Source organism: Rhodococcus sp. YL-1, from assembly GCF_001942025.1.
Classification (GTDB): domain Bacteria; phylum Actinomycetota; class Actinomycetes; order Mycobacteriales; family Mycobacteriaceae; genus Rhodococcus_F; species Rhodococcus_F qingshengii.
On the sequence record NZ_CP017303.1, the window covers coordinates 115,343 to 172,168 of the forward strand.

The 56,826-nt window shown below is 63.7% G+C and carries 51 protein-coding genes and 7 pseudogenes (1 of these 58 running past the window's edge); 25 read left to right on the forward strand and 33 right to left on the reverse strand.

Features of this window, described 5'->3' with window-relative positions:
* Window positions 1–231 carry the 5' portion of a hypothetical protein gene (locus tag BH682_RS32680; protein ID WP_003941837.1) on the reverse strand. 174 nt of this gene lie to the left of the window's left edge, so 231 of the gene's 405 nt are visible here — the first part of the coding sequence; the start codon lies at window positions 229–231; its stop codon lies off the left edge, out of view.
* 197 nt (window positions 232–428) lie between these two features.
* On the opposite strand from BH682_RS32680, the gene BH682_RS32685 reads away from it, so the two are divergent.
* The 6 genes and pseudogenes from BH682_RS32685 to BH682_RS32710 form a co-directional block, all read left to right on the forward strand.
* Window positions 429–1,403, forward strand: a complete 975-nt coding sequence (locus BH682_RS32685) for a LysR family transcriptional regulator (RefSeq protein WP_042926698.1) — start codon at window positions 429–431, stop codon at window positions 1,401–1,403.
* 469 nt (window positions 1,404–1,872) lie between these two features.
* Window positions 1,873–2,931, forward strand: coding sequence for an IS110 family transposase (locus BH682_RS32690; RefSeq protein WP_075836157.1), 1,059 nt, complete (start codon window positions 1,873–1,875; stop codon window positions 2,929–2,931).
* Window positions 2,932–3,188: 257 nt separating this feature from the next.
* A pseudogene (gene istA, locus BH682_RS32695) lies at window positions 3,189–4,730 on the forward strand (IS21 family transposase).
* Window positions 4,730–5,527, forward strand: a complete 798-nt coding sequence (gene istB / locus BH682_RS32700) for an IS21-like element IS1415 family helper ATPase IstB (protein WP_075836159.1) — start codon at window positions 4,730–4,732, stop codon at window positions 5,525–5,527. Before istA ends, istB begins: the two are co-directional and overlap by 1 nt.
* 60 nt (window positions 5,528–5,587) lie before the next feature.
* On the forward strand, window positions 5,588–6,871 hold the full coding sequence (locus BH682_RS32705) for an IS256 family transposase (protein WP_075836161.1): 1,284 nt from the start codon (window positions 5,588–5,590) through the stop codon (window positions 6,869–6,871).
* Window positions 6,872–7,022: 151 nt separating this feature from the next.
* Window positions 7,023–7,339 (forward strand): annotated as a pseudogene (locus BH682_RS32710) (transposase); the annotation flags it as partial.
* A 100-nt stretch (window positions 7,340–7,439) separates the two neighbouring features.
* Here BH682_RS32710 and narI read toward each other — a convergent pair.
* From narI to BH682_RS32745, 6 genes are all read right to left on the reverse strand, one after another.
* Window positions 7,440–8,186, reverse strand: coding sequence for a respiratory nitrate reductase subunit gamma (gene narI, locus BH682_RS32715; protein WP_042926616.1), 747 nt, complete (start codon window positions 8,184–8,186; stop codon window positions 7,440–7,442).
* A 4-nt stretch (window positions 8,187–8,190) separates the two neighbouring features.
* On the reverse strand, window positions 8,191–8,838 hold the full coding sequence (narJ, locus tag BH682_RS32720) for a nitrate reductase molybdenum cofactor assembly chaperone (protein WP_042926613.1): 648 nt from the start codon (window positions 8,836–8,838) through the stop codon (window positions 8,191–8,193).
* Window positions 8,835–10,496, reverse strand: a complete 1,662-nt coding sequence (narH, locus tag BH682_RS32725; RefSeq protein ID WP_075836163.1) for a nitrate reductase subunit beta — start codon at window positions 10,494–10,496, stop codon at window positions 8,835–8,837. Before narH ends, narJ begins: the two co-directional genes overlap by 4 nt.
* Window positions 10,496–14,224: a nitrate reductase subunit alpha gene (locus BH682_RS32730; RefSeq protein ID WP_075836165.1), complete on the reverse strand. Its 3,729-nt coding sequence runs from the start codon at window positions 14,222–14,224 to the stop codon at window positions 10,496–10,498. The genes narH and BH682_RS32730 overlap by 1 nt, the downstream gene beginning before the upstream one ends.
* 564 nt (window positions 14,225–14,788) lie before the next feature.
* The gene (locus BH682_RS32740; RefSeq protein WP_075836167.1) at window positions 14,789–17,116 is read right to left on the reverse strand and encodes an FdhF/YdeP family oxidoreductase; all 2,328 of its coding nucleotides are present in this window, start codon (window positions 17,114–17,116) and stop codon (window positions 14,789–14,791) included.
* Window positions 17,117–17,641: 525 nt separating this feature from the next.
* Complete coding sequence (locus BH682_RS32745; RefSeq protein WP_223304432.1) at window positions 17,642–18,604, reverse strand: tellurite resistance/C4-dicarboxylate transporter family protein; 963 nt, start codon at window positions 18,602–18,604, stop codon at window positions 17,642–17,644.
* 356 nt (window positions 18,605–18,960) lie between these two features.
* Between BH682_RS32745 and BH682_RS32750 the strand changes: the two genes are divergently transcribed.
* On the forward strand, window positions 18,961–19,374 hold the full coding sequence (locus BH682_RS32750) for a VOC family protein (protein ID WP_064445068.1): 414 nt from the start codon (window positions 18,961–18,963) through the stop codon (window positions 19,372–19,374).
* Here the strand turns inward: BH682_RS32750 and BH682_RS32755 are convergent.
* The 3 genes and pseudogenes from BH682_RS32755 to BH682_RS32765 form a co-directional block, all read right to left on the reverse strand.
* Window positions 19,336–19,602: a hypothetical protein gene (locus BH682_RS32755; RefSeq protein ID WP_371594684.1), complete on the reverse strand. Its 267-nt coding sequence runs from the start codon at window positions 19,600–19,602 to the stop codon at window positions 19,336–19,338. The genes BH682_RS32750 and BH682_RS32755 overlap by 39 nt on opposite strands.
* Before the next feature lie 11 nt (window positions 19,603–19,613).
* Window positions 19,614–20,609 (reverse strand): annotated as a pseudogene (locus BH682_RS32760) (globin domain-containing protein); the annotation flags it as partial.
* Between the two features lie 268 nt (window positions 20,610–20,877).
* Window positions 20,878–21,189, reverse strand: a complete 312-nt coding sequence (locus tag BH682_RS32765; protein ID WP_075836169.1) for a putative quinol monooxygenase — start codon at window positions 21,187–21,189, stop codon at window positions 20,878–20,880.
* Between the two features lie 108 nt (window positions 21,190–21,297).
* On the opposite strand from BH682_RS32765, the gene BH682_RS32770 reads away from it, so the two are divergent.
* Window positions 21,298–22,239: a GlxA family transcriptional regulator gene (locus BH682_RS32770; RefSeq protein ID WP_075836171.1), complete on the forward strand. Its 942-nt coding sequence runs from the start codon at window positions 21,298–21,300 to the stop codon at window positions 22,237–22,239.
* Window positions 22,240–22,629: 390 nt separating this feature from the next.
* On the opposite strand, the pseudogene BH682_RS32780 reads toward BH682_RS32770, so the two are convergent.
* Both BH682_RS32780 and fdxA read right to left on the reverse strand, forming a co-directional pair.
* Window positions 22,630–23,346, reverse strand: a pseudogene (locus tag BH682_RS32780) (cbb3-type cytochrome c oxidase subunit I); the annotation flags it as partial.
* A 9-nt stretch (window positions 23,347–23,355) separates the two neighbouring features.
* Entirely contained in the window at window positions 23,356–23,730 is a 375-nt protein-coding gene (gene fdxA, locus BH682_RS32785) for a ferredoxin (protein WP_064442809.1), read from the reverse strand.
* 60 nt (window positions 23,731–23,790) lie between these two features.
* Here fdxA and BH682_RS32790 point away from each other — a divergent pair, with 60 nt between their 5' ends.
* Entirely contained in the window at window positions 23,791–24,486 is a 696-nt protein-coding gene (locus BH682_RS32790; protein ID WP_075836175.1) for a helix-turn-helix transcriptional regulator, read from the forward strand.
* Window positions 24,487–24,671: 185 nt separating this feature from the next.
* Here BH682_RS32790 and BH682_RS36120 read toward each other — a convergent pair whose 3' ends face one another.
* Entirely contained in the window at window positions 24,672–24,965 is a 294-nt protein-coding gene (locus BH682_RS36120; RefSeq protein WP_157127685.1) for a hypothetical protein, read from the reverse strand.
* Between the two features lie 506 nt (window positions 24,966–25,471).
* Here BH682_RS36120 and BH682_RS32800 point away from each other — a divergent pair.
* From BH682_RS32800 to BH682_RS32810, 3 genes and pseudogenes are all read left to right on the forward strand, one after another.
* Entirely contained in the window at window positions 25,472–25,804 is a 333-nt protein-coding gene (locus tag BH682_RS32800; protein ID WP_064442811.1) for a cupin domain-containing protein, read from the forward strand.
* 340 nt (window positions 25,805–26,144) lie between these two features.
* A pseudogene (locus BH682_RS32805) lies at window positions 26,145–26,342 on the forward strand (vitamin B12 dependent-methionine synthase activation domain-containing protein); the annotation flags it as partial.
* A complete protein-coding gene (locus tag BH682_RS32810; RefSeq protein ID WP_064442813.1) occupies window positions 26,335–26,652 on the forward strand; it encodes an MGMT family protein in 318 nt (105 codons plus the stop codon). The pseudogene BH682_RS32805 and the gene BH682_RS32810, both read left to right, overlap by 8 nt.
* A gap of 376 nt (window positions 26,653–27,028) precedes the next feature.
* Here BH682_RS32810 and BH682_RS32815 read toward each other — a convergent pair whose 3' ends face one another.
* The 3 genes from BH682_RS32815 to BH682_RS32825 all read right to left on the reverse strand — a co-directional run bounded on the left by BH682_RS32815 (window position 27,029) and on the right by BH682_RS32825 (window position 29,335).
* The gene (locus tag BH682_RS32815; protein WP_064443438.1) at window positions 27,029–27,616 is read right to left on the reverse strand and encodes a uracil-DNA glycosylase family protein; all 588 of its coding nucleotides are present in this window, start codon (window positions 27,614–27,616) and stop codon (window positions 27,029–27,031) included.
* 144 nt (window positions 27,617–27,760) lie between these two features.
* A complete protein-coding gene (locus tag BH682_RS32820) occupies window positions 27,761–28,420 on the reverse strand; it encodes a carbonic anhydrase (RefSeq protein ID WP_064442814.1) in 660 nt (219 codons plus the stop codon).
* Window positions 28,421–28,795: 375 nt separating this feature from the next.
* Window positions 28,796–29,335 (reverse strand): DUF488 domain-containing protein, encoded by a 540-nt coding sequence (locus tag BH682_RS32825; RefSeq protein ID WP_075836177.1) that lies wholly within the window; start codon window positions 29,333–29,335, stop codon window positions 28,796–28,798.
* Between the two features lie 125 nt (window positions 29,336–29,460).
* Between BH682_RS32825 and BH682_RS37150 the strand changes: the two genes are divergently transcribed.
* Window positions 29,461–29,589: a hypothetical protein gene (locus BH682_RS37150; protein ID WP_263284178.1), complete on the forward strand. Its 129-nt coding sequence runs from the start codon at window positions 29,461–29,463 to the stop codon at window positions 29,587–29,589.
* Between the two features lie 558 nt (window positions 29,590–30,147).
* On the opposite strand, the gene BH682_RS36530 is transcribed toward BH682_RS37150, so the two are convergent.
* Window positions 30,148–30,324, reverse strand: a complete 177-nt coding sequence (locus BH682_RS36530) for a hypothetical protein (RefSeq protein ID WP_003943357.1) — start codon at window positions 30,322–30,324, stop codon at window positions 30,148–30,150.
* A gap of 457 nt (window positions 30,325–30,781) precedes the next feature.
* On the opposite strand from BH682_RS36530, the gene BH682_RS32830 reads away from it, so the two are divergent.
* Both BH682_RS32830 and BH682_RS32835 read left to right on the forward strand, forming a co-directional pair.
* Complete coding sequence (locus BH682_RS32830; protein WP_075836179.1) at window positions 30,782–31,558, forward strand: hypothetical protein; 777 nt, start codon at window positions 30,782–30,784, stop codon at window positions 31,556–31,558.
* 27 nt (window positions 31,559–31,585) lie between these two features.
* Window positions 31,586–31,834 (forward strand): hypothetical protein, encoded by a 249-nt coding sequence (locus BH682_RS32835; protein ID WP_075836181.1) that lies wholly within the window; start codon window positions 31,586–31,588, stop codon window positions 31,832–31,834.
* A 193-nt stretch (window positions 31,835–32,027) separates the two neighbouring features.
* Here BH682_RS32835 and BH682_RS32840 read toward each other — a convergent pair whose 3' ends face one another.
* The 3 genes from BH682_RS32840 to BH682_RS36130 all read right to left on the reverse strand — a co-directional run bounded on the left by BH682_RS32840 (window position 32,028) and on the right by BH682_RS36130 (window position 33,365).
* Complete coding sequence (locus BH682_RS32840) at window positions 32,028–32,216, reverse strand: hypothetical protein (protein ID WP_042926415.1); 189 nt, start codon at window positions 32,214–32,216, stop codon at window positions 32,028–32,030.
* Between the two features lie 29 nt (window positions 32,217–32,245).
* Complete coding sequence (locus tag BH682_RS32845) at window positions 32,246–33,025, reverse strand: SigB/SigF/SigG family RNA polymerase sigma factor (protein WP_075836183.1); 780 nt, start codon at window positions 33,023–33,025, stop codon at window positions 32,246–32,248.
* A gap of 91 nt (window positions 33,026–33,116) precedes the next feature.
* Window positions 33,117–33,365, reverse strand: a complete 249-nt coding sequence (locus tag BH682_RS36130; RefSeq protein ID WP_143542593.1) for a hypothetical protein — start codon at window positions 33,363–33,365, stop codon at window positions 33,117–33,119.
* 329 nt (window positions 33,366–33,694) lie between these two features.
* Between BH682_RS36130 and BH682_RS32850 the strand changes: the two genes are divergently transcribed.
* Complete coding sequence (locus BH682_RS32850; protein ID WP_411561147.1) at window positions 33,695–34,057, forward strand: MerR family transcriptional regulator; 363 nt, start codon at window positions 33,695–33,697, stop codon at window positions 34,055–34,057.
* Here the strand turns inward: BH682_RS32850 and BH682_RS32855 are convergent.
* Window positions 33,991–34,410, reverse strand: coding sequence for a hypothetical protein (locus tag BH682_RS32855; RefSeq protein ID WP_075836185.1), 420 nt, complete (start codon window positions 34,408–34,410; stop codon window positions 33,991–33,993). The two genes, BH682_RS32850 and BH682_RS32855, sit on opposite strands and share 67 nt — an antisense overlap.
* Before the next feature lie 229 nt (window positions 34,411–34,639).
* Between BH682_RS32855 and BH682_RS32860 the strand changes: the two genes are divergently transcribed.
* The 5 genes and pseudogenes from BH682_RS32860 to BH682_RS32880 all read left to right on the forward strand — a co-directional run bounded on the left by BH682_RS32860 (window position 34,640) and on the right by BH682_RS32880 (window position 41,383).
* A complete protein-coding gene (locus BH682_RS32860; RefSeq protein ID WP_232354278.1) occupies window positions 34,640–34,861 on the forward strand; it encodes a hypothetical protein in 222 nt (73 codons plus the stop codon).
* Between the two features lie 278 nt (window positions 34,862–35,139).
* The gene (locus BH682_RS32865) at window positions 35,140–35,820 is read left to right on the forward strand and encodes a TnsA-like heteromeric transposase endonuclease subunit (protein ID WP_223304648.1); all 681 of its coding nucleotides are present in this window, start codon (window positions 35,140–35,142) and stop codon (window positions 35,818–35,820) included.
* Window positions 35,817–37,955, forward strand: a complete 2,139-nt coding sequence (locus BH682_RS32870) for a helix-turn-helix domain-containing protein (RefSeq protein WP_075836189.1) — start codon at window positions 35,817–35,819, stop codon at window positions 37,953–37,955. Before BH682_RS32865 ends, BH682_RS32870 begins: the two co-directional genes overlap by 4 nt.
* Window positions 37,952–39,053, forward strand: a pseudogene (locus BH682_RS32875) (ATP-binding protein). Before BH682_RS32870 ends, BH682_RS32875 begins: the two are co-directional and overlap by 4 nt.
* Window positions 39,050–41,383, forward strand: coding sequence for a TniQ family protein (locus tag BH682_RS32880; protein WP_075836191.1), 2,334 nt, complete (start codon window positions 39,050–39,052; stop codon window positions 41,381–41,383). The pseudogene BH682_RS32875 and the gene BH682_RS32880 overlap by 4 nt, the downstream one beginning before the upstream one ends.
* Window positions 41,384–41,439: 56 nt before the next feature.
* On the opposite strand, the gene BH682_RS32885 is transcribed toward BH682_RS32880, so the two are convergent.
* Window positions 41,440–42,396, reverse strand: coding sequence for a recombinase family protein (locus tag BH682_RS32885; protein ID WP_016885136.1), 957 nt, complete (start codon window positions 42,394–42,396; stop codon window positions 41,440–41,442).
* Window positions 42,397–42,587: 191 nt separating this feature from the next.
* Between BH682_RS32885 and BH682_RS32890 the strand changes: the two genes are divergently transcribed.
* From BH682_RS32890 to BH682_RS32900, 3 genes are all read left to right on the forward strand, one after another.
* Window positions 42,588–42,848 (forward strand): ribbon-helix-helix domain-containing protein, encoded by a 261-nt coding sequence (locus BH682_RS32890; protein ID WP_016885137.1) that lies wholly within the window; start codon window positions 42,588–42,590, stop codon window positions 42,846–42,848.
* The gene (locus BH682_RS32895; RefSeq protein ID WP_016885138.1) at window positions 42,845–43,081 is read left to right on the forward strand and encodes a hypothetical protein; all 237 of its coding nucleotides are present in this window, start codon (window positions 42,845–42,847) and stop codon (window positions 43,079–43,081) included. The genes BH682_RS32890 and BH682_RS32895 overlap by 4 nt, the downstream gene beginning before the upstream one ends.
* A gap of 647 nt (window positions 43,082–43,728) precedes the next feature.
* On the forward strand, window positions 43,729–43,971 hold the full coding sequence (locus BH682_RS32900) for a hypothetical protein (RefSeq protein ID WP_075836193.1): 243 nt from the start codon (window positions 43,729–43,731) through the stop codon (window positions 43,969–43,971).
* 15 nt (window positions 43,972–43,986) lie between these two features.
* Here BH682_RS32900 and BH682_RS37385 read toward each other — a convergent pair whose 3' ends face one another.
* On the reverse strand, window positions 43,987–44,466 hold the full coding sequence (locus BH682_RS37385; protein ID WP_016885140.1) for a hypothetical protein: 480 nt from the start codon (window positions 44,464–44,466) through the stop codon (window positions 43,987–43,989).
* 804 nt (window positions 44,467–45,270) lie between these two features.
* Between BH682_RS37385 and BH682_RS32915 the strand changes: the two are divergent.
* Window positions 45,271–46,366 (forward strand): annotated as a pseudogene (locus BH682_RS32915) (hypothetical protein).
* A 219-nt stretch (window positions 46,367–46,585) separates the two neighbouring features.
* Here BH682_RS32915 and BH682_RS32920 read toward each other — a convergent pair.
* From BH682_RS32920 to BH682_RS32965, 10 genes are read right to left on the reverse strand one after another with little or no spacing between them, the layout of a single operon-like run.
* A complete protein-coding gene (locus BH682_RS32920) occupies window positions 46,586–47,026 on the reverse strand; it encodes a DUF1931 family protein (protein ID WP_198174649.1) in 441 nt (146 codons plus the stop codon).
* 13 nt (window positions 47,027–47,039) lie between these two features.
* On the reverse strand, window positions 47,040–48,761 hold the full coding sequence (locus tag BH682_RS32925; RefSeq protein WP_075836199.1) for an FAD-dependent oxidoreductase: 1,722 nt from the start codon (window positions 48,759–48,761) through the stop codon (window positions 47,040–47,042).
* Window positions 48,739–49,005, reverse strand: a complete 267-nt coding sequence (locus BH682_RS32930; RefSeq protein ID WP_075836201.1) for a UBP-type zinc finger domain-containing protein — start codon at window positions 49,003–49,005, stop codon at window positions 48,739–48,741. The genes BH682_RS32925 and BH682_RS32930 overlap by 23 nt, the downstream gene beginning before the upstream one ends.
* Window positions 49,002–49,454 (reverse strand): thioredoxin, encoded by a 453-nt coding sequence (gene trxA / locus BH682_RS32935; RefSeq protein ID WP_075836203.1) that lies wholly within the window; start codon window positions 49,452–49,454, stop codon window positions 49,002–49,004. Before trxA ends, BH682_RS32930 begins: the two co-directional genes overlap by 4 nt.
* 16 nt (window positions 49,455–49,470) lie before the next feature.
* Window positions 49,471–52,104 carry an ATP-dependent chaperone ClpB gene (gene clpB / locus BH682_RS32940; protein ID WP_075836205.1) on the reverse strand — a complete coding sequence of 878 codons (2,634 nt, stop codon included), beginning with the start codon at window positions 52,102–52,104 and terminating at the stop codon, window positions 49,471–49,473.
* Window positions 52,086–52,415, reverse strand: a complete 330-nt coding sequence (locus BH682_RS32945) for a chaperone modulator CbpM (protein WP_030537135.1) — start codon at window positions 52,413–52,415, stop codon at window positions 52,086–52,088. The genes clpB and BH682_RS32945 overlap by 19 nt, the downstream gene beginning before the upstream one ends.
* The gene (locus BH682_RS32950; RefSeq protein ID WP_075836207.1) at window positions 52,412–53,350 is read right to left on the reverse strand and encodes a DnaJ C-terminal domain-containing protein; all 939 of its coding nucleotides are present in this window, start codon (window positions 53,348–53,350) and stop codon (window positions 52,412–52,414) included. Before BH682_RS32950 ends, BH682_RS32945 begins: the two co-directional genes overlap by 4 nt.
* A gap of 6 nt (window positions 53,351–53,356) precedes the next feature.
* Window positions 53,357–53,881: a nucleotide exchange factor GrpE gene (locus BH682_RS32955; protein ID WP_007735553.1), complete on the reverse strand. Its 525-nt coding sequence runs from the start codon at window positions 53,879–53,881 to the stop codon at window positions 53,357–53,359.
* An 8-nt stretch (window positions 53,882–53,889) separates the two neighbouring features.
* Window positions 53,890–55,764 carry a molecular chaperone DnaK gene (gene dnaK, locus BH682_RS32960; protein ID WP_042926712.1) on the reverse strand — a complete coding sequence of 625 codons (1,875 nt, stop codon included), beginning with the start codon at window positions 55,762–55,764 and terminating at the stop codon, window positions 53,890–53,892.
* A 3-nt stretch (window positions 55,765–55,767) separates the two neighbouring features.
* On the reverse strand, window positions 55,768–56,271 hold the full coding sequence (locus BH682_RS32965) for a general stress protein (protein WP_075836209.1): 504 nt from the start codon (window positions 56,269–56,271) through the stop codon (window positions 55,768–55,770).
* Window positions 56,272–56,826 lie beyond the last annotated feature (555 nt).

Below are 56,826 nucleotides of genomic sequence, written 5' to 3' on the forward strand. Positions count from 1 at the left end.
GGCACTGGCCCGGATGGCGAACTGGTACGGGCGGTCGAGGGGGCCGGGATCGACCGTGATGGCGTGTACTTTGCCGGTCGTCATCTCGACGACGAAGGTATGTGTGCCCATGTCCAAGAGGTACGAACAAGTGAAGTACTTGCCGTGCGCCTGGATTTCGGGATCCTGATCCGAGGCCTGCTCGAACGCATCGGCCCACTGCTGGGGGGTCTGAGTGATGGTGGCAGTCATTGTTTTCCTTCGTCGACTTGTGTGCCGGATTATTTCTGGAACGGGGATGATCGCAGGGTGATTGCTAGTGCTTCACCGTCGCGAACATGACACCCATCACACCGACAATCGACGGGCACGTCCAATACCAATGACCCTTCCGATCGATAGGAAACACCTATTGGTGTGCATCTACCTGGCCGAATAGCATCGGCGATGTGCGCTTACCCCTGGAGTTGAGGCCGCTGTCGTACTTCGTGGCGGTGGCGGAGGAACTGCACTTCGGCCGTGCGGCTGCACGGCTCCATATCGCCCAACCATCTCTGAGTGTTCAGATTCGAAAGCTTGAGCACTCTCTGGGGACAGCGCTGTTCATTCGTGACAGCCGTCATGTGGCCCTGACGCCGGCAGGGGTGAGGCTCTTGGAAGGAAGCCGTCAGCTACTCTCGGATGCCGAGCGCATTGCGTCGCTCACCCGGCAAGTCGGCCGCAGTGCGCGCAGCAATCTCGTGATCGGATTCCAGGCGAATGCTGCCGCTGAGCTGACCCCGGACATCCTGTCGGCATTTCGCTCGATGCACCCGGATGTCGAGGTGGAAATGCAATCGTTCGACTTCTCCGACCCCTACGTCGGACTAGGCGACGGCACGGTGGACGTAGCGTTCATCAGGCCGCCCGTCGTCGTTGCGGACTGGCTCGCGCTCGACACCCTTTTCATCGAACCACGAGTGCTGGTCGTTAGCTCGGACTCCCCTCTTGCGCAACATGATTCGATCAGTGTCGAGGATCTCACAGGTCAGCCATTCGTTGCTCGTCGCAGTACCGACGAGTGGCGTGACTTCTGGCTCGCACTGAGCTCTCGCGATGGGCATGACGTTCGGCTCGGAGCCGAGGTTTCAACGGTCGACGAGTGTTTCGAAGCGATCTTGTCGAAGAAGGGCGTCGCGTTCTCGCAAGCATCGACGCAGCGGTTCTATTCTCGGCCAGGACTAGCGTTCGTTCCTGTCACCGGCATACCACCAACGCCGTTATCTATCGGTTGGCGATCAGACGTCGATTCTCTATTGACTCGCGACTTCGTAGAGGCTGCTCGCAGCGTTGCTACAGCCCGCCCTGTGCCGAATTCATGGATGCCCGCGGTCGAAGGTGTGACCTCCTTGCTCGACCGTTTTCCGGCCAAGCTCACTTCGTAACGTCTCGCCGCGCACTTGAGGATCAGGCTAGCCGGTCCTGGCAGTGAGCGCAGTCTGAGAGCGCAGTCTGATCGCCGTGCGCACCTGGCAGCGACTTCCGCTACTACTAAATATTGGCGACGGCAGGATGAATCATCCGTTTTGTCGATGGTCAAAACGCACACCCAGGCCCACAGTGAATCGCATAAGTGTTTGTAGTGGCCGGCCCGGGGCTGGCTGACAGGATAGGTGTCGTCGCTACAACGCCGTGTGACTCATGAATCGCTTTGCTCCTTTCGGATGCACTGGCCGGGGTTTGTCCACTCTATTGTGGCGGCGACGCCGGTCCGGTCTTGCTTCGGTGGCTTAATCAGAAGCCTGCCCGACCTCGTTGCCGCGAGGTCGTGGCCCGTTACAGGCCTGCCTCGAAGTGCTCTTTCCGGGCCGACGCCGACAACGACGTCGCCCATCGGAAAGGACATCCGTCGCTATGCCTATCGTCGCAGATAACTACGAGATCGTCATCGGGGTAGATACCCACGCCGCGGCCCATGCGCTGTGTGTCGTGGCCGCCGCAACCGGTGCGGTACAGGACAAAGCAAGTTTTCCGGCAAGCCCGGCGGGTCTTGATCGGGCCCGCACGTGGATTGCACACAGGGCAGGTCAACAAGCCGCCCTCGTCGTCATCGAAGGCATCGGCTCCTACGGCGCCGGACTCTCCGACCGCGTTCTTGCGGCGGGATTCCCGGTAGCCGAACCCTCCGTGATGGGTTCGGCGGATCGGAGAGGAGTCGGTAAGACCGACGATCTCGACGCCGCTCGTATCGCCCGGTCAGTTCTGTCCGTCGACATCGATCGACTGCGCCGACCACGTGCGGACGGATCGCGAGTGGCGATGCGCGTTCTCGTGGTCGCGCGCGAGCAGATGACGTGCGAACGGACGCGCGCGGTCAATGCGTTGACAGCTTTGGTTCGCACCGTCGAACTTGGTGTGGATGCACGAAAATCGTTGGCATACAGTCAGATAAAGGAGATCGCAACCTGGCGGGCTCGGTCCGAGGACGCCACCACTGCGACGTACCGAGCAGAGGCCGTGCGACTAGCCAAGAGGATTCGTGCGCTCGATGCGGAGCTGGTTGACAATCGAAAGTCTCTCGACGCGTTGGTAAAGACCAATGCACCGGAACTGACTGCCGCGGTTGGAGTGGGCGCAGTGGTTGCAGCGACTGTCCTGATCGCGTGGTCACATGCAGGTCGGGTACGTTCCGAGGCCGCATTCGCCTCACTCGCCGGGACCTGCCCGGTCCCGGCTTCATCAGGTAACACGGTGCGCTACAGGCTCAATCGCGGCGGTGACCGCCGCCTGAACAGAGCACTGACCACCATCGTCATCGTGAGGATGCGGGTTGATCCCCAAACTCGCGCCTATGTCGAACGTCGACGAGGCGAAGGCCGCACAACCAAGGAGATCATGCGATCCCTCAAGCGTTATGTCACCCGGCAGCTGTTCCGGACACTCGCCGCTGCACACCCAATCTTGGTGTCTTGACAGATATAAAAGCATCCCGGCGAGTCCGGAGACTTTGATGTGCCCTCGGTTTGGCCGAGTCGGTGAACTTTGTTTTCTGGCTACGATCTTGTCCAAGGAGGCAGGACCATGCCGAAGAGATATCTGTCGACGGCCATCGTAAGCTCCCCACTGGCGGCCATTTATGGCGCATTTTGTGGCCATGGTTTCTCCCCGCGTACGGCCAGATAGTTCCCCACCTGCTGTGAGTCAGATTCGGTCCCGGCAACGCTGGGTGGATGAAATCGAGCAGGGAGATCATGGAAATTTTGGAGGCGTACGACCTCACGGGTAGTTATCGGGCGGCGGCGGAGCTGGCTGGGTGTGATCACCACACGGTGGCCCGGTATGTGCAGATGCGCGCTGCGGGGCAGCCGCCGGACCGCCGGCGGCATCGAGCGCGGGCGATCGACGACTTTCTGCCGAAGATCGAGGAGTTGGTGGTCCGCTCGCAGGGCAAGGTCCCGCGCGGATGTCATCCACGAACGGATCGTTCGCGCTGGGGTTCACGGCGGTGAGCGGACCACGCGCGGACGGTCGCGGAGGCGAAGGCCCAGTGTCGGGCTGGTCGGCGGCGAGTGTATCGGCCGTGGGTAACCGAACCTGGGCTTGGTTACAGTACGACTTCGGTGACGGGCCAACGATTCCGGGCCGGAAGACACGTTGTTCTGCGCATGGTTGGCGTGGTCGCGATTTCGGGTGGTGATCCCGATCTGGGACAAGACATTGCCGACGGTGGCGGCGTGTTTGGATGCGACATTCCGCCGCTTGGGCGGGGTTCCGGTCTATGTTGTCCTCACCGACAAAGAGAAGACCGCGACGATCGATCACGTGGAGGGGTCGCGGTCCGCAATCCGGAGATCGTGGAGGTGGCACGGCATTACGGCACGACGCTGCGGACGTGTTTACCTGCTGATCCGGAGTCGAAGGGAGGAAGTGAGGCGACGGTGCGGATCGCCAAAGCCGACCTGTTGCCGAAGGAGGTGAACCTGCGCGAGCAGTATCACTCTTTCGGTGAGCTCGAGTCGGCTTGCCGGCAGTTCTGCACCGACGTCAACACCCGCGTCCACAGCTCTACTCGGCGGCGGCCGGTCGAGCGGCTGGCCGAAGAGTTGCAGCGGCTGCATCCGCTGCCGAAATCTCCGTTCACCGCGGTGTTCGGCACCACCCGGCGGGTGAACTGGGAGTCGACGATCTCGGTGGAAGGGGTGCGGTATTCGGTGCCGCACACGTTGATCGACACGCGGGTCTGGGCCCGCTTCCATGGTGAGGAGCTGATCGTGACCGCCGTCGACAATGATTGCGGTGCAGTCGAAGTCGCGCGGCACCGCCGCGGCCAACCCGGTTCACCGGTCCTCGACAACGACCACTACCCACCCCGCCCAGACCGCGACGCCGCCGACCGGGTGCCCAAGCCTCGTACCGCCGCCGAGCTCGCCTTCCTACAGTTGGGCCAGGGTGCCAACAGCTGGCTGGTCGAGGCTGCCGCCGCGGGAGCGCGCCGCATCAGGGCGAAGATGGCCGAGGCCGTGGACCTTTCGAAGCTGCACTCCCCGGACGCAGTCGACAGAGCGTTGGGGACGGCGGCGATGACCGGCCGGTTCGCCGATCGGGACCTGATCTCGATCCTCGACTACCAAGTCACCCACGAACACGCTGATCCGGTCCGTCGCAGCGAGAACCACACTCTGCAACCGGGCACCGCCGCCTGGTCCACCTTCGGCCAGACACCAGCACCGGCCAGCCCAGCCACTACTGACGATGAAAGCGATGACGCCTGATGAGCACCCCTTTGCGCACTGTTACCAGCGCTAACGGCGACCCGTTGACCGAGGCGATCGACCTGACTAAACGCCTGAAACTGTCCCATATCCGCAGGTCCTTGAGCGATATCATCCCGACCGCGAAAGCCCAACGCTGGGACCCCGCCGAAGTCGTGCGGGTTCTCCTCGCTGAGGAAGCCGCCGGCCGGGACCGGGCGAACCTGCACACTCGCCGCAAACGCGCGGGTTTCCCTACCGGCAAGACCTTCGGCGACTGGGACGAAACGAAATCGTCGATTCCCCGCGCCACCCAGGACGCGCTCCGCACCCTGGAGTGGGTCGGGCGGCGTGAATGTTTCTGCGTCTGTGGGCCTTCGGGAACTGGCAAGTCTCACTTCACCGAGGCACTCGGGCAGGCCGCAGTCGAAGCTGGGCTGGCGGTGTCTTGGTTCACCATCGAAGACCTCGGTGCCCTGGTCCGCCGGCACCGTGCCGACGACTCCATCGCCCGAGCCCTGACGAGGATCATCCGCTCCGACCTGATCATCGTCGACGACATCGGTCTGCTCCCGGTCTCTGAAGACGCCGCCGAAGGATTCTATCGCCTCGTCGACGCTGCCTACGAACGCCGAGCGATTGCCGTCTCGAGCAACCTGCACCCCTCCGGCTTCGACGAGATCATGCCCAAAACATTGGCCACCGCCACCGCCACCGTTGACCGGCTCCTGCACCATGCGCACGTCGTCGTCACCGACGGCGACTCCTTCCGCCTCACCGAAGCCACCACCGGCAAGGGGGTGAAGCCCTTCAGCTAACCCAAATCAGAAAGGGGACTGTAAGAACAACGGTGTAACTCTGAAAGGAGATACGCCACTATGACTGATGTGATTGATCGTGAGACAGAGACGAACTCGGCTCAGCCGGGTATCAGCGATGCGCGGCTCAAAGAGCTGGTCGAGCAGGCGCGAGCCGAAGGGCTGCAGTTGACCGGAGATGGTGGATTGCTGTCGAAGCTGACCAAGCTAGTCGTGGAGTCCGCGCTCGAAGGCGAGATGGACGACCACCTCGGATACGGCAAGAGCGACCCGGCAGGCAGGGGCAGCGGCAACTCCCGCAACGGCAGACGAGCCAAGAACGTGTTGACCGAGGCCGGCCCGGTCGAACTCGAGGTGCCCCGTGACCGGGATTCCTCCTTCGAGCCGAAGATCGTGGCCAAGCGGCAGCGTCGGCTCTCAGGCGTGGAGGACATGGTGATCTCATTGTCGGCCAAGGGTTTGACGACCGGTGAGATCGCTGCACACCTGGCCGAGGTGTACGGAGCTGATGTGTCCAAGCAGACGATCTCGACGATCACCGAGCGGGTGATGGAAGGCATGGCCGAGTGGCAGAACCGGCCGTTGGATCCTGTGTACCCGGTGTTGTTCATCGACTGCATCCACGTCAAGATCCGCGAGGGCAACGTCGCTAACCGGCCGATCTACGTCGCGATGGGGGTGACTGTCGACGGCACCCGCGACATCCTCGGATTGTGGGCCGGTGAGCACGGCGACGGGGAAGGGGCGAAGTACTGGCTTCGGGTGTTGTCCGAGCTGAAAAACCGTGGTGTGCAGGATGTTCTGATCGTCGTGTGCGACGGTCTCAAGCATCTACCCGACTCGATCGAGCAAGTGTGGCCACAGACCATCGTGCAGACTTGTGTGGTCCATCTTCTCCGTAACACCTACGCCTATGCCTCCCGCAAGGACTGGTCCGAGATCGCCAAGGACCTCAAACCCGTCTACACGGCTCCGTCGGAGCAGGCCGCGCTCGACCGATTCGCAGAGTTCAGTGACAAATGGGAGAAACGCTATCCCGCGATCATCAGGCTCTGGACTAACGCCTGGGCTGAGTTCGTGCCGTTCCTACAATTCGACAACGCCATCCGGCAGGTCATTTACACGACCAACGCCATCGAGAGTGTCAACGCTCGAATCCGCAGGGCTGTCAAGGCCCGTGGACACTTTCCGACCGAGGCCGCGGCCTTGAAATGCGTGTATCTGGCCATCATGAGCCTCGATCCCAAAGGCACCGCCCGCAGGCGCTGGTCCAACCGATGGAAGGCAGCACTGAATGCCTTCGAGATAACGTTCGACGGACGGCTGTCTGCCGGACGAAAGTAGTTAGAAACCAATCAATTACACCGTTTTCTGGACAGACCCTCAGAAAGCGGGTGGGGAAAAACAACTGGCCGCCACCGGGGAGAACCCGTGGCCACCAGCGGGGAGAACTACTGGCCGTCAACGGGGAGAACTTCGTGGCCATTGACATGAGAGGTATCCGGCGAGCATCCGATTGTGGACCAACGCCTGGCAGGAGTTCATCGCGTTCCTCGATTACGACATCGAGATACGTCGAGTGCTGTGCTCCACCAACGCGATTGAGCCCTTGATTGCCCGGGCCCGCGGTCGGTGAAAGCTCGGGGGCATTGCCCTACCGAGGCGGCTGCGCTGAAGTACCTCTATCTGGTGACGCGGTCACTGGACCCGACAGGAAAGGGCCAGGGACGATGGATAACGAGGTGGAAGCCTGCTCTGAACGCATTTGCGATCACGCTCGCTGATCGTGGGTCGGGATCGGAAACTTACTGATGGAAAACCCCGAAACACCGTTAGCGAGATAGACCCACCGTCGCGAGGACGAGGTTCAGGGACTGCTGACGCCGATTAACGGGCGACTGCACTGCCGTTGTCATCGGTCTCGGTCCTTCACCCCTGCCGGGGCCCATCCTCTCCGGTACTGCTGGTTGCCTGGTGCCGACCGTCGATCGCGGCTCCGATAGACGATGTAGGGGCGAAACAGATAGTGCACCGGTGCGGTGAACATGTGCACCAGCCGCGTGAAGGGCACCGCTGCGAACACGAGCATCCCGACGAGGACATGAATATGAAAGCGCAAGGGCGCGTTGTTCATCGCGTCGACATCAGGCTGGAAGTAGAAGATGGACCGGAACCAGGGTGAGACGGTTTCCCGGTAGTTCACGCCTTTCTGATCGGGTAGGGCGCCGAGCAGGGTGCAGTAGAAGCCCAGGAGCAGAGCCGCGGTGAGCACGATGTACATCACCTTGTCGTTCCGGGTGGTGGCCATGTACACCGGGCCGGTGGTGCGGCGGCGGTAGATCAGGATTGCAAGGCCCGTCAGCGTGCAGATTCCGGCGATGAGTCCGAAGAACGCGGAGTTGAGGTGGTACAGGTTTTCGGAGATTCCGAAGAACTCTGTCCACGACTCGGGGATGACCAGACCGATCGCGTGGCCCATGATGACCACCAGGATGCCGAAGTGGAAGAGCGGCGATCCGATACGCAGCAACCGTGATTCGTACAGTTCCGAGGACCGGGTGGTCCAGCCGAACTTGTCGTATCGGTAGCGCCAGATGGTGCCCCCAATGAGCAATGCGATCACCAAATACGGAAGGACACCCCAGAGGATCCAATCCATGTCGTCACCTCGTCCCGGCGATGGGCAGCAGTCGCGGATCAAACGGTTCCAGGCCAACGGTTTCGGTAGGGATCGAGCTCTGCATGTCGAGCGCCGAGCGTCGATCCGAGGGCGAGGCACCCGGCAGGCCGGTGCAAATCGCGGTCAACACATTGGCGTATGGGGTGCCGAGGTCGATCAGCCCGAACCGGATGAGTTCGAGGGCTGGACGGTATTTCGTCAGCAACTCCAGTCCGGCGGCCGGGTTCGCGCGGGCACAGTATTCGAGGACCACGGGCAGGAAGTCGGGTAGCTCGCCGCGCAGGTCGACGAGGTAGCCGCTGTCGCGGTAGAGCTGTTTGAACTCGCCGAGGACCGCACCGCGCCGCCGGGTGTCACCCTCGGTCCAATACGACAGGTAGAGCGTCTGTTTCCTCGACAGGTCGAAGACGTCGACATACTCTCGCCGCAGCGCTTCGGCGTCGCAATCGGCGAGGTGGTCGGCAAAACGCTGCAGTGGCGCGGCGGTTGTGCGGTCGGGGTGCTCGGCGAGCGCCGCCTGCAGCAGCTCGACTTTCGCCAGCAATCCCTCGTCCGGGTACGTCAGGCACCACGCGGCGACTTGGTGGATCACCCGCTGATCGACCTCACGGGGGCTGCGCCGCCACCTCACGGTTTCTCCGACGGGGGGAACATTCCGTTGGGTATACCGTTTCCGTCCCAGTTGAGGAGATTGACCCGGCCCGCCAGGCTCGCGGCGCTGGCTGCTGTGTCGCTGGTCTGCCGCTGTTTGAGGGCGTGGAACGTCTCCACCGACACCGGTGCCGGTCGGCCACTGGCCTCGCCGAAGGAGCCCGACTCGAACATGCCGGGACCCTCCTCGTAGTCCAAGGAGCAGCCCATTTCGTCGAGCTTCTCGGCCTGTTCGAGGTGCGCCGTCGGGATGACATACCGGTCTTCATATTTGGCGATCGCCATAAGGCGGTACATCTCGTACACCTGCTCCTCGGTCATCCCCACCGACGCCGGGATCTCGGGGTTCGGGTCGCGACCAAGGGTGACGTCGCGCATGTACGCCCGCATAGCCGCCAGGCGTTTGAGGACGGTATCGATGACGTCGGAGTCGCCGGCGGTGAACATCTCGGCGAGGTACTCGACCGGGATCCGCAGCGCATCGATCGCGCCGAACAAAGTGCCATGGCCCTCGGCGTCGTGCCCCTGCTCGGCGAGCAGATCGACAATCGGCGACAACGGCGGGACGTACCACACCATCGGCATGGTGCGGTATTCCGGATGCAGCGGCAACGCAACCCTGTATTTCTTGGCCAATGCGTACACCGGAGACCGCTTCGCGGCGTCGAGCCAGTCGTCGGGGATCCCGTCGGACCGGGCGGCCTCGATCACGTCGGGGTCATCGGGATCGAGCATGAGATCGAGTTGCGCCTCGTACAGGTCCTTTTCGTCCGGGGTCGACACAGCGTCGGTGACAGCATCGGCGTCGTAGAGGAAGATGCCGAGGTAGCGCAGCCGGCCCACGCAGGTCTCCGAGCAGACCGTCGGCTGGCCGACCTCGATCCGCGGATAACACAGCGTGCATTTCTCGGCTTTGCCGGACTTGTGATTGAAATAGATCTTCTTGTAAGGGCATCCGGTGATGCACTGACGCCAACCGCGGCATCGATCCTGATCGACCAGGACGATGCCGTCTTCGCTGCGCTTGTAGATCGCCCCGGACGGACACGACGCCATGCACGACGGGTTGAGGCAGTGTTCGCAAATGCGAGGCAGATAGAACATGAAGGTCTGCTCGAAGCTGAACTTCACCGCGTCTTCGCAGTCGCGGCGCAGTTTCGCGACGATGGGGTCGAGTTCACCCATTTCGGGTGCGCCGCCGAGGTTGTCGTCCCAGTTCGCCGACCAACTGATCTTGGTGTCTTCGCCGGTGAGCAGCGATTTCGGCTTGGCCACCGGGAAGTCGTCACCGAGTGGGGCGTCGATGAGCGTTTGATAGTCGTAGGTCCAGGGTTCGTAATAGTCGGAGATGGTGGGCTGGACGGGGCTGGCGAACAGGGTCAGCAACTTCTGCAGACGTCCGCCTGTGCGCAGGCGCAGTTTGCCTTTCGCGTTCAAATGCCAGCCCCCGCGCCACTTGTCCTGATCCTCATATTGGCGTGGGTAACCCTGTCCTGGTCGGGTTTCGACGTTGTTGAACCAAACATATTCGGTGCCGGCTCGGTTGGTCCACGCTTGCTTACACGTGACCGAACACGTATGGCATCCGATGCACTTGTCCAGATTCATCACCATGCCCACCTGGGCCATGACTCGCATCAGTACCTCACCTCCTGGCTACGTTTGCGGATGGTGGCCACCATGTCGCGTTGATTGCCTGCCGGCCCGAGATAGTTGAAGGCGTACGACAGTTGGGCATAACCACCGATGAGATGCGTCGGTTTGACCAGGAGTCGGGTGACCGAGTTGTGCATGCCGCCGCGGCGCCCGGTCGCCTCCGACTTCGGGACGTCGATGGTTCGTTCCTGCGCGTGATAGACGAACGTCACCCCTTCGGGCATCCGATGACTGACAATGGCCCGGCACACCAGCACTCCGTTGGCGTTGACGCATTCGATCCAGTCGTTGTCCACAACATCGATGGCGGCGGCGTCCTGCGGACTGAGCCACGCCGTCGGACCACCCCGTGACAGGGACAGCATGAACAGGTTGTCCTGGTACTCGGAGTGAATCGACCACTTCGAGTGCGGCGTCAGATAGCGGACAGTGATCTGCTGCGCACCATCAGATCCCAGGCGCGGTTCACCGAACAAACGGTGCATGTCCAGGGGTGGCCGATAGATCGGCAGGGCCTCGCCCATGTCGATCATCCAGTCGTGGTCGAGGTAGAAGTGCATGCGCCCGGTCAGGGTGTGAAAGGGCTTGAGCCGCTCGATATTCACCGTGAACGGCGCGTAGCGGCGACCCCCGGTTTCCGACCCTGACCACTCTGGCGAGGTGAGCACCGGGACTGGTGCGCGCTGGGTGTCGGCGAAGGTGATGCGCTTTTCCTCCGACCCGGCCGCCAGATCGTCCAAGCGTTTGCCTACCCGTTTCTGTAGCTTTTCGAATCCGTCGAGCGCCAGGGCTCCGTTGGTGGTGCCGGAATAGGTGAGGATGGCCTCGGCCATCTTGACGTCGGTGTCGATGGCCGGACGTCCCTCTGCGGGACCTGACGGCATCACACCGTTGCTCGCAGCGAGCCGATCACTCTGCTCGGCCACGTCGTAGGTGACGTTCTTGACCGTGAACCCGAGCTTGTCGGCCAGGGGTCCGACGGCCGCGAGCTTGTCGGCGATGGCGGTGTAATCCCGTTCCACCACAGTGAAGTTCGGCAGGTTCTTGCCGGGCACTCCTGGGGTCGGCGCGCCTTTCCAATCGGTCACCCGGCCATGCGGTTGGGCGGTCTCGCCCGGGGTGTCGTGCTGCATCGGCACGCTGACCAGGTCGTGGCGCACGCCGAGATGGGTCTTTGCCAGCTCCGAGAACCTTTCGGCGAGCAAGTGGAAGAGGCCGAAGTCTGACTTGGCTTCCCAAGGCGGGTCGATTGCCGGAGAGAACGCGTGCACGAACGGATGCATGTCCGTCGACGACAAATCGTGTTTCTCGTACCAGGTGGCGGCCGGGAAGACGATGTCGGAAAGCAGTGTCGTCGACGTCATGCGGAAGTCCGCGGACACCAGCAGATCGAGCTTGCCTTCGGGCGCTTCGTCGTGCCACGTCACGTCTTTCGGTCGCGGCGTCTGCGGGTTCTCGGTGCCGAGCACGTTGTGGTGGGTGCCGAGGAGGTTGCGCAGGAAGTACTCGTTGCCTTTGGCCGATGACCCCATCAGGTTTGATCGCCACAGCACCAGCGTGCGTGGCCAGTTCTCGGGGGCGTCGACGTCGGTGATTGCCGGGGTCAGGTCGCCCTCGTGCAGTTTCTCGGCTACATACGTGCCGACAGACTCGTTTGTCCCGGCGGCGACGGCTGCGGTGGCCTCGTCGGCGAGATCAAGAGGGTTGCGATCGAATTGCGGGTAGAACGGCATCCACCCCATACGGGCCGACTGCGCGATGGCGTCGGCGGTATGTTCGTGTGTCAGCGTGCCTTTCGACAGCGGAGAGGCCAGAGAGGCCGTGGAGTAGCCGTCGTTGCGCCACTGATCGGTGTGCATGTACCAGTACGACGTGCCGGTCATGGTCCGCGGCGGCCGTGACCAGTCCAGGGCGTTGGCGAGGGAGATCCACCCGGTGATCGGGCGGCACTTTTCCTGGCCGACATAGTGGGCCCAGCCGCCGCCGTTGCGGCCCATGCACCCGGTGAGGATGAGCAGCGACAGAATGGCGCGGTAGGTGGCGTCGCCGTGGAACCACTGGCAGATGCCGGCGCCCATGATGATCATCGAGCGACCACCGGAATCGATCGAGTTGGTGGCGAACTCGCGGGCCACCCGGATCGCGGCATCAGCCGGGACGCCGGTGATCTCCGCCTGCCATGCCGGGGTGTACGGCGTGCTCGCGTCGTCGTACCCAGTGGGCCACTGCCCGGGCAGGCCGGCGCGGGCGACACCATATTGCGCGAACATGAGGTCGAAGACCGTGGTTACCAAGGCGCCGTTGACGCGAGTGGCCGGCACTCCGCGTCGCAAGATCGAGCCCGACCCGTCGGGTGCGTCGAATGCCGGGAGGAGGATCTCGACGTTGTCGGTACCGTCGCGGTCCAACAACGTCAGGGCGGGTGCGATCTCGCCAAGGTCCAGATTCCAGCGACCTTCGCCAGATTCAGAGAAGCGGAATCCGAGCGATCCGTTCGGAACGGCAGCGTCCCCGGTCTTCTCGTCCAGGACCACCGTCTTCCACACGTCGTCGTCGGCTGCCGCGCCGTCGGGCAGAACGGCGAGTTCGTCGGCGGTCACAAACTTCCCGGGCACGAAGGCACCGTCGTGCTCATCGAGATGGATGAGGAACGGCAGGTCGCTATAGGTCTTGATGTAATCGGTGAAGAACGGCACCGACTTCTCGACAAAGAACTCGGTGAGGATCACATGGCCCATGGCCATCGCGAGCGCCGCGTCGGTGCCTGCCTGAGCGGGCAACCATTCGTCGGCGAACTTGCTGTTGTCGGCGTAGTCAGGGCTGACGGTGACGACCTTGGTACCGCGGTACCGCACCTCGGCCATCCAGTGCGCGTCCGGAGTACGCGTGACCGGGACGTTCGAGCCCCACATCATCAGGTAGGTCGCGTCCCACCAGTCACCTGATTCGGGGACATCGGTCTGATCGCCGAACACCTGGGGGCTCGCGACCGGCAGGTCTGCGTACCAGTCGTAGAACGACGTCATCACCCCGCCGATGAGCTGGATGAAACGGGTACCCACGCAATGCGACACCATCGACATCGCCGGGATCGGCGAGAAGCCCGCGCAGCGGTCGGGGCCGTAGGTCTTGATGGTGTGGATATGCGCGGCAGCGGCCATCTCAATGGACTCGTCCCAGGAGACCCGCACCAGGCCGCCCTTGCCCCGGGCTTGTTGGTAAGACTTTCGGCGCAGCGGATCTCCGACGACGTCGGCCCAGGCGAGCACGGGATCGTGCAAGCGAGCTTTAGCCTCCCGGTACATCTCGACGAGAACGCCGCGGGCGTAGGGATGGCGGACTCGCGTGGGCGAGTAGGTGTACCAAGAAAATGCCGCGCCGCGGGGGCAGCCGCGAGGCTCGTATTCGGGACTGTCCGGGCCGACCGACGGGTAGTCGGTTTCCTGGGTCTCCCAGGTGATGATGCCGTCTTTGACGTATACCTTCCAGGAGCACGATCCAGTGCAGTTCACGCCGTGTGTGGAGCGGACGATCTTGTCGTGACTCCAACGGTCTCGATAGAACACGTCGCCGGCCCTGCCGCCCTCGCGAAAGACCATCCGACCGTCGTCGCTCTCGTCCCAACGCGTGAAGAACTTGCCGGCATCGAGTAGAGCTTTCGCGGCGTCACCCTGGACCCCGTTTGTATGAACATCCGTTGGCCGAGCCATGTGGCCACCATACGAAAAACGGATGCTTCGAGAGACTTTATGACCAAAACTTAAGCTTTCCGTTACCGCAACATTGTATTGCGGAGGGTTACGTTCCCTTTGCGTACTTCGTCCAATCACTAAGGCGCTGAACGGCACTGATGGAAGCACCCGCTTCAAGTGGTGTGTCTAAGCCCTGCGGCAGGACGGCAGCCCAACCTGCCAACCCCCCTTGTCGATCGCAGAGAGCAGTAGTGCGTCGGCCGCGTCACCCGCCGACACGAGAAGATTCTCCCTGTCGCTGGTTGCGAAGATGTGCCCATCTTCTGCGAAGTAGCGGGCATATGGGCTAGGCGAGCGTGCCGTCTCGACGCTTCCGGACACTGGAGCCGGCAAACGGTCAGCGTGAGCATCAACGTCGATTTGCCGCATCCGTCAGGGCCCACCAACGCCAGGCGCGTACTTGGACCAATGTTGGAGGTCGAGGCCGTCGTTTCCGCCGAACACACCGCGAGACATAGTGTGTCCATGTGTGCCTCACTTGACGAAGTGTTGGTAGGGACCCGTGGGACTCGGACAGCGTTGTCATCGCGCGAGTGGTCGGCCGGCGGGGACCGTGTGCGCTCCGGGTTCGAGGCGGACCGTGATCTGTTTGGACGTCGGGGTATTGCAGACGTCAGCTACCGACTCCCGCGGGATTAGTTCGTTGCCCTCGGGGAAATACAGGGCCGCACAACCCCGTGCGACGGGGTAGGACACGGTGCGGTAGCCACGTAGCACGCGGTCAGGTTGCCCGGGCCATTCGCTGAATACGTCGACGGTCTGCCCGTCGGTGAGTCCGAGCGCGGCGAGATCGTCCGGGTTGACGAAGATGACGAACCGGCCGTTCTTGATGCCGCGGTATCGGTCGTTGAGGCTGTAAATGGTGGTGTTGTGCTGATCGTGAGCCCGCATGGTCTGCACGATGAGCCGTCCCGGTGGGACCTGCAGGAGCTCGGTCTCGTGGAGTGTGAACTGTGCCCTGCCTGTCGAGGTGGGGAAGGTCCGCGAGTCGCGGGGACCATGCGGCAGCGTGAACGCCAGTTCCTTGCGGATCCGTGTGTTGAAGTGCTCGAACCCGGGGATCACCCGGGAGATCGCGTCGCGGATGTAGTCATAGTCGTGCTCGAACTCCGCCCACGGAATAACTGGATGGGAGTCGCCGAGCAGCTTCCTGCCGAGACGGCAGATGACCGAGACGTCCGAGAGCAAGCCTGGTGCCACCGGGTCTAGTTCGCCGTGACTCATGTTGATGGTGCAGACCGTGTCCTCGGAGGTGACGAACTGGAGCCGTCCACCTTGGACGTCGCGCTCGGTGCGTCCGATTACCGGCAAGATCAGCGCCTCCTCGCCGGTCACGACATGCGAGCGGTTGAGTTTGGTGGCCACCTGGACTGTCAGTTTCGCCTTGCGGATTCCAGCTTCGGCGCGTCCACTGTCGGAGATTGCGGCAATCACGTTGCCCGCCATGCTGACCATGACCTTCACGTCCCCGCGTTCCACGGCGTTGACGCTGTTGACCGTGTCGAGGCCGTGGTCGCGGGGAGGGTCGAAACGAAATTCGCGTCCCAGTGCATCGAGGAAATCGTTGGGCATTTGTTCCCAGATGCCCATCGTGCGGTCACCTTGGACGTTGCTGTGTCCCCGCACTGGTGAGGCTCCGGCGCCGGGTTTGCCGATGTTTCCCCGCAGCAGCAGAAGGTTCATCACCTCGGCGATGGTGGCGACGCCGTTCTTGTGTTGGGTGATCCCCAGGCACCAGGTGATAATGGTGGCATTTGATGCGATGTATTTGTCTGCCACCGCGTCGATCTCGGCCTCGGTCAGCCCTGTCGCTGCTAACACTTCCTCATCGTCGATGGACAGGATGTGGTCGCGATAAGCGGTAAAACCGTCGCAGTGGGCAGCGATGAAGTCGTGATCGAGCACCGTGCCAGGTCTGGCGTCTTCGGCGTGCAGGACGCGTTTGGCTACCGCTTGAATCAGGTGCATGTCCCCGCCGCCGCGGATCTGGACGAACTGATCGGCGAGTGTGGTGCCGTGACCGATCATGCCGCTGGGCTTCTGCGGGTTCTTATATCGCATCAGCGACGCTTCGGGCAGCGGGTTCACCGCGACGATCTGGCCGCCGTTGATCTTTGCCTCTTCGAGCCCGTTGAGCATCCGTGGATGGTTGGTCCCGGGGTTCTGTCCCAGCACGATGACGAGTTCGGATTTGCCGAAGTCGTCGTAGTGGATTGTTGATTTGCCGATGCCGATGGCGGGGGTCATCCCGGCGCCGGTGGCCTCGTGGCACATGTTCGAACAGTCGGGAAGGTTGTTGGTGCCGAACGCCCGCGCGAACAACTGATAGAGAAACGCGGGCTCGTTCATGATCCTCCCGCTCGTGTAGAACACTGCCTCATCGGGAGAGTCCAAGGCTCGAAGATGCCCCGCGACTACCTCGAACGCACGGTCCCAGTCGACGGGTTCGTAGTGATCGGACCCCGCCGGCTTGTACATCGGCTCGACGATTCGGCCTTGCATCCCGAGCCAATACTCGGACTTGTCCAGCATGCTCGACAGAGAGTTCTCGGCCCAGAACGATGCGGGGATTGTTAGCGGGGTCGACTCCCACACAATGGACTTGATGCCGTTCTCGCAGAACTCGAGGGGTTTGCTCTTGTCTGGATTGGCCCATGCACAACTGGGGCAATCGAAGCCGCGTTTGTGATTGATCGTGAGCGCGATCTTGACGGTGCGTTCGGTGCCCATCTCTAATTCGGATGGGATCATCGCGTGTTCGATGGCCGGTAGTCCGACGGCCCAGGTGGCCGGCTTACCGACCTCCAGGTCGGCGTCGGTAAAGTCGTTCTTGAGGGGCTTGGGGCGCATACCTGGGCCTCTCTCTCGCATTGCTCGCGTCGTGCACCCAGGCTGCAGGGCTGCGCAATCCGGTGTTTGACTCAAGCAATCGTCACTACTGGGTGATTGACAATAAACCTAATGCACTACCACACACCTGGCAGTGCGAATGGTGTAATTGCGCAAGGCTTCTAACGGGTCGCGGACCATGTCACGGTGAAGACGTCTTGCTCTTTTTCTGCGTCGAGAACGAAGGTCTCGCAGACACCGATCCAGTCGCGTCCGCTAAAAGTGGCCCTCCGCGAATATCATCGGCAGATCTGCCGATGGAGGTTGGGGCCGGACTGGTAAAGGACAGGTGTGCATCTGTCTTCTTTAGGGTGGTCGTCATTGTTGTACCGCCAGATAGATTATGGCGGGGGCAATGATGAGGAGGATAATCAGCATTATCGCGGCCCCGTTTGCGCGTCTTAAAGGTCCGGTGGCGTGGGCGGGACTGTCAGTCATCGATGTTCTTTCCGGTACCGATGTGACGTCATACTCGAACTGGTCGGCTCACCTCCCCACCGTCGGCGTTGGTGAACTCACCGCCCGCAGTCGTCGCAGCGAAGCAATCAGCAGGACTGTGCACAGCACTACCGCCGGCCACACCAACACCTCACCTACCGGCTTCAACCAGGTAGCTGACGCCGTCGCTGCGACAGTCAGCGACGCGGCCGACGTCATGCCCATCGGGAACGCGGTCGACCATCGTCTGACGTCGTAGTCGAGTCGCGGCCAGACCAATTCGCAGACAAGCAACACGACATAACAACCGAGCACGATGACTATGAGCACTACGCTCAACCGTTGACAGAAATGATGCAGCCCTTGCGGCCACCCCACTGCCTGCGCTGCAGCGGACAGTTTTCCCGCCGCAAGCGTCGAAATCGCCAGCGCCCCACCGAAGACCCAATGATCTCCGGCACCGACGCGGAACTGCTTGAAAGAGAACCTGACGAGCACCAAGACGTAGAACGCCAGGCCGAGCACGAAAGCAGCAGCCGACGGGATCGCTATCCAATGCGCCGTGGTTGTAGCCGCGAGCGTTGCTCCCAACACAGCCAGGCCCTGGGTGGCCACACACAACAGAAAATGCACGCCGACGGTCGGCGAAGTCCAGTGTCGAATCACCGCCGGTATGAGCACGATCCACGCAAGCAATGAGATCGCGAGCGCGGCGTATCCGACCGAGCTCCAGTCGAGCAGGGCGAATCGCGTGCCCAGGACTGTCGTCGCCGCTACACCCGTGAGTGCCGGAGGGGTATCCGCCTCGTCGATCCACCGTGCTCGATCATCGACCAACCTCGATGCGAACACCACAGTGAGAACGAGCCAGATTGCCGTCCCGATCACCAGCCATACCAGCGAAAACGCCTCGAGCCCGATCAGCCATGCGTATCGGACTGATCGCGATCGACGGACCGCACTCGATATCCCGGTCAGGATCAGCCGCAACTCCGCTCTCCGTACTCTCACCGAAGACCTACCAGCACCGGTCGTCGCCGACCTGCTCGGGTTGCATATCCATTCCGTCAGTCGGTGGGCCGACTACGCTCGCCGCGACTGGGCGCGCTATCTCGATGCCCGAACCAACGGGCCGAATCGAAGGTAGTTTATCTACTTATCGGAGTTTGATCCGGCAGGTTGGATTGGACGCCCTATTGGAGCCCGGTGAGGAAACGCTGCACCTCGGAGCGGGAGAGTTGGCGAACGATCATCAACGTCAGCGGCGAATTCTGGTGCATGCGGACTTTGAGTCACAGAAAAAGCCAATGCACCGAGTGTGACGGTACTCTGAAGACCTCTGGCTTGTTCGGGAGTGGGAGAGAAAAATGTGTGCTGCCGCCAAAGTTGCCTCGTCGGTGATGCAAGTAGCCAACCTGGATCGGTCGGTGAGTTATTACTGCGACGTGTTTTCCTGCCGTGTCGCCTTGCGTGAACGCGATGCGGTGCTTCTTCTGACGCCGGATGATTTTCAGATCTACATGTATGTGCAAAAGGGCGCATCCCTGCGCAACATCAGCAGTATCGGCGTCCACTACGTCATGTGGTCCGCCGATACAGAAGAGGAACTTACGCGGATCAGTGAGCGTCTACGCGCATATGACGCCTCCACTTTCACCCAGGTTGTCGGCGGAGTAACCTTCGTCGACGGCTGCGACCCGGACGGTATCCGTGTCATCGTCGCTTACCCGGACCCAGAACAGTTACCCCGAGAGCTGATCGCACCACGATTCCACGGATAACGTGCCGTCCGGAGCGGTGCGTTCGTCCGGCCTGTCCTCGCTGCTGGAGCGGTCACCGATCCACGCGAGGAGATCGGGATCGGACGATGTCAGACGCTCTACTTCCTCGCCGTCGTCGCAGCGTCGTAGTGACACCGTGATCGATGTGGGGGTGCGCCGTAGAACCCGCCACGTCGCTCCCGAGTCGGACCATCGCGAAAGAGTTTCCACAGGTTGCTCTTCCGTCATGTCGGGTCCGCTCAGGTATTGGCCCAGCTGTCCGGTCCGAAGACCTCGTAGTGGATATTCTGCGCCGGAACATCCCGTTGGAGCAACGATGCGCGCATCGCCAACATGAACGGCATCGGCCCACAGAGGAACGCCTGGGTATCCGGTTCGACAGTGATATCGCGCAGATCGGCCCGTCCTTCGTGAACAGATCCGAACGGTACGTGCGTGCCGGGATCCTCGTACCAGCGGTGCAAGGTTGCGGCGGGAATCTTCTCGACGAGTGTGCTGAGTTCTGCTCGGTGAGCATGATCTGCGATGGATCGATCAGCATGAATGACGGAGACGGAACGCTGTGCACCGGTGTCCGCAAGATGGTTGAGCATGCCGATCATCGGTGTGCAACCGATTCCGGCCGACGCGAGTAGCAGTGGTGAGTCGTCGTCAGGCATCATCAGATCGCCGAACGGTGTGGTTACCGACAGCTCGGAACCTTCGAACACGTTGTTGTAGAGGAAGTTCGACACTTCGCCGTCGGGCGTGCCCGAAATTCTCTTCACGCTGATTCGCCAGTCGGCGCTGCTCGGCACGGAACAGAGGCTGTATTGACGTATCTGGCGAGCGCCGTCGGGCAGCGTAACTCCGACCGAAAGGTACTGTCCGGGCGCGAAGGTGGGGAGAACGCTGCCGTCGAGCGAGGCGAGAGTCAGCGAGACAGTGTCGGCGGATTGCAGGACGCGCTCGCTGATCCTGACCGTGCGCCACACGTCGCCGGCGTCGACGCCGGCGAGTTGGTAGAGACCCCGTTCAATCGTGATGAGGGTTTCCGCCATCAGCCAGTAGACCTCGTCCCAGGCTGCGGCGACTTCGGGAGTGACTGCATCTCCGAGTATTTCGACGATCGCGGCGAAGAGGTGTTCGTGAACGATCGCGTACTGATCGGGGGTGATTCCCAACGACGCATGCTTGTGAGCGATACGCGAAAGGATGAGATCGACCTTGGCGCTGTCGGGTTCGAGCTGCAGTGTTAGGCGGCTCCGGCGAACAGCCCCTGACCTGCGGAAACGCAGGGCAGGGGCGGTTCGGTTCTGGTGGTCGCGCGATGCGCTGGCCTCACGGCTCTGCCCGACACCGACGTCGCTCTCCTCTGCGACGGACCCCTCGCCGGCTGAGCGCTCGCGGCCGGCATCCTGTCCGTGTGCCGATAGGCCTCGTACCGCTCGGCAACGCAGCGTGGCGTTGCGTCGCGACCTGGCGACGGCTCGGCGGGGCGCGATCGTCTCGTGCGTTGGCGGACTACGGGAGCTTGGACGCGAGGACGTCGGCCGCCAGGATCTCGGGTGCTGCGCCGAGGAGGTGCTGGTTGGCCATCAGGGCTGCGACGATGGCGCCGTTGGCGTGGGCGTCGCGAGCGGCCTCGTCGGGGAATGCATCGAAGATCCAGAAGGTGTCGGCGTGGGTCCTGACCGCGAACCAGACAATCGTTCCTACTTCTTCGTTGGCGAGCGCGACAGCGCCGGCGAGCAGATCGGCGAGCGCCTCGTGCTGTCCATCGGCCGCGACGATCTTGGCGACGAAGGCATACGGAAGTGATGCGGGTGTGGACATGAGGGGTTCTCCTAGGTGTCGAGGTTTCTTGGTGAAGCGAGTTAAGCGTATGACGAGCAAGGGCATGTGAGAAGTGGCGTATACGGCAGTATTGCTATTGTTCGCGCCATGCGTATCGGACTGATCGCGATCGACGGCTGCTTCGGTTCGGCTGTCGCGTCGGTCATCGACATCGTGCGGGTGGCCGACGGAGCCCGCGGCGATGTCGACCCGCGGATCGACCCGATCGAACTCGCCATCCTCGGACCGAAACGGAGAGTGACCACGACGGCATCGATGACCCTGTCGGTGGACCACCCGCTGTCGGAGTCCGCAGAGTTCGACGTGGTCGTCATCCCTGCGCTTGGAACCCTCACGGCCGCCGCTACCAACGACGCCCTCCAGAGCCGAGATGCTCGTTCGGTCATCGCCTCGCTCGGGCGCCTCGACGACGCGACCACCCGGATCGCCGCGGCGTGCACCGGCGTGTTCGCTGTCGCCGAGACCGGACGGCTGCATCATCGGCGGGCGACGACCAGCTGGTTCCTGGGGCCGGAGTTCCTGAAGCGCTATCCGACCGTCGCCCTCGATCTCGACACCATGGTCGTGGTCGACGGGAACCTCGTCACCGCCGGCGCCGCGTTCGCCCACATCGACCTCGCGCTCTCACTCGTGCGATCGATCAGCCCCGATCTGGCCCAACATGTCGCCAAGCTCCTCATCATCGACGAGCGTCCGTCGCAGGCGGCCTTCGTCGCCTACGAACATCTCCGGCACGAGGACCCGATCGTCGTCGAGTTCGAACGCTTCGTGCGCGCCCGCCTGGACGAACCGTTCAACGTCGCCTTCGTCGCGCAGTCGCTCGGCACCAGCCGGCGCACCCTCGAACGACGAGTCCGTGCGGCGCTCAACCTCACTCCGCTCGGCTTCGTCCAACGGCTTCGCATCGAACGAGCTCGGCACCTCTCAGCAACCACGGACCTCACCTCCGCCGAGATCGCGCTACGGGTCGGCTACGCGAACGCCGAGACTCTGCGCTCCCTCCTGCGTAGGGAGCGACGCCGTTCCTGACCTATCGCCATGCCTGTAGCCGGTGTCCTAGTGCTCGACTGGAACCACCTCTCAGCACGTCGCGTCGACGCTCCTGCGTCGCCCCTGGACGACCCACTCGACACGCCCGCAGCACAGGCCATGTGACGTGTCCCGGCTTCCCGGACGGTCGGGGTTGGGTGGCTGTGATGTCGCTGCGTTCTCGTCGAGGGGGTCAGCAGACTCGATCAGGGTCGATTGGGATGAGACGCGAAGGCGGTCAGGTCAGGGCGGCCGAAGCCGGCCGGCGGGGTAGCGTCGGTCACGTCGAGGTCTTTCGGATGGATGGCGTAGGAACCTCCATCGTCGGGAGACCTCGACGTCTACCTGCGGACCGACCCGCCCGGCCGACCTACACCCTCATCTGGGAAGAGCCCCCAAGTGTCGGTCCACGAGCAGTCCCATCAGCGCTGCCGTGAGAATAGGAAAAGCCAACAACACCAAAATCATGGTGATGAAGACATTCCACGTGAAGATGGGCATCCGAAACATCGTCATCCCGGGTGCACGCAGACAGATCACGGTGGTGATCATGTTGACCCCACCCAAGATGGTCCCGACGCCGGCCAGTGCGAGGCCCATGATCCACAGATCCCCACCGACACCTGGTGAATGCAGGGCACTGGTCAGCGGGGAATACCCCGTCCATCCGAAGTCGGCGGCACCTCCGGGGGTGAGGAATCCGGATACGGTGACGAGCGCACCGAACAGGTACAGCCAGTAGCTGAGTGCGTTCAGTCGCGGGAACGCCACATCCGGTGCGCCGATCTGCAGGGGAAGTATGTAGTTCGCGAAGCCGAAGACGATCGGAGTGGCATAGAGCAGCAACATGATCGTGCCGTGCATGGTGAAGAGCTGGTTGTACTGCTCGTTCGAGAGAAACTGAAGACCGGGGACGGCAAGTTCGGTCCGGATCAGCAGGGCCATCAATCCGCCCAGCATGAAGAAGGCGAACGAGGTGACCAGATACATCACGCCCAGCTGTTTGGGATCGGTCGTAGTGGCAGCGGAATAGAGGAACGTGCCCTTGAGCCCCCGCCGTTTCGGGTAAGGCCGCGAAGGAAGGAGCTCTGTCACAATGGGAGTCATTGCCGTTCCTCACTGCGCGGGAGATGGCGGTCCGATATCCGGACGATTCGAGTACGGGTACCCGCCTACCAATTCCGTATCGACACCTACGCGACCGAGATTCATGGATCCTCCCGGTGATCCCACCATCTCGGCCGCACCGGGCAGTGGCCGGTGGAAGAAGCGGGCGTTGTCATCGATGAAATCTTCCCAGCGGGCGGGGACGTCGGATTCGTACGAGATGGCCTCGACCGGGCAGACCGGTTCGCACGCACCGCAGTCGATGCATTCGTCGGGGTGGATGTAGAGCGACCGCGCTCCTTCGTAGATGCAGTCCACCGGGCATTCCTCGACGCACCCCCGGTCCATCACGTCGATACATGGTGCTGCGATCACGTATGTCATGAGCGACCTCCGGGGGCACTGCCTATTTTTAAGGAAATCTTTCCTCTAAAGTCTTACAGTATGGCGATACGAAAGGGAACCGGTTCTGCGCGCGCCGACACCCATGCAGTGCTGGCGTCTGGGCGGCGAGTTCAACTGTTGGACGCCTTGCGGGCTGCCGCGGAATCGATGGCCGCCAGCGAACTGGCGGATCTGTGCGGCCTGCATGTGAGCACAGTTCGGTTCCACCTCAACGCGTTGATCGAAGTCGGTCTGATCGCGAAGGAGACCGAGCGCAACGTCATCCGAGGGCGTCCGCGCCAGCTTTACCGGGCACAGAATCCACTCGGGTCAGGAGTCGGGATCACCTCCGGATACGAAAAGTTGGCCCACGTTTTGGCGGCGCACTTCGCGCGCCACGCGGACGGTGATCCGGAACAGCTCGCCGAGGCTGCGGGTCGGCAGTGGGCGCTGGATGATCTCGGCGAAACCTCCGGAAACGGTCGATCCACAGAAGATGCGGCGGTCGTCGTCACTACCTTGTTCGCGGAGATGGGGTTCGATCCGGAACTCGAATCCTCGACTTCCGATACGCGTATCCGATTGCACGCCTGTCCGTTCGAAAGCGTCGCCCGACAGAACCCCGGCGTTGTCTGCTCCTTGCATCTCGGTCTGATACGCGGAGTTCTGACACGACTTGGCGCACGTCAGATCGAGAGCACGCTCACCCCCTGGGACACCGCGCATACGTGCCTCGCGCAACTGGAGCAGCAATGACACATAGGACCGTACAAACGGCGCATATCAATGTTCCTGTCGCACAGTCACATTCCCCTCCCCCATGTTTTGTGGGACCGCTGATGTGCTCGCGCGATCGAACATATTCGTCGTTTCGGCGGACCGCATCGAGAAATGAACAGCCGGAAACTTCCTCACTACAACGGATTACACCCCATGAGCATCTATCGCATGATCTGGTGGATTACCGCGGTCATCCTGGCCGCTTCAGGGGGGATCGCCGCAGCCATCACCGTCCAAACCGACATTCTGGTATCGGCGGTGATTGCCGCAGTGCTGATCGGAGGGGGTTCACCCTGGCTGCGACCGATCACACGTCGTACTACCCCACCACCGCGAACTCTCCTGACGATTGCGCTACGAGACGGCGCTACGTGGGCGGCAGGAGTGGTCACTGTCATCGGATTGATCACGCTCGCCGGCGCTCCTGCCCTACCGCTGATACTGCTGATGGCCATCACCTCCCCTCCGGTATGCCGCTATCTCCGCGACAGAGTCGAGTTCACACCCTCGCTCCCGTGCTCGCCGAAAGATCCCCTGATACGCACCAGCGGCGTCGATGTGCAGCTTCTTCCATTGCCGGATTGCAGCCAACTCTCGGACGACGCCCTGTGTCGATGTTGGCGCATGAGCTTCCCCGCCCAGCAGAGCGATCCCTCGACATCGCCCTCGACGACGGACGAACTGCACTTCGCACGTACCCGCGAGGCTTATCTCGACGAAATCGAACGTCGCGATCCAAGGGGATTCGCCCGATGGTTAGAGAGCGGCGCCCGCACCGGAAGTGACCCCGCCAAGTTCCTCACCACACGAGATCACCCCCCCACCCCCACCACAGCAGCCCTGATTCAACGCCCCCGCGAAAGCCCCATGAACCAACTGAGAAACCTCCTCATGGCCGGGCCAGTGGAGAACGATGGAAATCCCTGGCCAGCACCGCATACACGCAAAGAAAGCGAACACCGTGGAAAAGATGTCATTGACAGCGCTCGCTCGCCAACTCGCCGACAAGGCGGGAAACTCGAAGAGCGGCCGGAGCGCTCGTACCGTGTACGGCGGCCATGAACACGTCCTGCGGCAAACCGTCATCGCGCTGGCAGAGGGCCAAAAACTCGACGAGCACGAGAACCCTGGGGAAGCGACCGTCTACGTCCTCACCGGCCGGGTACGCCTGTGCGCAGCCGAGAATGCTTGGGAGGGATCATCCGGCGATCTGTTGATCGTCCCGAATGCTCGACATTCTCTCGAAGCGCTGGAGGCCTCGTGCGTACTACTGACGGTCGCTAAAGCAATCTGAAGTATCGACCCGGTCTTCACGGCCACTGATCTGACCGTCATTTCTTACTCCGCTTCGTCATCGACCATGCTCCAGTCGCGAGCTGTGCCCCGCATCGTCCGCGGGCACGGTTCGCGGTCCTTCTACGTGTCGATGGCAATCGTCCTGTTAGGTAAATGCATTGAACCGATTCGAAACCGACGATCCGATCGCCCCTGTTTCCTCGAAGTCCACGGCCGGCGGCATGTCTGCCCCATGTAACTCTGCCCTGCTTGATGCGCTGAAACATTGCGTTGTCATCGGCGACGGAGCGATGGGCACCATGTTGCAGGCCGCGGACCTCACCCTGGACGACTTCCTCGGCCTCGAGTACCGCGGCGCTCGTTATTCGTTCGGATACGGCGCGTGCCCGGATCTCGAGGATCGAGCCAAGTTGGTTGCGTTGCTCGAACCCGAACGAATCGGCGTCGAATTGTCTGAGGAGCTGCAGCTGCATCCCGAGCAGTCCACGGACGCTTTTGTCCTGCACCACCCGGAAGCAAAGTATTTCAATGTCTGAGTTGCCGAACGGAATATCGGAAGACGGCCCCTCGCCGTTCGCGCGCCGCGTCCTCGACACAATCGACCGTATCCCTGCAGGCCGCGTGATGACATACGGACTGATCGCCACCATCGTCGACGCGCATCCGCGCCAAGTCGGCCAGGTCATGACCCACTGGGCAGACGAAACACATTGGCACCGAGTGGTCTACGCCAACGGCACTCCCGCTACCTGTCACGGCAACAACGCTCTCGTCCTACTGCGCGGCGAAGGGACGCCCATGCGCGACGGACGGGTCGACCTCGTACACGCGCTGTGGAATGGATGATCCACCTCAAACGATGGCGAGAACCGTCCTGCAATCGTTTTCGACGAAATGCCATGTCCTCCATGCGATTAAGTCATCTTCACCCTCGTATTTGCTCCCCGGGTCATGTCCTAAGTCTGGCATGTCGGATGAGACACGGCCACCCGCTGCGCAGTCTCGACGTGCACTCAGGTGGACTGGCGGTTGACGACACACCCGGGGGCAAGGTGTAAGGCGCGAGAGCGTGTAGCGCCGACGCGGCGTGTGAACGGGGAGAGCTCAGTGACCGGGCGGCCAGCTCGGTATCGGTTCGATGATGTGGACGGTCAACTGACAACGTCGAACACGTTGTGTTCGCGCTTCGCGCTGAACCTCTACGTGGAGACAAAAAGATCTTTCACAGGGCGAGCGAGCGAACTGCAGTCTGGACGATCGGCAACACGTCCTCCTCGAACCACAGGTTCTTGGCAAGCCACGGCTGGTTGCGCGGAGAAGGATGCGGAAGGGGAAGGTACCCCAACGGCAAGTAATCCTTCGCTGCTTTGACGGTCTCGGTCAGCGTCGGCTTGCGCCGACCACGTAGATAATGTGCCTGTGCATACTGACCGACCAATAACGTGAGTCGAACATCGACCAAATGATCGTTCAGCGCCTCGTGCCAGTGGGATACGCATTCGGATCGCGGTGGTTGATCACCCGACCTCGCTTTGCCGGGATAGCAAAAGCCCATCGACATGACGGCTACCTTGCCCGGGTCGTAGAACTGTGGGGGCGTCAGACCGAGCCAAGTGCGCAGACGGTCACCTGAAGGATCGTCCCAGGGAACACCCGTCGTATGAACTTTGCGGCCAGGCGCCTGGCCGATCACACGCAGCCGAGCCGATGGGCCTGCTTGCAGTACGGGACGCGGCCCGCACGGCAGGTGGTCCGCGCAGAGCGTGCACCCTCGGATCTCCCTGAGCAACTCAGCCAATGGTTCCGGCATATTTCCCATCTCCGGGGTCGAGGCAAGCATAGAAGTGACGTCGTTATCGGACGCGTTCGAGGTCGTCGTCTTACCGGGAAATCACCGAAATCCGGGTGGAAGGCTTGAAGCCGCGCCGGTAGGCCCGGCTGACAGATTCCTCAGTCAGCGGGCAGCGGGGGCGTCGAGTCCCCCAGTATTTGGCACGGTTTCCCCTATGTCTCCAACCACGCCTCGAAGACGCATATGCCCGTCGGACAACGTGTAGGTGACGCCGACGATCGCGCAGGCACCTTTGTCCACTTTCTCCGCGATGATGCGCGACCTCTGCATGATCAACGACCCTGTTTCCACCACATGACGACCTTCGAGTTCGTCGACGGTGGACAATCCCTCGCGGCGGCCCATCAGGATCGAGGGGGCGACGCGCTCGATCACACTACGAATGAAACCGTCGGGCACCGCATTCTCGTCCAAGGCATCGAGAGTGGCTTTCACTGCGCCGCAACTGTCGTGGCCGAGGACGACGATGAGCGGCACGTCGAGCACCTCTATGGCGTATTCGATCGAACCGAGCACCGAATCGTCGAGCACATGACCTGCGGTGCGGACGACGAACATGTCGCCGAGACCCTGATCGAAGATGATCTCGGCGGCTACGCGCGAATCACCGCAACCGAACAAGACCGCGGTCGGATGTTGTTCGTTGACCAGCTTCGCGCGGTCGACGATTCCCTGGCTCGGATGGATGGACGCGCCGTTGACGAATCGCTCGTTACCCTCGCGAAGAGACTTCCAAGCGGAAAGGGGGCTTGAACGTGGCATTCATCCATTGTGCACACGGCGTCTTCCGCATTGCAGACAGGGTTGCATTAACCCACACCGGTGGTGAGGCATGTCCAGAAAGTGTGCACGCACGCGCCAGTGCGGAGATGGGTATCGGTACTTCGTGATCGACTGAAGTGCCTGTTCGACCTTGTCGCGAGAGTCGACAAGGAACCCCCTGTACCACCGATCGATGTGATAGCGAATGACCGCATATGTTCGTGACTGCGCAGGGATTTGGTCGGATCGAGGGCGTGAGCACCAACAACGGATCATGCCGTCGAGTAGCTGATTTCCTGTGTCTGCGGACAACATTTCGGCTCACTTCAACACCACCAGACGCGCGTCAGTCCGCTCCCACCCAGCCCAGTGCGCTCAAGGCGACGTCTCCGACGAGGCGGGGTAACTAACCCGTGACCCGTCAACGCGCGCGAACGAGGTGAGCGTATGCGGAGGTGCCGACTTCTTGGTCATGATGTCGAGCACGATGACCCCGCGAACCACGAGCGCATCACCGATCATCGAACGATGGCATCGCCACGGCACAGCTTCCGCACACATGATCGCTGCATCACTGTTGTGACCTCGCTTCACGAGCAGGTCGATCGCGTCGGCGAACTCTTCCGTCTGCATGTAGTCCGCGTACCCTTGGAACGACGCGTTCCGCCAGGCGCCGTTGACGCTGTCCTTGCATACATGACGCAAACCGCCCAATGCCGTCATACGGCGGTACGTGATGTTGCGCGCGCGCACGCTCGCCGCCAAAGCAGCCTCACCGAACTGCGGATTGTGCCGGGACTTGGCGATGGTACGCACGTCGATCAACTTCGTGATCCCGTACGTCTCCAAGAGATCGACGAACTCGTCGATCGGGTGCGTCGAGTGCCCGACAGTGTAAATCGTGATGGCTGACATGCCGCCACGCTACGTCGAATACGCGCCTGCGGAGATGATGTATCGAACCGAAAACTCCGGCCAGTAGGACGTCCCTGCGATATGCCGTCCACTATTGTGTTAGAAAACGAATATCAAGGTCCGCGATGTCGCGGAGCGTCTCCTCGCCCGAGTGGCGGCGAGTCGCGGAGCGTCTCCTCGCCCGAGTGGCGGCGGACTTCGAGGTTCCCGCAGCTGTCCGCACCCACTTCGGCCATGTCCTGTTGCGCAACTGACAACAGCGCTAAGCTCGTGTGGCGGCACATCGACTGGGTAATTGACGCGCTGATCATTTCTTTCTCGAGTGCAACCACCACGGCAGTTGGTCGCATCCGACCAGGTACAGGAGCAAAACTCACATGACGTCCTCATCGAATCCCGCGACCAGGAAACAGGCGCCTGGCGGGGAAACATCGAACGCCCGGACCAGATACGCCCCGACGAAGTCTGAACTCCCGCACCCCGCAGGCCTGGGGACTGCTGCGGCAGGAGTAGGCGCGGGCCACCGGAAGCGCGATCGCCCATCGGCGGCACGGTTCCCTCGGGGGGGTACTACGGCTTCCCGAGTCCTACACCTGCGTGCCGAGGGTGCCGGTGTCGTTTGCCACGTGAGGACGAACGAAGCCACTGGAAGTCCAGGCACATCACCACGGTAAGACCGACACCTAACATCACGAGTAACAGAACCACGTTCACCATCGCCACTGCTCCCTCTGACATCGAATTAGCCACTCACACCACGCAAGGCAGAATTCTCAGACGCATTCCGGACGCGTGCGTTCCGGTAGCTGGACTCAGGCAGCGGTCACGCCATGAATCGATCGGACCGATACGCGCATCCTCGACGTCGCGGACAAACCACGTGCGATCGGTTCTTCCGCCTCGAAACGCTCGATTGCGAGTGCGAGGCCCATGACCTGTCGCCACCACCGTTCACGTTCCTCGGATTCGGCCCACACAATTACATCCATCACTGTCTCCTCATCAACCCTGGGTTTGTTACCCAGGTCACAGATTTTTGAAAACGTAGGACACGCGAAATTATGCAATGGAGAGAAGCGGGGACTCGCGGTGTGTCGCCGATAACCAATCCTCCTCGAGGCCTCCGAAAACAGATCCGAAGACACGAAACGAGTACAGCCGAAAAAGGAGCTTGCGAACTGACCCGCAGTCCAATCCACTCGGCCCCCGTCGACGTCGATGCGGTCACTTCACAGGCTGCACAACACTTCTCGTGGGTGTGTTGATACGGCTGCGAGCCGTTGCGCTCAAACACAGGCGACAGGGTCAGGAACCTGACCGTACGCCGCTGCAGGCGAGGAACATGATCAGCCCGCTGCGGATTCGGATGCCGCCCCTGAGGCGAAGTCCGAAGCCGAACGACGCCTATGCTCGGTATACGATCTCGCGAGAAAGTTGGAGCCAGATATGAGTCCGAACAGCACCTGGCTCGACACCCGAACAACCCAACTACGGGGCACGCTTCTCGGTCTGGGGCTGACGATCACCGACTCCCAGGCCCGGGTACTGCTCAACGACAAACTCGACGACTACGCCCGCCTGATGCACGTCACCCGGCGCACCGCACAACGACACTTCACCGACGAACACCTCGCCATCTTCGCCAACTCCCTCGCGGCGGCCATTTCCGACGAAGCACCCGGCGAGCCCATGACCGAATTCGAACGCACCATCCCCATGCCCACCAACGCACTCGGACTGACCATCGCCGCCCTGGCAGAAGCGCTGAAAGTTGCTCACGGCAACCTCGAAGAGCACTCTCTGACCGACGGCTTGTCCCACCTGTCGACTCTGGGCATGATCGCCGCCGACGCCCGCACAAACACCCGCACCGGTACCGTTCCCATGCCCCGGCCGCTGCTGCTGCGGATCGCCCGATTCCTCGACAACACCGCGAAAACGGTCAGCGAAGGAGCGAACCTGCCCGACGGCCTCGACGAAAACGCGCGAGCACCCTTCGTCACCACCCTCCAACAAGACGCCGACGGACTACGCACCCTCGCGAACACCGAAGACGGTCACTCGCCGAAACTTTGGCGTATCCCTGCCAGTAGCGAAACATCGCCCCGTCGCGAAAAAGCCAATCGACGTCATGCCGCAGTCGAAACAGAGCCGAACGCCGCAACGGAAGGCGCGCACGGGGATGCGATCCGCAGCGGACGACCTCGCCCCACGGAATCCTGACCTGCCAACACATGTGAGGAGTCACTCGTGAGGCCTATCGCCAGTTTCAGCGCCATGTTCGTGTGGGCCATCCTGCTCATCGCCGTCGTCGGCATCGCCGTGAGCCTGACCCAAGGGGCGTGGGCTCCCACCGTCGCCTGGGCGATCGTGGCAAGCGCGGCCGCGGCTGGTCTGATACGTCTGCGACACCGGCAGATCGGTAGCACCCGTACATTGAGAGCTGTTCCCGCGCGGCGAATACATCGCGCCCAGCACGACAAGAACGATCACCCCTGACACATCCCATCGACTCCGACGGCTCCCCTCTCCGCGGCCCAGATCGTCCCGCCGGCATTCGTAAGCGCCCAGGGGGGACGGGCCTTGGGGCCTTGCGTCTGACGAATCCCCGGAATGGTTATCGAGTACAGCTCAGCGTTTTGAAAGCTGGCCTGTTGAAGTCAGTACTGCTGTATTCAGTACTGCGCGTTCGTCATTCACCACCGACTCCGCGGTCCGTGGGAAATCGGTAGACCCGAATTCCGCCCTCGCGATCGGTGTATTGAATGCTCCAGAGCGTGCGATCCACCTGCCCCAACTCGATACTCCGGACAGCTTCCTCCAAGGTCGGGTACTCAGCAGTGCGCTGCGCAGCACCGTCGTAGAGAAAAGTGAAATGCATTCGATCCTCGTCCTTTCTTCCCAGTCAGGTCAGGCTGCGACCGCGACCGGCCGGGGCGCAAAGGAAGACGAGGCTCGCAGTTTCGCGAGACTTTGGGCGAGGAGCCGAGAGACGTGCATCTGCGACACTCCGATCTTCTCCGCGATTTCCGCCTGAGTCAGTTCCCCGAAGAACCGGTAAATCACGATGATGCGCTCACGCTCGGGCAGAGCGAGGAGCGCCGGCCGCAGCGTTTCCTGATTGTCGATGCCGTCGAGGGCAGCATCGAACTCCCCCAACGCATCTGCGATCGATCGACCGTCACCGACAGCGGCTGCATCGAGGGACGCTGCATGATAGGAATCGCCGGCAGCAACGATCTCCGCGACCTCGGCGGGCTCGACTCCGAGCTCTTTCGCCAGCTCCGGCACCGTCGGCTCACGCCCGAGATCCTGCGTGAGCGCGGTGCGTGCTTTGTTGAGCGCAAGACAGTTTTCCTGCAACGAGCGCGGCACCCGCACATCCCATCCACGATCCCGGAAATGCTTACGCACCTCCCCCATCATCGTGGGAATCGCGAAGGCGAGGAAGTCTTTGCCCTTGGCCAAATCGAAACGGTTCACCGCACTGACCAGACCGACGCTGGCCGCTTGGACGAGATCGTCGAGCGCTTGTCCGCGGCCGCGATACCGCAAGGCGATATGGCGAGTCAGCGGTAGACATAGCTCGATGATCTGCCTGCGCAGACGCTCGCAGCGTGCGTCGTCTCCCGGCAGAGAAGCCAACTCTTCCAGCAAGCCCGCGACCTGTGCGTATTCGGCGTCCTTCATGTGCCGGCTCACGCGATCACCCACTTCTGCCGGGTGGTCGTTGCTCGTGCGTATCGTGCTGCGCGCATCGTCTTCTCCTTCACAGTCGCGCTCACGGGTTGATCGCCTGCAGGACTACGCGGAATGAGGCCGCCGCGACCAGGGCGAACGCCACTGCGGTCAGCGGGCCGGCAAGGACGGACCCGACTGCGCCCAAGATTCCGGCGATCACGATCACCAGGACGAGATCGAGCGTCACCCGCCGCCACCAACCTCGGGAGGCGACAGGGGTCGTGATCGGCGATCGCCGCTGCGCAGAGGCCCGCCCGACGTCATATGAGGAGGTCATGGCAGTTGTCATTCACACTCCCGGGGTCCACGTGCTCACACACAGCTGTCTGATCCGATGTCGTAAATCTATACCAACTGATGCAGATAAGCGACAATTAGAGCGGCAGAGAAAACAGGGATCGAGAGCGCCGTGGGCAATCTCCCCTTGGGCCCACCTGCACATTCAGGCGTGTTTCCGTTCTTACCGGGCGGGTACGTTCTAGCCGTGACTATGTTCGGTTGCGCGAAAATCTGCAGTGCTGACCATCAGATTTGCAGCATCGGCCGGCGAAGGGATAGTGATGAGCCGTGTTAAAGTCCAGTGATATCCGGTTGGGCTGAGGGAGTAGTGCTGTGGCAGTGACAGATGCAGCGCACGTCCATGCTGCCTACGACCGCCGTGGGGTGTACGGGATTTCCGTGATGTCAGAACTGTCCGGCGTCGGCCCGCAAACATTGAGACTGTACGAGCGCCGCGGACTGCTCACCCCAGCCCGCACGGGCGGGGGAACCCGCCGCTACAGCGAAGCAGACCTGGCCACGTTGACACGTATCAGCGCGTTGATCGCCGACGGCATCAACCTGACCGCGATCGGTGTCATCCTCGACCTGGAAAACCGGAACGCGATCCTGGCCGAACAGATCGCTCAGCTCAGTCAGATGCCCGCGGAGGAATCGCCTTCCGAGCGCGTCCCGGAAGGCGGTGACCCCGCGTCGGCGTGAGCGATGGCGCCGAAATCCGCATCGGCAGCGATCACATGCCCCTCCGATTCGAGCTGGTCGATCGCCGCATCGAACGCGTCGATAAGCCACGGCTTCTGCGCCTGCGCGAGCAGCGTTTCCGTATTGTCGTCACCGGTCTGCACGATGTGCACCCACCACGAACCGCTCGCATCGGGCTCGTCCCACAACCCTCGCGCAGAATTGGTGGCCAACACGTAGCGGTTGTACTCGAGATCCACACGAATGGCGTACTGCCCGTCCACATTCACCACAGCAGCGGGCCGCTGCGACGCCGCAGCCAACGCGGTCAGCGCGTCGTCGTACATTTCCGAGAACTTCTTCGTCAACGGCATAGTGCAGTCCTACTCATCGAGGCCCCATGCAGACAGCACAAGGCAAAAGACAGCCCGTTGCCACTGCTATGACGAAGAATGCTGCCCGACCGTCGACTGCGCGGAACCCGAGCAGCGGAACGAAAGCGCACTCGGCTAACCAGATCGCCAGGGCGATCGCCAAGGCAACCGCCCTGGTGTCCTGCTTATCAGCCTCGGATCCTCGTTGGTCCGCAGTCCCGACGGTTTTGTGATCGGCGCGTTCGCCGGCCTCGGGTTCCAGGTTGCCGAGGACATGCTGTACGCCGCGCAGAGCGCCGCCTACACCTTCGGCTCCGACCAGCTTTTCTGCGAGCGTGCGAGTGCGGGTGTAAAAAGTCTTTCGAGCCGACGGCCGGCGCGAAGCGGAGCCAGCGGTTGCGTGCAGGTCGCTGCCGGTCAAAATCGGAAGGCCAGAAGGGAATCTCGATAAGCTTTGTCAAGCACGGCCGCAGGCCGTTCCCTCTTGTAGGGTCTCGAGAACCTTGGCCAGTTCTCACGCGAGATGGCCACTCGGTGGCCAGTTGGCCATCTGGGTGAGATTGTCTCGGCGTGGCTGCGTGGTGAGAGCGGATTGCGGGTGGATGATCCAACCGAGTACTTCCGATGCGGGGAGATACCGCGATGGGGAACGCTACGGTCGCTGGATCGGCGAGAACGCGTGCCGGGTCGTCGAATCTGGGTGCGGCGCAGCTGTCGCGCCGCCACGTAGTGGACGGCGCCGAGGAGATCCGACCGCTGGCTGAGGTCGCGGTCGATGACATTGTTGCCTCCGCGCCGTGGCGGACCTTTCGCTGGCATGGAGGTCAGCAGCACTATTCGGGTACCTATTGGGCTGCGAGCGAGTCCGGTCTTGTGATTTACGAATCGCGGCTGGAGCTGGCACGTCTGATTTTCGCGGACTTCGATGTGGAGGTGCAGCGCATTGCCGCGCAGCCGTTTCTGCTGAGGTGCCAGGTCGATGGCAAGGAACGCCGGCACATTCCGGACTACTTGCTGCTGACGAATACCGGACCGGTGATCGTGGATGTGAAACCTCGCCGGCGGTTGGCGTCGAAGACGGTGGCGTTCACGTTCGAGTGGACCAGGTCGGTGTTGACCGCGCGGGGATGGCGCTACGAGGTGTGGAGCGAGCCGCCTCCGATCGAGCTGGAGAATGTGCGGTTCCTCGCCGGCTATCGGCGGGCGTGGTTCTTCGATCCGGATGTGCTGGATGCGGTGAGATGTGTAGTGCGGGAGGGGATCAGGATCGGAGAAGCACTGCCTGCGGTGTCTGCCTATCCGGAACCTTTGGTACGGGCGGCGCTGTTTCATCTGCTGTGGCGGCAGGAGTTCCGAGTGAACCTGGCGCAGAGGTTGACCGCTGCCAGCGTGTTGCGGACCGCGTCATGAGTGGCGCAGCGGCGCGGGTCGGTGTCGGGACTCGGTTCATCTACGACGGTGAGATCGTCGAGGTGATCGAGATGATGGCAACCGCGGCGAGTAATGAGGTCGTGCTCAGAACCAAGACGAACGGTCAGATCCGCCGCATCGCCGTTCGAGAGCTGCTGACCTCGGAGAACGTGCGGGTGATCCCCGAGGAGGGCGGGCCGTCCTCCGACGATCCCGGCGAGTTGTCTTCCGTTGTGACGGCGATGCTGACCGAGCCCGACCGCATCCAATTGCTCGAACGGGCTGCGCATGTGCGCGAGGTGCTGACCGGGTACAGGTCGGGTTCCGCGCAGTTGTCTGTGCCGGGCGAACCGCGCGCCGAGTACGACCCGGCGGTGCCGTTGACGAGGCGGTATGCGGCGAAGGCTGAAGAGCTCGGGATTGGGGTGCGGACACTGCGGCGCTGGGTCGGTGACTATCGCCGCGGTGGTGAGGCCGGCCTCGTACCGGGCAGAGCGGCCGGGAATGGGCCGATGGAGCACCGCGACCAGCGCTGGGTCGAGACGGCGTTAGAGGTGATGGTCGAGCACACCGATCAGTCGCGGCCGTCACGGACGATGGTGATCGAACGGGCGAATGCCCGGGTGGTGGCCCGGTTCGGGGCGGGTGTGGTGCGGCTGCCGTCGCGGGCGACGGCGTTTCGCATACTCGAGGATCTGGAGCGGCGGCACCCGACGTTCCGGTTGAGCACCAAACGCAACCGGGACATCGCGGCCCGACCGGACGAGCCGTACGGGAAGCTGCGCCCGACCCGGCCGGGTGAGTACCTGTTGATGGACACCACGCGGCTGGACGTGTTTGCCCTGGACCCGGTGACACTGCGGTGGGTGCAGGCGGAATTAACGGTCGGGATGGATTGGTACACCCGCTGTGTCGTCGGTATCCGGCTCACGCCGGTGTCGACGAAGGCGGTCGACGCGGCGGCCACGTTGTATCAGGCGTTCCGGCCGCGTCCGGCGGGCAGGGATTGGCCCGCGCATGCGGTGTGGCCCGAGCACGGCATTCCGCGGTCCCTGTTGGTCGACGTCGACGCGATCGACGGGCCGATGGCCGGGGCGGCGTCTCCGGCGCTGGCGCCGGAGACCATCGTGATCGACCACGGAAAGATCTATGTCTCCGAGCATCTGACCAGTGTGTGTCAGCGGATGGGGATCTCGATCCAGCCGGCCCGGTTGCGGACCGGCCGCGACAAAGGGCCGGTGGAGCGGTTCTTCCGCACCATTCGGGAGGACCTGTTGCAGGCGCTGCCCGGATACAAGGGCCCGGACGTGCATTCGCGTGGGGTGGCGCCGGAGTCGGAGGCGTTCTTCTACCTCGACGAGTTGGAGGCGATCATCCGGGAGTGGGTGGCGGTGGTGTATCACCACCGGCCGCATGAGAGCCTGCTCGATCCGCATCTGCCGTCGGTGAAGATGTCGCCGGCGGTGATGTTCGAGCACGGCGTCGCCCGCGCCGGTTACATCGAGGTCCCTCGCGATCCGGACCTGGGGTACGAGTTCCTCAAGGTGGAGTGGCGCACCCTCCAGCACTACGGGTTCGAGGTGCACGGCCGCCGGTATAACGGCGACCTGCCGCCCGGGTGCCGCGACGGCGCCAGCCCGTACCCGGACCGGGGCAAGGGCAAGGGCCGGTGGTGGCCACTACATGTCGACCCGGACGACATCACCCGGATCTACCTGCGGGATCCGGCCTCCCGGCGGTGGTACCCGCTCGAGTGGGAGCACGCCCGGTCGATGCAGATGCCGCTCAGCGAGGACGCGTTGGCGTTCGCCCGCCGGTTGGCGAAGGCGAAGTACACCTACCCCGATGACCGGATCGCGGTCGCCGACCTGCTCGAGCGGTGGAATCTCGGCCTCGGGTCGAGCATGAGCGAGCGGCGCATGGCGTTGCGTATGGCACGCGAGGACGCAGCACTCGACCTCGAGCCGGACGGACCGACAGACCCGACTGGACTGCCATCGGTGACGCGGCACGACGCGGCGGCGCCTGTCGACACCGCGCAGGACGGTAAGGACATCGGTGACGACGACGCCGAGGACGAGCCGGACCGGCCCGACGACGGAGACTTCTACGCCGATGCGCTGGAGTACCTGTGACGATCGCACTGATCCGGCAGCACTTGCAGGACTACGCGCCGCTGGGCAACGTGGCGCTCTCCCGTAAGGAGGGGTGGCGCGATTTCGCCGACGCCCCTTCCCTGGTCGCGCCGCAGGTGCTGACCCGCACGCAACTGAGAGCGCTCAGCGCGGACGACGCCGAGGTCTACAACCATTTTCGGCAGCTGTGGCACGCGAACCTGGGCCCGATCCGGACCGCAACTGACCGCGCTGCACGAGCAGCTCTCGACCGTGGTCGACAGCAACCTCCAGTTCGGCGACAAGGCCAAGGGTGCGGTCGCGATCGACGCCTACCCCGGCCTGGGTAAGACGACGTCGGTGCTGGCGTTCGCGAAGGCGTTCCACCTCCGCGAGATCCGGATCAAGGGCACCCACACCCGCGACGGGCACCAGCGGTGGCCGGTGTGCCGGGTCGGGTTGACCGGCAACACCGGCCTCAAGGAGTTCAACCGGGCGATGCTCGAGTTCTACGCCCACCCCGGGGTCACCCGCGGCACCAGCGCCGACCTGTCCCGCCGCACCCTGGACTGCGTGACCTCCTGTGAGACACGACTTCTGGTGGTCGATGATCTGCATTTCCTGCGCATGCACGCCACCAGCGGCGTGGAGATCAGCAACCACTTCAAATACATCGCCAACGAGTTCCCGGTCACCGTGGTGTTCATCGGCGTGAAGCTGGCCGAACGCGGCCTGTTCGCCGAGGCGCAGACCGCGCGGCGCACCACGCTGGTGGGGATGCGGCCGTTCAGTATCGACACCGACACCGGCCGCCGCGAATGGCGGACGATGCTGCTGGCGATCGAACAGGGACTGGTGCTCGCCGACAAGTACCCCGGCATGCTCGCCGACGACCTGTCGGACTACCTGTTCACCCGCAGCACCGGCCACATCGGATCGCTGATGGTGCTGATCAACCGCGGCTGCCACCGCGCGGTCGGCACCGGCCGGGAACGCCTCGATGCCGAGGTTCTCGACACCGTCAGCAACGACGAGGACGCCGAGACCGCGCGGCGCGAACTCGCTGCCGCTCTCGACGCGCGGCGCATCACCTCCCGGCCGACACGTCGCCGCCGATGACCGGGGTGCGGTCCCTGCCGATCCGGGTGGTCCCGCTGCCCGGGGAGGCGATCGATTCCTGGCTCGAGGCCATCGCGCACCGCACCGGGACGCCGTTCGTCGACCTGGACAAGGCCCTGCGCCCCGACGACAGCACTGCCGCCGGCAGGGTTCGGCGCCCGAACCTGTGGCCGATGCACCTGCGCCCAAACGACGTGGACACCATCGCCGCGGCGGCGGATCTGGCCGCGGCCGTTGTCGAGGCGATGACGTTGTCCCGCTACGACGGGGTCGCCCTGTCGCTGAACGGCCGGAAGGGACGAGCGGCCGCGGGCCTGCCCTGGGGGCGTGGCCGCCGATCCCGGTACTGCCCGGACTGCCTCGCCGAGTCCGGTGGTCGGTGGCAACTGCAGTGGCGGCTGGGGTGCGTCTTCGCCTGCACCGAACACCACTGCCTGCTGGCGGACACCTGCCCGCGCTGCGCAAGCGTTCAACGGTGCAGCCGTCCCCTCCGGGAGGTCGTGCCGAGTCCGGGCCGCTGCGCCCACCGCAGTGCGGATACCACTCGCCCACGTGGGCTCATCCGGTGCGATGCAGACTTGACCTCGGCACCGGTGATGCGGTTGCGCCCGGATCACCCGGCGATCCGGGCCCAGCAACGCGTGCTCGATGTCCTCACCGCCGGCCGAGGCACCTTCGGCGTGTACGCCGAACGTCCTTTCGGGGCCCGCGTGGTGCTGGCCGATCTGCACGCCATCGCATCCCGCGTCCTCGCCTACGGCAGCATCGAGGAGATCGCCGATCGGGTTCCCGCCGACCTCGCCCACGCATTGGCCCGGATTCGGTCAGCGCCCGCACCGGAAGCACCGGCATTGCGTCGATCGGAGCTGTCCGGAGCCGACGGGGCGATCGCCACCGCCGCCGCGGTGACGACGGCCATGACGGTGCTGGATCGGCCCGACATCGCCGGTGCCGGCGAGGCGTTGCGGTGGCTGGTGCACGGTGGTCGGCGTCCGGGGCTGCCTGTCGACGCCGGAACTATATGCGACTGGGGCAGCGCCACCAGTACAGTGTTGGCGGCCATCCAGCTCGCCGCGTTGCGGCCGCTGTTCGTCCGCGCCGTCGATCAGTTGCGGTACCGCAGCGCCGCCACCCTCCCGAGCTACCCGTCCGCGAGCGCCACCACCGTGAACGACGCCGCCCGCCGCATCCTGACCCAGCTGTGGCCGGAATGGTCACTGCGGTTCACGGTGGCCCCGTGCAGTCCGGCGCAAGTCCGGCCGGCCCTGTCGGTAGCTCTGATGCTGGTGGGCACCACAGTCAGGCTCGGTGAGGCCGCCGACCGCCTGGGATCGGCGGTCCGCGCGGACGGGGTCACCCGCACGCTGGCATGCCTGCGGAACTCCCCTCGGTGGGACGACAGCCTGATCGCGTTGACCCGGCTGGCGGATCACCTCGCCGCGGAGCCGCCTCCGATCGACTACGACCGGCGCCGCCACCTGGACTATCGCGCACTGCTACCCGACGAACTGTGGCACAAGATCTGCCGCCGAACCGGAACACCCCCAGGCGCCGGCCAGAAGGCGGACTTCGCCCGCTGCCTGCTATTCGAACGACTCAGCGGGCTCCCCGCGTCCCGGTCCCCATTCCTCGCGGCCGGTGACGACGTCCGCGCGAAACTGTCCGGATTCCCGCGCACACTCACCCCCGCACTGGCTGCGTTACTCGACGAGGCGGCCCACCAATTCCTCGACGACCAGGGACTGGGCAAGGAACCGGTTGCCTGGCATCCACCCCTGCATCTGCTCGATGGGCTCGACCTGCCCGGACCCGATCCGGGCGCAGTGGACCTCGCCGCCCTCCACGACCTGACCCGCCACGAACACACCTCCCTGTCCGAGATCGCGCGGCAACTTGGCACCACCCTCGACGTGATCCGCTACCTCCTCGAAAACCATCCCGCACCCGCATCGCCCACTGCCGCAGAGCGGTTCGGACAACGCGCAGCCCAGACCGCAGCAGAGGAAGCATTGAGTCGGACGCAGTTCGTCGACCTCTACTGTGTGCAACGCCGCACCCTCGCCGAGATCGCCGCGATGATCGGCGTCAGCAGGAAATCGGCAGGCCGGCTGGCACGACACCACGGCATCACCCCGGCCGTCGGAGGGCCGCCGGTCGATCCGGCATGGTTCCACGACCAGTACGTCACCCAGCGACGAACACTGCGGGAACTCGGGCACGAGGTGGGACGCAGCGTGCCGCGGATGAGCCGGATCGCGAAGCAGTACGGCATCCCGATTCGCCCGCCGACTGCTGCCGGTCGTGCGCGTCACCTGAGCGAGTCGCACTGATTAGGGCAACTTGCGTCGATCGCGTCGTCGGGGTCCGTTTTTCGACCAGCCGGTAGTCACCGGTCGTGAGCGTCGCAGACGAGCCGTGGAGTTGTGGTCCATCCGTGACCTTCGAGCCAGGCCAGTGCCTGCGGGGGCAGGTCGTCACCGGGCGATCCGGTGAGCAGCGGACCGTCGCCGCATCGGCTGCAACTGATCACCAGGACGTGGCTGTGCGGCTGGCAGCGGGCGCAGTGCCGCGCCTGCCGCAGGTGGCCGCCGTCGAGGTGCAGCCAGACGGTGGCGAGATCGGCGCGATGCGGGACGAGGTCCCGGCGTGTGGAGGGCTGATACCCGCAGGTCGGACAGGCCGACGGTCCGAGGGTTGGTGATGTCGCCGCCGGAACCGTTGACTGCGAGGGCTTTTCCTCCGCCGTGGCGGTGTCGACAGCGAGTGTCTTCGGCGGACGTGACGGGAGGTGTCGGTAGAGGGTGGAGCGGGTGAGCCCGGTCTTGTCGGTGATCTCGGAGATGGTGGCCCCACCGTCCCGCAGTTGGGTGGCGTAGGCGAGTTGGGCGTCGGTGACGACGCTGGGCCGGCCGGTGCGGCGGCCCGTCTTCTCTGCCACGGTGCGGGCGTGCGCGGCCCGTTCGACCGCGTAGGTGCGTTCCATCTGCCCGAACAGCGCCAGCAGTATCACCGCCAGCTGGCCCATCGGGTCGTCCGGGTTGGTCGAGTCGATTCGGATGGGGTCGGCCAGGTTTCGGAATCCGATGCCGCGCTGGTGCAGGTCGTGGATCAGGTTGAGGGTGTCGCGGACGGTGCGGCCGAGACGGTCGAGGGTGTGCACCACGATGACATCGCCTTCGCGGGCGTACCCGAGTAGCGCCTGCAACCCCGACCGCTCGGTGGTGGCACCGGACTTCTTGTCCACGTACACGTTCGCCGGGTCGATCCCCGCCTTGGTGAGGGCGTCGATCTGTCGCGCCAAGTCCTGCTTGCTCGTCGACACCCGCGCGTATCCCAACTCCATCTTCGGAGCGTACCGAAAGTTAGGTCTGTACGGTGGTTATGACACGGAATTGTAGAGCCTATTTTCGAGCTGCTACCTGGGGCTTTGTTGTATCCGGGTCGGGTTAGATGTGGGTTAGATGGACCGCAAGCACGCGAGCGGCGGGCATCACTCGGATGCCTTTAGTCAAATTTCGTATTACGATAATGGGTATGGCTGAGGAAACGATCAACGGAGCGCCCGTCACGGACGGGATGATCCAGCAGTGGGCAGACGAGGCCGAGGCCGGTTACGACGTCGAAAAGTTGCGCAAACGCGGCCGGCCGACCGTGGGGGACGGCCCCGGCGCAGTGGTACCGGTACGGATGGACGAGGCATTGTTGAAGGCATTGAACGCCCGTGCCGAGCAGGAGCATGTTTCCCGATCCGAGGCGATTCGAGAAGCGGTGCGTGCCTGGACCCAGGTCGCGTGAAGGCGCATAAATCCGCGCTCAAACACGGGATCAGCGAAAACGATGGCATCTACGCGGCAGAGCATCACATATATACCGCTGGTCTGGACGACGACAACCCCGCGCGCGAGTTCCGGCTGGGTTTCGACCCGAACGGTCGGCTCCTGGAACTGGTTGTCCTGCGCTTCGACAGTGGGAACGAGCTGCTCATTCATGCCATGAAGGCTCGCTCGCAGTACTTCGACCTCTTGTAACTTCGACCTCTTGTAGCGATCACGGAGGCGGCCGGTGCGAGAGCCGCCCCTTGGAGGCGAACGATCCGATCGAGTGGGTCAGGATAGTTACCACGATCATCGGGCGTAGCCGAGTAGCGCCTACAGTCCGGGACGTCGGTGGTGCCCCCCGGATTTGTTGTCCACGTAGAACGTCGCCTGGTCTATCCCCACCTTGGTGAGCGGCGTCGATATGCTGCGCGAGGTTCTGCTTGGCGGTCGACGGGCGTGTCCCAACTCCATCCGCGGAGCGTACCGAAAGTCAGGTCCGTACGAGTGTTGTGGCACATAGTTGTGGAACTAACTTGTGAGACGCTTCGACCAGGACGTTTGCGGCATCCGGATGCGGTGCGGGCGGCGTCTCAATTCTAGGGATTTCAGGACAAGCTCGCCGACGACTTCGGAGAACCCGTCCCTCGGGACGACGATCCCTGCGGTTGACATCACGTCTTGTGAGAGGTGGTTCGTACCGTGGAGTGGAGTGGCGGGTTGACGCCGGTCGCCGGGCTCGGCAACGATGTCTCGCTGGATTGCCGCGGCGCAGTCTCGTCACGTTCCGCGGCCGCCACCCTCCCGGTTCCGCGGCCGCACCCTCCCGGTTTCCGGCCGCACCGGGCAGAGAGCACCGGATGACACCGACCGAGGACGACCTCGACCCCGATATCGCGCAAGCCTGGGTCTTCTGCGACCTGCTGGACGAGGAGATCGAGGGGCTCACCGCCCGAATCGAGAACATCCGAGGAGTACGCCCAGAGGACCGCCAACTGAGTGCATACCTGCGGGGACAACTCTCCGAGGTGCATCAACTGGCGGCCCGGCTGACCGCCCGGTATCCCGAGCTGCGCGGCGCCGGGCGGCATTGCGGAGACTGATCGGCGTCCGGGGTATCAGGGTGGGCGGTGCGTCGACGACGGCGCGACCGCAGCCAGGTCCAGCGTGGTGAGGCTCGCGGGCAACCCGATCTGCGGCCATTCGGCGGTCAGGGTGACCGTCCGCGCCGGTGCCGGGAGCCAGTACAGCGGCTCGCTGCGGAAGGTGCAGATCCCGGTGGCGGTGGCGTGGAGATCCGGGCGGGGAAAGTAGGGGTCCGCGACCGCGAGGTCGTCGGTCCCCGCCCACACGTCGAGGTAGGACCACTGGGCCGACGGATCCGCGGGGTCGGTCAGCGGGCGGGTCTGGTGCAGAGCGCGCCGGGCCGGGCGGCCGGTGGCGGTCAGGGCCAGCTGCAGCGCGAGCCCGCATGGGTACGCGGTGATCCGCACCAGCTCAAGGGTCAGGTGAGTGCGCACGGTCAGCAGTCGGCGACCGTGCACCCGGTCACCGCCGCACGGCGGTGGGGCGGTCGCGGGCCAGCGTGGACTGCGCACGGCAGTGATGGTGCACCACCATCTGGCAAGTGGCAACCGGGGCGGGGGGAGCCAAAGCAGTTGTACCGGTGAGTAACCGGCGATCGCCGGATTGGTCCGGGCACTTCGGGTGCTGCAGGGAAGGTGCTGATGCTTCGAGCCCCGGACTTCACCGAGCGAAAGGGTGCAGCCCTGGCCCATAGAAGCGGTAACAGGCTTGCGCGCGGCCCGGAGTTGACGATCGGCGTCCGGGTGCTGGTCCGCCGGAAAGCCCGAAGCGGACGACCTCGGCGAGGTCGTCGAGGTCGTCGAGGACTCGCGGCACTGACCCAACCTGGGGCGCCGGGTACGACTGGGCGCCGGGGTTGGTGAGCGATCGCGCTCGACGACGGGCGGGCTGATCTTCGCCGACCCCGAGGACCTCACCGTCGATCCCGGCACCCACCGCTGCGCTGCGCCCCCACCCCGAAGTCAGCGCATCCCACGCAGGTCCGTCCCCGGGGAGTGGCCGGCGTCAGACGAGACCGGGTGACCGACGGCCGCATCCGCGGTCGGTGCCGGGCCCGTTCCAGCTCCGCTTTCCTATCGCGTGGGAGTGCCGGGGTAGGACGAACATTGCAGGGCCTCCCGGACGAGAGCGGGCGTGTGGGCCAGCTTAGGCGCCGGAGAAGCGGGTTGTGGTCGTGCGTCGGCGGTGCAGCTTGGGTAGCTGTTGTGGGTGTCTACCGGACACGGACTGGCAACGGATATCCCGGCGGCGCTGTGGACCGTCTCGCACCCCACTGCCTGGAGTTTGGGTTCAGACCGAGCGGGTACGCGAGGGCGGTGAAGGCGAACGAGCATGTGCAGGCAGGGCGCCCCGGTGCCGCGGGTGAGCAGGTCTCGGTGCTGCTGATCGCGGATCCGGGCGAACCGGCGGCTCTCGCCGAACGTATTGCGGAGTCCCTGCCGGAACGCCTGCGCAGCCCTGACCGGGACGAGCGCCGGTGGACGACGAGCGTGCGCCCGAAACCGTACCTGCCCGACGAGCAAGCGGATTTCGCCGATGTCATCGACACGGTCGATCCGTCCTCCGAAGCGGAGGACATCGTCGTGTACCTCACCGACCTGCCGCGCCGCGAGGACACCCTGCCGGTGGTGGCCGACGTCAGCGCCGACCACAAATTCGCGCTCATCTCCGTCGCCGGGGTGGGCGGTCTGCGCATCGAGCGCCGGGTCCGCGCCGTCACCGAACTCGCGATCGCCCGCGTCCTCGGGGAACCGGACCTCAACCCCGGCGCGGCGCGGCGGTTTCCGTCGGCGCAGATCCAGGGCGGTATCCGGTACTTCGCGCCGTCGGGGCTGCGGCGGCTGCGGCTGCTGTCGGGGATGGTGCGGGCGAACCGGCCGTGGCGGCTGGTCACCGGACCGTCGAAGGTCCTCGTCGGCGCCTTCGCCACGGGTGCGATCGCGCTGGCCACCAACACGATCTGGTTGTTCGCCGACACGATGGGTCCGTGGCGGATGGGTGCGGCGACGGTGCTGTCGATCGTGGCGATGATTCTCTGGCTGATCCTCGATCACGAACTGTGGGAGCGGCCGACGTCGCCGGACGAGCGCGATCGTTCGGTGCTGTACAACACCGCGACCGTGGTCACCCTGGTCATCGGCGTGATCGTGCTGCACGTGGCCCTGTTCGGTCTGCTGCTGTTCACTGCGTGTCTGACTCTTCCCCCCGGAACTGTTCTCCCGTGTTCTGGGGCACGGGGTGACCTTTGTTGATTACCTGACGCTCGCCTGGTTGCTGGCGTCCATCGCGACCATCGGTGGGGCGCTCGGGTCGGGTCTCGAGGACGACGCCGCCGTCAGGGAAGCGGCGTACGGGGTCCGGCAGCGGCAACGCATCGAGGAGACGCGGCAGCCGTCGAACGAGGCGGGGTAAACGCGATCGGCGAAGCGCGCGTGAACCTACCCTGGTGATTCATCGGGGAGGTCCCTACTCGACTCCACCGCGAGGCACAATTCTCAATGACTACGTCGGGGAGGAGAAGTTCTCGGTTACCGACCGATGGCTGACTGCTGTGCCGCAGACTCCACTACTGACCGATCCGGCCGCGGTGACGGCGGAGCGGCTTTGTTGCCGCACTGTGGAATTGACTGGTCAGAGCAAGAGATGGAAGATGTCGAAGGCGACGTTCCATTCGGCGGTCCCGGGGTTCTTACGGTCCGGCTCGACCGTGACGAAAGTTTGCGCCAGCGCCACGCTCAACCCTCCTGCGATCAGCGGCAGTCGTTGCTCTGTCTCCTCTGAGAGGGCCACGTCCAAGGGCGGGCGGGCCGTGAGCTGATCGAGCAGCGGTTGAAGTTCGATCTCCTCGTCGAGTTTTTCGAACCGGTGGATGCTCTCCTGTAATCCCTTGGTGATCGGCAGGTCCCACGGTTCGATCACGTCGCGCAAGTTTGCTTTCGCGGAGGCTTTCCCGATCAGGATCACGTCGTAGATCTTGTCGTCGATGAAATCGGTATAGCGCTTGAGATCGTTCCGGTCGACCTGCAGTCCAGCCGCTGCCCGGAAGAACCGCTGGAATTTCACGGTGCCCATTACTGGCATGTCGTCAGCTCCTTTCGAAGTATTCATGGATTTGGCGTACGGCCATCGCTCCTTCACCGACGGCGGATGCGACTCGTTTCACCGAGCCGCTGCGGATGTCGCCCGCCGCGAACAGGCCGGGCCGGCTGGTTTCGAGCGTCCTGGACAGGCCGCCGTTGATCGGCAGGCTGCCGTCCGCTCGTGCGTGGATCGCGTCCACACCGGTGAGGACGAAGCCGTGGTCGTCGAGTGCGATCGCGTCGGCCAGCCACCCGGTGTGCGGCATCGCCCCGATGAAGACGAACAGGGCGTGCACCCGAATCGTGTCCTGGTCGCCGGTGCGATTGTCCTCGACTGCAATTTCTTCGAGGTACTTCTCACCGTGGACCGCACGAATCTCGGTGTGCCGGTGCACGGTGACCCGCGGATGGCGCTCGATCTGGTCGACCAGGTATCGGGACATGCTCTTTCCGAGGTCGTCGCCGCGGATGAGCAGGTGAACGTGGGAGACATGGTCGGCGAGGAAGACGGTGGCCTGTCCGGCGGAGTTTCCGCCGCCGACGATAGCCACCGGGTCGGTGCCGCACATCCGCGCTTCCTGATGGGTTGCGGCGTAGTACACGCTCGTCCCCTCCAGTGCCTCGATCCCCGGAACCGTCAACTTGCGATATCGCGCCCCGGTGGCGAGCACGAGGGCCCGGCCGCGGACCGCGCCGCCGCCGGTCAGCCGGAGCACATGGTTCCCGGCCTCGGATCCCAAACCGGTCACCTCCGTCGACACCAGGATCCGGGCGCCGAACTTCCCGGCCTGGATCACGGCTCGTTCGGCCAATTCGGAGCCGGAGACCCCGGCGGGGAAGCCCAGATAGTTCTCGATCCGGGAGGAGGTACTGGCCTGGCCGCCCGCGGCGATCGACTCCAGTGTCACCGTGTTCAACCCGTCCGAGGAGCCGTACACGGACGCGGCCAGACCGGCCGGTCCCGCACCCACCACGACGAGGTCGCACACGTCCTGGGCCGCGTCCGGGACCGGGACCGGAAGCCCGACGATGCGTGCGAGTTCCGCATTCGTCGGATTGCGCAGCACCTTCTCGCCGTGCCAGATCACGACGGGAGTGTCCTCGGGGGCGACGTTCAGGCTGCGCAGCAGCTGCTCCGCCCGTTCGTCCCGCTCCAGATCGATCCACCGGTGGGGCAATCGGTTTCGCATCGCAAACTCGCGAAGCCGCAACGTATCGGGGGAGAAACAGGAGCCGATGATCCGGAACCCCGAACCGAGCCCGATCAGCAGGTGTCGACGCACCAGGTAGGCGCGCAGGATCAGATCGCTGAGCACAAGATCGTGGGCCACCAGCGCGCGCACCCGCTCGGCCGGGACGACGAGCATCTCGCCGTCCTCGATCACTTCGGCGGTGAAGAACGCCACCTGGCCTTCCAGCAGTCCGAGCTCGCCCAGGAAGCGGCCCGGGCCGTGCACGCGCAGTATCCGGCGTTCGCCGTCCACGGCGCCCTCGTCGATGACCGCGACCTTGCCGGAGAGGATGACGAAGAAGTCGTTGCTGGGCGCGCCCTCTCGGATCAGCACCTCGCCGGTGTGAACCGATCGACGCGTGCCGCCGACCTCGAGCGTCGCGACCTGGTCGTCCGTCAGCCGCGGGAAGGCGCCCTCCTCGTCCGGAGTCTCGTCGTCGACCGGCGGACTGTCGGGGACGGGTGCGGCGTCCTCAGACGAAGTTCTGGTCGACATAACACCACCGCCAATCCTCGCCGGGTTCCATCGACTGGACGATCGGATGGCCGATGCTGTGGGCGTGCGCGCTCGCGTGCCTGCCCGGCGAGGAGTCGCAGCAACCGACGTGTCCGCACGTCAGGCACAGCCTCAGATGCACCCACGGGGTTCCGAGGCGAAGACATTCCTCGCAACCCTGCGGAGTCCGGGGCGCCACGGGCCGGATCGCGGTCACGTGTGGGTCGGCATGGACAGAAGTCATGGCTTCGCCTCATTGCCTGCATTTTCCGAGAGCGCCTGATCGAGCCACGTGCGCAGCTGGGGGACCGGAGCGGCGCCCGCCTGACGAGCGAGGACCTCACCCCGGTCCATCACCAGCAGCGTCGGCACGGCGCGGACGGTGAACCGTTCGGCCGTCTTGGGTGCAGCATCCACGTCGACCTTGACCAGCTTGATCTGGCCTGCGCGTTCCCTGGCGAGCTGCTCGAGCGCCGGGCTGACCATGCGGCACGGGCCGCACCACGTCGCCCAGAGGTCGACGAGCACAGGCACCGAGGACTTCTCGGCGACCTCCGCGAAGTCGCCGTCCCCGGCCGAGGCGATCCAGGGCAGCGGTTCGTGGCAGTTCCCGCAGCGCGGTCTTCCTTCCCCGGCCGCCGGCACCTTGTTGACCTTGCCGCAGTTCGGGCACTTCACCGTGTCGGATCCCATGACCAGTTACCTCTTCTCAGGCCGCCGCGACGGCGGGTTCGGCATACGCGACGGCAAGCTCGCCGCCGTCCACCGTGACGCTGATGGTGCCACCCGGTTCGATCTCCCCGCGCAGCAGCGCACGACCGATCTTGGTCTCGACCTCGTGGGCGATGTATCGGCGCAGCGGCCGCGCACCGTAGACAGGGTCGAACCCGTGTTCGGCGATCAGTCGGCGCGCCTCCGGCGTGATTTCCAGGTGTATCTGCCTCTCCGACAACCTGTTTCGAAGGTCGGTGAGTTGCAGTTCCACTATGTACTCGATCTGGGGCAGGGTGAGTGGGGAGAACAGCACGATGTCGTCGACCCGGTTGAGGAATTCGGGGCGGAAATGCCCGCGCAGTTCTGCCATCACCCGTTCCCTGGCGTCCGGCTTGATTTCGCCGTCGGCTGTGACCCCGTCGAGGAGATGCTGGGATCCGATGTTGGAGGTCATGATGATCACCGTGTTCCGGAAATCGACTTGCCTGCCTTGAGAATCGGTGATCCGGCCGTCGTCGAGCACCTGGAGCAGGGTATTGAAGACGTCGGCGTGGGCCTTCTCGATCTCGTCGAAGAGCACCACGGAGTACGGCTTACGCCGCACCGCTTCGGTGAGCTGGCCACCTTCGTCGTACCCGACGTATCCGGGAGGTGCACCGATGAGCCGACTCACCGTGTGCCGTTCCTGGTACTCGCTCATATCGAGGCGCACCATGTTGTCTTCACTGTCGAATAGGGCGCTGGCCAATGTCTTTGCAAGCTCGGTCTTTCCGACGCCCGTCGGGCCCAGGAAAATGAACGAACCGATCGGTCGACGAGGATCACGGATACCGGACCTCGCCCGGATCACAGCGTCCGCGACCAGTTGCACCGCCTCGTCCTGACCGACGACCCGCTCGTGCAGGATCTCGTCGAGCTTCAACAACTTCTCCCGCTCACCTTCTTGCAGCCGGGCGACCGGGATACCCGTCCATGCGGCCACGATCTCTGCGATCTCGTCTTCGGTGACCACTTCACGCAGCAACGGATTTCGGCCTTGTCTGGTGGCCAGTTGCTCCTCCGCCGCCTCGAGCCGGCGTTCGAGCTCGGTGATCTCGCCGTATCGCAACTCGGCTGCCCGATTGAGGTCGTAGTTGCGTTCGGCGGCCTCGGCCTCGACGCGCAACCGTTCCAGCTCTCCTCGCAGTTCTTGCACCCGCCGGATCGCCTGCCGCTCCGCCTCCCATTGAGCGTGCCGGGCGTCTGCCTCGGCCCGTAGATCGGCCAGCTCCTTGCGCAATTCTTCGAGGCGCGCTTTGCTGGCCGCGTCCGTTTCCTTGGACAGTGCGGCCTCTTCGATCTCCAGACGGGTCACCTTCCGGGTGAGCTCGTCGAGTTCGGCAGGCATCGAATCGATTTCGGTGCGGAGCCGAGCGCATGCCTCGTCTACGAGATCGATCGCCTTGTCCGGAAGGAAGCGGTCGGTGATGTACCGGTGCGAGAGGGTCACGGCGGCCACCAATGCACCGTCTTGAATTTTCACGCCATGGAACACCTCGAGGCGTTCTCGAAGTCCGCGCAGAATCGAGATCGCATCCTCGGCACTGGGCTCGTCGACGAGAACGGTCTGGAATCGACGCTCCAGTGCCGCATCGGATTCGATGTGCTTGCGATACTCGTCGAGAGTGGTGGCACCGATCATGTGCAGTTCGCCGCGTGCGAGCATCGGTTTGAGCATGTTGCCGGCGTCGAGAGACCCCTCGCCGCCGACCGAGCCCGCTCCGACCACGGTATGCAACTCGTCGACGAACAACAGGATGCGCCCCTCGGCAGCCTTCACCTCGGACAGCACGGCCTGCAGTCGCTCCTCGAACTCGCCGCGGTACTTCGCGCCGGCCACCAGAGAACCCATGTCGAGCGAGAAGATCGTCTTGTCGCGTAGGCCCTCGGGCACGTCGCCGCGGACGATCCGCTGGGCGAGGCCCTCGACGATCGCGGTCTTACCGACGCCGGGGTCGCCGATCAGCACCGGGTTGTTCTTCGTTTTCCGGCTCAAGATCTGAGTTACCCTGCGTATCTCGGCATCTCGGCCGATGACCGGATCGAGTTTGCCTGCCCGCCCCTCGGAGACGAGGTCGCGTCCGTACTTCTCCAGCGCCTCGTACGCCCCCTCCGGGGTGGCCGAGGTGACGCGCTGATTGCCGCGCACCTTCGTCAGCGCTGTGAGGAAGGCGTCCCGTGTGACCCCGTGACTGGCGAGGACCCGCCCGGCCGCGCTGGCCGACCCCTCCTCGGAGAGGGCCATCACAAGATGCTCCACCGACACGTAGGAATCCTTGAGTCTCTTCGCCTCCCGCTCTGCGGCGTCGAGCAGCTTGGCCAGACGCTGGGTGATCGTCACCTGACCGGGGGTCGCGCCGGGGCCGCTGACCTTCGGCCTACGCGACAGTTCACGTTCCAGATCGGATCGAAGTGCTTCGACATTCGCGCCGGCCTGTTCGAGCAGTCGGGGCACCAACCCTTCCTGCTGATCGACCAACGCGAGCAGCAGGTGCTCTCCGTCGACTTCGGTGTGGCCCATTCTGGTCGCGACGTTCTGGGCTTCCTGCAGGGCTTCTCGTGACTTTTCAGTCAGGCTGCCGGTGTCCATGGGGGTGTCCTCCTTCTGCGGGAAGCTGCTTCGAGTTTCTCGATTCGATCCAGCAGATCGAGCACGAGCCCGATTGCCGAGTAGTTCAGGCCCAGGCCGGTCCGCAGCCGTTGGATGCGGGCGGCGTGGGTCACTTCGGATGGTTCGAACGACATCTCGCCGCCGGCGTCGCGGTGGGCGTCGAGCAGGCCGAGAGCCACAAGCTTTCGTGCCAGGTCGGGGTGCAGCCCGGTACGTTCGGCGAAGGCATCCGGCGACAATCCGGCACGGCGAACCAATACGTACTGAGTGATCGGCGTTGAGGTGCTCATGTCTCTTTCCTCGGATCGAAGTTCGATTCGGCGCCCAACTGCTCGAACAGTTCGCGTTCACGTGCTGTCGGTTTCGGCGGCACCATCACCTTGATTTCGGCGTAGAGGTTGCCGTTGGCGCCCCGCGGATTCGGCATTCCTTCTCCGCGCAGGCGCAGCTTCCGTCCCGTCGACGAGCCCGGCACCACTTTGACTTTCGCCTCTCCGCCCGGGGTGGGAACGACGACGGTCGACCCGAGAACCGCCTCCCATGGCGATACGGGCAGATCGACGTAGATGTCCCGACCCTGCACGCGGAACCGTGAATGCGGTTTGATCCGCACCACGAGGTACAGATCCCCAGGCGGCGCGTCACCGTTGCCTCGGCCTCCTTGCCCGGCCAACCGGATTCGCTGGCCGTCCAGGACGCCGGCTGGAATGTCGACGTCATACTGCCGTCCGTCCAGTCTGAGAGTGCGTTTTCCGCCTTGATAGGCCTCTTCCAGAGCCAGTTCCAGTTCGGCCTCCTGATCGGCGCCGGGAATCGGTCCGAACCCACCGCCTCCGCCGAACATCTGCCCGAAGAGGTCTTCGAAGTCGACGCCGCCCTCGCCACCGACACCGTGACCGAAGTGCACCCTTCTGCCCCCGCCCCCACCGCCGTACCCGCCACCGCCGAACCCGCCGCCGTACCCACCGGCGCTTGCCCGGACCCGTTCGTCGTAATCCTCGGGCACACGCCGGAAGTCGTCACCGAATCGGTCGTAGCGTTTCCGGGTGTCCGGGTCGGACAACACCTGATAGGCCTCGTTGGCCTCCTTGAACCTGTCCTCCGCAGTGGGATCCTTGTTCACATCGGGGTGGTACTTGCGGGCCAGCTTGCGGTACGCCTGCTGAATTTCGTCGGTGCCGGCGCCCCGCGGGACCCCGAGTACTTCGTAGTAGTCACGGGCCATCGGTGCTCACCCCTCGGGGCGGCTGACGACCACCGCGGCGGGCCGCAACTGTCGCCCGTCCTCTCCATAACCCGGGCGCAAGACCTCGACCACGGTCCCGGACGGAAGGTCGGGTCGGGTTACCACACTGACCACTTCATGGAGTTCCGGGGAGAACGGCACACCGGCCTCGTCGTGGCGCTCGAAGCCGAGTCGTGAGAGCACCTGTACCGCCTGGTCCCGGATCGCCTTCACACCTTCGACGACGGCCTGCGGATCGCTGCCTGCGTGTGCAAGCGCAAGCTCCAAGTTGTCCAGTATCGGCAGCCACGCCGCCGAAACCTTCGCTACTTCCGCGGCGCGTTCACGGTCCAGATCTTTGGCGTATCGCTTGCGCAGGTTGTCCAGATCTGCGACGGCCCTGCGCCAACGGTCCTCGAGTTGAGACAGCTCGTCTGCCGTCTCGGCGCGATCGGACTCGGTCTTGCTTTGATCCGTGTCGGCGCTGTTGGTAGTCGGCTCGGTCGTCGAATGATCTGCAGACATTTCCATCGTGCGCCTCAGCTTCGATCGAATTCGGCGTCGATCACGTCGCCGTCATCCGACGACGCAGCATCAGCGCCGCCTGCTTGGCCGTCGTCCGACTGGTCCGGCACAAGTCCGTAGAGCAGCTGTTGCAGCTCCGAGGTGAGTGGCTGAACCTCCGCGGGTGAAGCGCCGTCCTGCACGGCCTTTCGGGCGTCGGCAACCAGCATCTCGGCCCGCGCCTTCTCATGCGGCGGGGCACTGTCACCGAGTTCGGCGAGTCGCCGCTCCACTTGATACGCAACCGAATCGAGCCCGTTGCGCGCGTCGACCGCCTTGCGCAGCGCCTCGTCCTCACCCCGGTTCCGTTCGGCCTCCGCCAACATGCGCTCGACCTCACCCTGATCCAGGTTGCCCTGTTCACTGATCGTGATGCTCTGTTCCTTGCCGGTATCCTTGTCGCGAGCGGTGACGTTCAGGATGCCGTTGGCGTCGATGTCGAAAATGACTTCCACCTGGGCCTCGCCACGTGGCGCGGGGCGGATGTCTTCCAGCCGGAACCGGCCGAGCACCCGGTTGTCGGCCGCACGTTCGCGTTCGCCCTGCAGCACCACGACGTCCACGGCGGACTGATTGTCTTCCGCCGTGGAGAACACTTCGCTGCGCCGTGCCGGGATCGTCGTGTTGCGCTCGATGATCTTGGTCATCACCCCGCCCTGCGTCTCGACGCCGAGGGACAGTGGGGTGACATCGAGCAACAGCACATCGGAGACCTCGCCTTTGAGCACGCCCGCCTGGACTGCGGCACCGAGCGCCACGACCTCGTCCGGGTTGACGCCCATGTGGGGGTCCTTACCGCCGGTGAGCCGGCGAACCAGCGCCTGCACCGCCGGAATACGTGTCGAACCACCGACCAGGATCACCTCGTCGATGTCGTTGGCGGTGACCTTGGCGTCACTCATCGCCTGCTTCACGGGGTCGAGGCAGCGTTCCACCAGATCGGCAGTCAGATCCTCGAACTTCGATCGCATGATCGTGGTGGTGAGGTGCTTGGGACCGTTCGCGTCAGCGGTGACGAAGGGCAGGTTTACCTGGGCCTGTGTCACCGAGGACAACTCGACCTTGGCTTTCTCCGCGGCCTCGAAGAGGCGCTGCAATGCCTGCGCATCCTTGCGCAGATCGATGTTCTCCGCGCGCTGGAATTCGTCGGCGAGGTAGTCCACCAGGCGTCGGTCGAAGTCGTCGCCGCCGAGGTGGGAGTCGCCGGCCGTGGAACGAACCTCGACCACTCCCTCGCCGACGTCGAGCAGGCTCACATCGAAGGTTCCGCCGCCGAGGTCGAAGACCAGTACGGTTTCGTGGGTCTGTTTGTCCATGCCGTACGCGAGTGCCGCAGCGGTCGGTTCGTTGATGATCCGCAGAACCTCGAGGCCTGCGATACGGCCGGCGTCTTTGGTGGCGTTTCGTTGCGCGTCGTTGAAGTAGGCCGGAACGGTGATGACCGCTTCCTTGACCTTCTCACCGAGGAACTTGCTCGCGTCGTCGACGAGCTTGCGCAGCACGAGGGCACTGATCTCCTCTGGTGCGTATTTCTTGCCGCGCACGTCGAAGCGGGCCTCACCGTTGTCACCCGGCACGACGTCGAAGCTGACCGCTTTGGCTTCCTCGGAGATCTCGTCGTAGTGACGTCCGATGAACCGTTTCGCCGAGTAGATCGTGCCCTTCGGATTCAAGATCGCCTGCCGTCGGGCGAGTTGACCCACCAGGCGCTCGCCGCTCTCGGTGAACGCCACCACCGAAGGCGTCGTCCGCGCTCCCTCGACATTGGAGATCACCACCGGCTCGCCGCCTTGCCAGCTTGCGATGACCGAGTTGGTTGTGCCCAGGTCGATGCCTACAGCAGTTGCCATGACTCATTCCTTTCGATCGGTCCGGCCGTTGAGAAGGCGGACGGCTTCGTCCGCGACCTCGACGTCGGCGAGGACTTCGTAGTGACGTGGTTGTAAGGACTGGATTGAGGTGAAGTCGCGCCGGCCGCCCTGCAGCGCATACATGAGCAGGCCGAGCAGAGCACCTATGAGGGCGCCGAAGATCAGCCCGTAGAAGGCGAGCGTGAGGCCCGTGAGCAGCGGCTGGACCCAGTTGAGTAACCCGAAGATCCAGCCGAACAGCGCACCCGTCAGCGCGCCCGCGGCGGCGCCGCGCAGAGCGGCCCAGCCGTAGTTCAATCGGCCGACGATCTGCTCGACCAGCTCGATGTCGCGACCGACGATGGCCAGTTTGTCTACCGTGAAATGCTGGTCGGAGAGGTAGTCGACGGCGCTCTCGGCGTCGGCATAGGTGTCGAATGTCGCAATCACCTGGCGAGCAGGTGGGTGTGGACTTACGGCGGAGGTTCCGCCACTGGACTCTGACATTACGCCCCCTAGGCGTCGATGGACTGGGGTTTCGCCGAGCCGGTGCGTACCGGTGGGGCCCGGCCGTCGGGTCAACCGGTTGAGCTCACGCACGCTTTACACGAGTAGAACTCCCGCTACCAAGACCCTAGCAGCCGAAAGAAATGGGTGACAAAGAAATGGGTGACAAGGTCCCCGCAAGTCGAAAGCAGGAAGCCGATTCCACCCTGACAGTACAGTTGCTGGAGTACTGGAAATATCAGAGTCTTCACCCTCACGTAGAGGATCAGGACCCAGCGGCTGTTCCTAATCGCTTGGTGCAGAAGCAAACCAGTGACGAATCCTCTTCTTCCAGCTGTCGGATCAGCTCGTACAGTGAAGTCACTAAAGTCCGATTGCACTGTACGGCAACCGAATCGGGCCGAAACGGGCATATCGGTCTTGAAAATAAAAGTAGTACAACAATATACGACTCGTCACCGCAGCAGCTGAGGCACGCGCACCGCAATCGTCGATGTCGATTTTCTATGAGCATGTGACGCGGGTCGGGAGTCGCGGACCACGGGAGGAGACAGG

Coding starts and splice junctions, on each gene's coding strand:
- BH682_RS32945 (WP_030537135.1), bottom strand. CDS start 52,415: ATGAGCACCTCAACGCCGATCACTCAGTACGTATTGGTTCGCCGTGCC.
- BH682_RS32920 (WP_198174649.1), bottom strand. CDS start 47,026: ATGGGCACCGTGAAATTCCAGCGGTTCTTCCGGGCAGCGGCTGGACTG.
- BH682_RS32870 (WP_075836189.1), top strand. CDS start 35,817: ATGAGTGGCGCAGCGGCGCGGGTCGGTGTCGGGACTCGGTTCATCTAC.
- BH682_RS32900 (WP_075836193.1), top strand. CDS start 43,729: ATGACACCGACCGAGGACGACCTCGACCCCGATATCGCGCAAGCCTGG.
- BH682_RS36120 (WP_157127685.1), bottom strand. CDS start 24,965: ATGGCCATCAGCAGTATCAGCGGTAGGGCAGGAGCGCCGGCGAGCGTG.
- BH682_RS32770 (WP_075836171.1), top strand. CDS start 21,298: ATGCGTATCGGACTGATCGCGATCGACGGCTGCTTCGGTTCGGCTGTC.
- BH682_RS36130 (WP_143542593.1), bottom strand. CDS start 33,365: ATGACAACTGCCATGACCTCCTCATATGACGTCGGGCGGGCCTCTGCG.
- BH682_RS32925 (WP_075836199.1), bottom strand. CDS start 48,761: ATGTCGACCAGAACTTCGTCTGAGGACGCCGCACCCGTCCCCGACAGT.
- BH682_RS32955 (WP_007735553.1), bottom strand. CDS start 53,881: ATGGAAATGTCTGCAGATCATTCGACGACCGAGCCGACTACCAACAGC.
- BH682_RS32790 (WP_075836175.1), top strand. CDS start 23,791: ATGGCGATACGAAAGGGAACCGGTTCTGCGCGCGCCGACACCCATGCA.
- BH682_RS32855 (WP_075836185.1), bottom strand. CDS start 34,410: ATGCCGTTGACGAAGAAGTTCTCGGAAATGTACGACGACGCGCTGACC.
- istB (WP_075836159.1), top strand. CDS start 4,730: ATGAGCACCCCTTTGCGCACTGTTACCAGCGCTAACGGCGACCCGTTG.
- clpB (WP_075836205.1), bottom strand. CDS start 52,104: ATGGACACCGGCAGCCTGACTGAAAAGTCACGAGAAGCCCTGCAGGAA.
- BH682_RS32965 (WP_075836209.1), bottom strand. CDS start 56,271: ATGTCAGAGTCCAGTGGCGGAACCTCCGCCGTAAGTCCACACCCACCT.
- BH682_RS32730 (WP_075836165.1), bottom strand. CDS start 14,224: ATGGCTCGGCCAACGGATGTTCATACAAACGGGGTCCAGGGTGACGCC.
- narI (WP_042926616.1), bottom strand. CDS start 8,186: ATGGATTGGATCCTCTGGGGTGTCCTTCCGTATTTGGTGATCGCATTG.
- BH682_RS32820 (WP_064442814.1), bottom strand. CDS start 28,420: ATGCCACGTTCAAGCCCCCTTTCCGCTTGGAAGTCTCTTCGCGAGGGT.
- fdxA (WP_064442809.1), bottom strand. CDS start 23,730: ATGACATACGTGATCGCAGCACCATGTATCGACGTGATGGACCGGGGG.
- BH682_RS32885 (WP_016885136.1), bottom strand. CDS start 42,396: ATGGAGTTGGGATACGCGCGGGTGTCGACGAGCAAGCAGGACTTGGCG.
- BH682_RS32705 (WP_075836161.1), top strand. CDS start 5,588: ATGACTGATGTGATTGATCGTGAGACAGAGACGAACTCGGCTCAGCCG.
- BH682_RS37150 (WP_263284178.1), top strand. CDS start 29,461: ATGTCGCGGAGCGTCTCCTCGCCCGAGTGGCGGCGAGTCGCGGAGCGT.
- trxA (WP_075836203.1), bottom strand. CDS start 49,454: ATGGGATCCGACACGGTGAAGTGCCCGAACTGCGGCAAGGTCAACAAG.
- BH682_RS32765 (WP_075836169.1), bottom strand. CDS start 21,189: ATGTCCACACCCGCATCACTTCCGTATGCCTTCGTCGCCAAGATCGTC.
- BH682_RS32950 (WP_075836207.1), bottom strand. CDS start 53,350: ATGGCCCGTGACTACTACGAAGTACTCGGGGTCCCGCGGGGCGCCGGC.
- BH682_RS32840 (WP_042926415.1), bottom strand. CDS start 32,216: ATGCATTTCACTTTTCTCTACGACGGTGCTGCGCAGCGCACTGCTGAG.
- BH682_RS32690 (WP_075836157.1), top strand. CDS start 1,873: ATGCCTATCGTCGCAGATAACTACGAGATCGTCATCGGGGTAGATACC.
- BH682_RS32815 (WP_064443438.1), bottom strand. CDS start 27,616: ATGCCGGAACCATTGGCTGAGTTGCTCAGGGAGATCCGAGGGTGCACG.
- BH682_RS32890 (WP_016885137.1), top strand. CDS start 42,588: ATGGCTGAGGAAACGATCAACGGAGCGCCCGTCACGGACGGGATGATC.
- dnaK (WP_042926712.1), bottom strand. CDS start 55,764: ATGGCAACTGCTGTAGGCATCGACCTGGGCACAACCAACTCGGTCATC.
- BH682_RS32750 (WP_064445068.1), top strand. CDS start 18,961: ATGTGTGCTGCCGCCAAAGTTGCCTCGTCGGTGATGCAAGTAGCCAAC.
- BH682_RS32740 (WP_075836167.1), bottom strand. CDS start 17,116: ATGCGCCCCAAGCCCCTCAAGAACGACTTTACCGACGCCGACCTGGAG.
- BH682_RS32930 (WP_075836201.1), bottom strand. CDS start 49,005: ATGACTTCTGTCCATGCCGACCCACACGTGACCGCGATCCGGCCCGTG.
- BH682_RS32830 (WP_075836179.1), top strand. CDS start 30,782: ATGAGTCCGAACAGCACCTGGCTCGACACCCGAACAACCCAACTACGG.
- BH682_RS36530 (WP_003943357.1), bottom strand. CDS start 30,324: ATGGATGTAATTGTGTGGGCCGAATCCGAGGAACGTGAACGGTGGTGG.
- BH682_RS32755 (WP_371594684.1), bottom strand. CDS start 19,602: ATGACGGAAGAGCAACCTGTGGAAACTCTTTCGCGATGGTCCGACTCG.
- BH682_RS32825 (WP_075836177.1), bottom strand. CDS start 29,335: ATGTCAGCCATCACGATTTACACTGTCGGGCACTCGACGCACCCGATC.
- narH (WP_075836163.1), bottom strand. CDS start 10,496: ATGCGAGTCATGGCCCAGGTGGGCATGGTGATGAATCTGGACAAGTGC.
- BH682_RS32845 (WP_075836183.1), bottom strand. CDS start 33,025: ATGAAGGACGCCGAATACGCACAGGTCGCGGGCTTGCTGGAAGAGTTG.
- BH682_RS32880 (WP_075836191.1), top strand. CDS start 39,050: ATGACCGGGGTGCGGTCCCTGCCGATCCGGGTGGTCCCGCTGCCCGGG.
- BH682_RS32810 (WP_064442813.1), top strand. CDS start 26,335: ATGTCTGAGTTGCCGAACGGAATATCGGAAGACGGCCCCTCGCCGTTC.